This is a genomic window from Pseudomonas cremoris (assembly GCF_014230465.1).
Window position 1 is genome coordinate 172,109 of sequence record NZ_JAAXCY010000006.1, and the last position, 57,429, is coordinate 229,537.

At 60.5% G+C, this 57,429-nt stretch carries 49 protein-coding genes (2 of these 49 only partly in view); 20 read left to right on the forward strand and 29 right to left on the reverse strand.

The annotated features are described in order from the left end of the window. Positions 1-565: the final stretch of a C17 cyclopropane fatty acid synthase CfaB gene (gene cfaB, locus HF257_RS16785; protein ID WP_185709589.1), read on the forward strand. It extends 620 nt beyond the left edge of the window; 565 of the gene's 1,185 nt are visible here — the last part of the coding sequence; its start codon lies off the left edge, out of view; its stop codon occupies positions 563-565. Positions 566-696: 131 nt separating this feature from the next. Here the strand turns inward: cfaB and cls are convergent, their stop codons facing one another. After that, positions 697-2,136: a cardiolipin synthase gene (cls, locus tag HF257_RS16790; RefSeq protein ID WP_185709588.1), complete on the reverse strand. Its 1,440-nt coding sequence runs from the start codon at positions 2,134-2,136 to the stop codon at positions 697-699. 130 nt (positions 2,137-2,266) lie between these two features. On the opposite strand from cls, the gene HF257_RS16795 reads away from it, so the two are divergent. Beyond that, positions 2,267-2,788, forward strand: a complete 522-nt coding sequence (locus HF257_RS16795) for a DUF3617 domain-containing protein (RefSeq protein ID WP_185709587.1) — start codon at positions 2,267-2,269, stop codon at positions 2,786-2,788. Here the strand turns inward: HF257_RS16795 and HF257_RS16800 are convergent. From HF257_RS16800 to folE2, 7 genes are read right to left on the reverse strand one after another with little or no spacing between them, the layout of a single operon-like run. Then, positions 2,785-4,122 (reverse strand): dihydroorotase, encoded by a 1,338-nt coding sequence (locus HF257_RS16800; RefSeq protein ID WP_185709586.1) that lies wholly within the window; start codon positions 4,120-4,122, stop codon positions 2,785-2,787. The two genes, HF257_RS16795 and HF257_RS16800, sit on opposite strands and share 4 nt — an antisense overlap. A 3-nt stretch (positions 4,123-4,125) precedes the next feature. Further along, positions 4,126-4,686 (reverse strand): gamma carbonic anhydrase family protein, encoded by a 561-nt coding sequence (locus HF257_RS16805; protein ID WP_185709585.1) that lies wholly within the window; start codon positions 4,684-4,686, stop codon positions 4,126-4,128. Continuing rightward, positions 4,683-5,096, reverse strand: a complete 414-nt coding sequence (gene hisI / locus HF257_RS16810; RefSeq protein WP_185709584.1) for a phosphoribosyl-AMP cyclohydrolase — start codon at positions 5,094-5,096, stop codon at positions 4,683-4,685. The genes HF257_RS16805 and hisI overlap by 4 nt, the downstream gene beginning before the upstream one ends. Continuing rightward, positions 5,093-5,971, reverse strand: a complete 879-nt coding sequence (locus HF257_RS16815; protein ID WP_185709583.1) for a metal ABC transporter substrate-binding protein — start codon at positions 5,969-5,971, stop codon at positions 5,093-5,095. Before HF257_RS16815 ends, hisI begins: the two co-directional genes overlap by 4 nt. Positions 5,972-5,982: 11 nt before the next feature. Beyond that, positions 5,983-6,849 (reverse strand): metal ABC transporter permease, encoded by an 867-nt coding sequence (locus HF257_RS16820; RefSeq protein ID WP_185709582.1) that lies wholly within the window; start codon positions 6,847-6,849, stop codon positions 5,983-5,985. Beyond that, entirely contained in the window at positions 6,849-7,517 is a 669-nt protein-coding gene (locus HF257_RS16825) for a metal ABC transporter ATP-binding protein (protein WP_185709581.1), read from the reverse strand. Before HF257_RS16825 ends, HF257_RS16820 begins: the two co-directional genes overlap by 1 nt. Continuing rightward, positions 7,514-8,404 carry a GTP cyclohydrolase FolE2 gene (gene folE2 / locus HF257_RS16830; RefSeq protein WP_185712100.1) on the reverse strand — a complete coding sequence of 297 codons (891 nt, stop codon included), beginning with the start codon at positions 8,402-8,404 and terminating at the stop codon, positions 7,514-7,516. The genes HF257_RS16825 and folE2 overlap by 4 nt, the downstream gene beginning before the upstream one ends. 128 nt (positions 8,405-8,532) lie before the next feature. Here folE2 and HF257_RS16835 point away from each other — a divergent pair, with 128 nt between their 5' ends. Continuing rightward, complete coding sequence (locus HF257_RS16835) at positions 8,533-9,735, forward strand: N-acetylmuramoyl-L-alanine amidase (RefSeq protein ID WP_185709579.1); 1,203 nt, start codon at positions 8,533-8,535, stop codon at positions 9,733-9,735. Here the strand turns inward: HF257_RS16835 and HF257_RS16840 are convergent. After that, positions 9,732-10,100 carry a glutamine synthetase gene (locus HF257_RS16840; RefSeq protein WP_185709578.1) on the reverse strand — a complete coding sequence of 123 codons (369 nt, stop codon included), beginning with the start codon at positions 10,098-10,100 and terminating at the stop codon, positions 9,732-9,734. The two genes, HF257_RS16835 and HF257_RS16840, sit on opposite strands and share 4 nt — an antisense overlap. A 127-nt stretch (positions 10,101-10,227) precedes the next feature. Between HF257_RS16840 and dksA the strand changes: the two genes are divergently transcribed. The 4 genes from dksA to HF257_RS16860 are packed head-to-tail and all read left to right on the forward strand — an operon-like array spanning position 10,228 to position 13,518. Further along, complete coding sequence (gene dksA / locus HF257_RS16845; RefSeq protein ID WP_185709577.1) at positions 10,228-10,632, forward strand: RNA polymerase-binding protein DksA; 405 nt, start codon at positions 10,228-10,230, stop codon at positions 10,630-10,632. Positions 10,633-10,659: 27 nt separating this feature from the next. Continuing rightward, entirely contained in the window at positions 10,660-11,868 is a 1,209-nt protein-coding gene (gene zigA / locus HF257_RS16850) for a zinc metallochaperone GTPase ZigA (RefSeq protein ID WP_185709576.1), read from the forward strand. Next, positions 11,868-12,512 (forward strand): DUF1826 domain-containing protein, encoded by a 645-nt coding sequence (locus HF257_RS16855; RefSeq protein WP_185709575.1) that lies wholly within the window; start codon positions 11,868-11,870, stop codon positions 12,510-12,512. The genes zigA and HF257_RS16855 overlap by 1 nt, the downstream gene beginning before the upstream one ends. Before the next feature lie 43 nt (positions 12,513-12,555). Further along, complete coding sequence (locus HF257_RS16860; protein WP_185709574.1) at positions 12,556-13,518, forward strand: CobW family GTP-binding protein; 963 nt, start codon at positions 12,556-12,558, stop codon at positions 13,516-13,518. Here the strand turns inward: HF257_RS16860 and HF257_RS16865 are convergent. Continuing rightward, positions 13,512-13,907 (reverse strand): DUF3301 domain-containing protein, encoded by a 396-nt coding sequence (locus tag HF257_RS16865; protein WP_185709573.1) that lies wholly within the window; start codon positions 13,905-13,907, stop codon positions 13,512-13,514. The genes HF257_RS16860 and HF257_RS16865 overlap by 7 nt on opposite strands. Before the next feature lie 117 nt (positions 13,908-14,024). On the opposite strand from HF257_RS16865, the gene pdxY reads away from it, so the two are divergent. Continuing rightward, entirely contained in the window at positions 14,025-14,897 is an 873-nt protein-coding gene (gene pdxY / locus HF257_RS16870; protein ID WP_185709572.1) for a pyridoxal kinase PdxY, read from the forward strand. 141 nt (positions 14,898-15,038) lie between these two features. Here the strand turns inward: pdxY and HF257_RS16875 are convergent, their stop codons facing one another. Further along, on the reverse strand, positions 15,039-15,515 hold the full coding sequence (locus tag HF257_RS16875; protein WP_017739034.1) for an acyl-CoA thioesterase: 477 nt from the start codon (positions 15,513-15,515) through the stop codon (positions 15,039-15,041). Positions 15,516-15,806: 291 nt separating this feature from the next. On the opposite strand from HF257_RS16875, the gene HF257_RS16880 reads away from it, so the two are divergent. Then, positions 15,807-17,570: a cation:proton antiporter gene (locus HF257_RS16880; protein WP_185709571.1), complete on the forward strand. Its 1,764-nt coding sequence runs from the start codon at positions 15,807-15,809 to the stop codon at positions 17,568-17,570. A gap of 82 nt (positions 17,571-17,652) precedes the next feature. Here the strand turns inward: HF257_RS16880 and HF257_RS16885 are convergent, their stop codons facing one another. From HF257_RS16885 to uvrD, 3 genes are all read right to left on the reverse strand, one after another. After that, a complete protein-coding gene (locus HF257_RS16885) occupies positions 17,653-18,060 on the reverse strand; it encodes an SMI1/KNR4 family protein (RefSeq protein WP_010207624.1) in 408 nt (135 codons plus the stop codon). Positions 18,061-18,196: 136 nt separating this feature from the next. Continuing rightward, positions 18,197-19,069, reverse strand: coding sequence for a Tim44 domain-containing protein (locus HF257_RS16890; protein WP_185709570.1), 873 nt, complete (start codon positions 19,067-19,069; stop codon positions 18,197-18,199). 189 nt (positions 19,070-19,258) lie between these two features. Continuing rightward, positions 19,259-21,442 (reverse strand): DNA helicase II, encoded by a 2,184-nt coding sequence (gene uvrD, locus HF257_RS16895; RefSeq protein WP_185709569.1) that lies wholly within the window; start codon positions 21,440-21,442, stop codon positions 19,259-19,261. 247 nt (positions 21,443-21,689) lie between these two features. Between uvrD and HF257_RS16900 the strand changes: the two genes are divergently transcribed. The 3 genes from HF257_RS16900 (at position 21,690) to HF257_RS16910 (ending at position 26,009) form a co-directional block, all read left to right on the forward strand. Continuing rightward, a complete protein-coding gene (locus HF257_RS16900; protein WP_185709568.1) occupies positions 21,690-24,563 on the forward strand; it encodes an EAL domain-containing protein in 2,874 nt (957 codons plus the stop codon). A 161-nt stretch (positions 24,564-24,724) separates the two neighbouring features. Continuing rightward, positions 24,725-25,591, forward strand: a complete 867-nt coding sequence (hexR, locus tag HF257_RS16905; protein WP_010168370.1) for a transcriptional regulator HexR — start codon at positions 24,725-24,727, stop codon at positions 25,589-25,591. Between the two features lie 220 nt (positions 25,592-25,811). Continuing rightward, positions 25,812-26,009 carry a PA3496 family putative envelope integrity protein gene (locus HF257_RS16910; RefSeq protein WP_185710032.1) on the forward strand — a complete coding sequence of 66 codons (198 nt, stop codon included), beginning with the start codon at positions 25,812-25,814 and terminating at the stop codon, positions 26,007-26,009. On the opposite strand, the gene HF257_RS16915 is transcribed toward HF257_RS16910, so the two are convergent. Beyond that, positions 25,939-26,913 (reverse strand): LysR family transcriptional regulator, encoded by a 975-nt coding sequence (locus tag HF257_RS16915; RefSeq protein ID WP_185710031.1) that lies wholly within the window; start codon positions 26,911-26,913, stop codon positions 25,939-25,941. The genes HF257_RS16910 and HF257_RS16915 overlap by 71 nt on opposite strands. Positions 26,914-27,109: 196 nt before the next feature. Between HF257_RS16915 and HF257_RS16920 the strand changes: the two genes are divergently transcribed. Next, positions 27,110-28,525 carry an acetyl-CoA carboxylase biotin carboxylase subunit gene (locus HF257_RS16920; RefSeq protein ID WP_185710030.1) on the forward strand — a complete coding sequence of 472 codons (1,416 nt, stop codon included), beginning with the start codon at positions 27,110-27,112 and terminating at the stop codon, positions 28,523-28,525. An 11-nt stretch (positions 28,526-28,536) separates the two neighbouring features. Beyond that, on the forward strand, positions 28,537-30,345 hold the full coding sequence (gene oadA / locus HF257_RS16925) for a sodium-extruding oxaloacetate decarboxylase subunit alpha (protein WP_185710029.1): 1,809 nt from the start codon (positions 28,537-28,539) through the stop codon (positions 30,343-30,345). An 87-nt stretch (positions 30,346-30,432) separates the two neighbouring features. Here oadA and HF257_RS16930 read toward each other — a convergent pair whose 3' ends face one another. The 6 genes from HF257_RS16930 to HF257_RS16955 form a co-directional block, all read right to left on the reverse strand. Further along, entirely contained in the window at positions 30,433-31,227 is a 795-nt protein-coding gene (locus HF257_RS16930) for a hypothetical protein (protein WP_185710028.1), read from the reverse strand. A 110-nt stretch (positions 31,228-31,337) separates the two neighbouring features. Then, the gene (locus HF257_RS16935; RefSeq protein ID WP_185710027.1) at positions 31,338-32,621 is read right to left on the reverse strand and encodes an autotransporter outer membrane beta-barrel domain-containing protein; all 1,284 of its coding nucleotides are present in this window, start codon (positions 32,619-32,621) and stop codon (positions 31,338-31,340) included. Between the two features lie 133 nt (positions 32,622-32,754). After that, positions 32,755-37,245 carry a dermonecrotic toxin domain-containing protein gene (locus tag HF257_RS16940; protein ID WP_185710026.1) on the reverse strand — a complete coding sequence of 1,497 codons (4,491 nt, stop codon included), beginning with the start codon at positions 37,243-37,245 and terminating at the stop codon, positions 32,755-32,757. Positions 37,246-37,325: 80 nt separating this feature from the next. After that, positions 37,326-38,006 carry a GNAT family N-acetyltransferase gene (locus tag HF257_RS16945; protein WP_185710025.1) on the reverse strand — a complete coding sequence of 227 codons (681 nt, stop codon included), beginning with the start codon at positions 38,004-38,006 and terminating at the stop codon, positions 37,326-37,328. Between the two features lie 10 nt (positions 38,007-38,016). Next, positions 38,017-38,463 (reverse strand): GNAT family N-acetyltransferase, encoded by a 447-nt coding sequence (locus tag HF257_RS16950; RefSeq protein ID WP_185710024.1) that lies wholly within the window; start codon positions 38,461-38,463, stop codon positions 38,017-38,019. Further along, complete coding sequence (locus tag HF257_RS16955; RefSeq protein WP_185710023.1) at positions 38,460-39,098, reverse strand: FMN-binding negative transcriptional regulator; 639 nt, start codon at positions 39,096-39,098, stop codon at positions 38,460-38,462. The genes HF257_RS16950 and HF257_RS16955 overlap by 4 nt, the downstream gene beginning before the upstream one ends. 87 nt (positions 39,099-39,185) lie before the next feature. Here HF257_RS16955 and pdxR point away from each other — a divergent pair, with 87 nt between their 5' ends. Next, entirely contained in the window at positions 39,186-40,724 is a 1,539-nt protein-coding gene (gene pdxR, locus HF257_RS16960) for a MocR-like pyridoxine biosynthesis transcription factor PdxR (protein WP_185710022.1), read from the forward strand. Here the strand turns inward: pdxR and HF257_RS16965 are convergent, their stop codons facing one another. The 7 genes from HF257_RS16965 to aspA form a co-directional block, all read right to left on the reverse strand. Further along, complete coding sequence (locus HF257_RS16965; protein WP_185710021.1) at positions 40,725-41,816, reverse strand: polyamine ABC transporter substrate-binding protein; 1,092 nt, start codon at positions 41,814-41,816, stop codon at positions 40,725-40,727. Further along, positions 41,813-42,853, reverse strand: a complete 1,041-nt coding sequence (locus HF257_RS16970) for a histone deacetylase family protein (RefSeq protein ID WP_185710020.1) — start codon at positions 42,851-42,853, stop codon at positions 41,813-41,815. Before HF257_RS16970 ends, HF257_RS16965 begins: the two co-directional genes overlap by 4 nt. 145 nt (positions 42,854-42,998) lie before the next feature. Then, complete coding sequence (locus HF257_RS16975) at positions 42,999-43,985, reverse strand: AraC family transcriptional regulator (RefSeq protein WP_185710019.1); 987 nt, start codon at positions 43,983-43,985, stop codon at positions 42,999-43,001. Positions 43,986-44,042: 57 nt separating this feature from the next. Continuing rightward, a complete protein-coding gene (locus tag HF257_RS16980) occupies positions 44,043-48,641 on the reverse strand; it encodes a dermonecrotic toxin domain-containing protein (protein ID WP_233100291.1) in 4,599 nt (1,532 codons plus the stop codon). 166 nt (positions 48,642-48,807) lie between these two features. Beyond that, positions 48,808-49,785 (reverse strand): asparaginase, encoded by a 978-nt coding sequence (locus HF257_RS16985; RefSeq protein WP_185710017.1) that lies wholly within the window; start codon positions 49,783-49,785, stop codon positions 48,808-48,810. Between the two features lie 77 nt (positions 49,786-49,862). Beyond that, positions 49,863-51,308, reverse strand: a complete 1,446-nt coding sequence (locus tag HF257_RS16990; RefSeq protein WP_185710016.1) for an alanine/glycine:cation symporter family protein — start codon at positions 51,306-51,308, stop codon at positions 49,863-49,865. Positions 51,309-51,688: 380 nt separating this feature from the next. Beyond that, positions 51,689-53,113, reverse strand: coding sequence for an aspartate ammonia-lyase (aspA, locus tag HF257_RS16995; RefSeq protein ID WP_017739004.1), 1,425 nt, complete (start codon positions 53,111-53,113; stop codon positions 51,689-51,691). A gap of 182 nt (positions 53,114-53,295) precedes the next feature. On the opposite strand from aspA, the gene HF257_RS17000 reads away from it, so the two are divergent. From HF257_RS17000 to HF257_RS17020, 5 genes are all read left to right on the forward strand, one after another. Next, positions 53,296-54,204, forward strand: coding sequence for a LysR substrate-binding domain-containing protein (locus HF257_RS17000; protein WP_185710015.1), 909 nt, complete (start codon positions 53,296-53,298; stop codon positions 54,202-54,204). 334 nt (positions 54,205-54,538) lie between these two features. Next, positions 54,539-55,030, forward strand: coding sequence for a 5-(carboxyamino)imidazole ribonucleotide mutase (gene purE / locus HF257_RS17005; protein WP_003176980.1), 492 nt, complete (start codon positions 54,539-54,541; stop codon positions 55,028-55,030). Between the two features lie 11 nt (positions 55,031-55,041). Then, positions 55,042-56,127 (forward strand): 5-(carboxyamino)imidazole ribonucleotide synthase, encoded by a 1,086-nt coding sequence (locus HF257_RS17010; RefSeq protein ID WP_088422012.1) that lies wholly within the window; start codon positions 55,042-55,044, stop codon positions 56,125-56,127. A gap of 105 nt (positions 56,128-56,232) precedes the next feature. Further along, positions 56,233-56,478, forward strand: a complete 246-nt coding sequence (locus HF257_RS17015; RefSeq protein WP_017253508.1) for a GlsB/YeaQ/YmgE family stress response membrane protein — start codon at positions 56,233-56,235, stop codon at positions 56,476-56,478. A gap of 80 nt (positions 56,479-56,558) precedes the next feature. Further along, the gene (locus HF257_RS17020; RefSeq protein WP_185710014.1) at positions 56,559-57,095 is read left to right on the forward strand and encodes a DUF3299 domain-containing protein; all 537 of its coding nucleotides are present in this window, start codon (positions 56,559-56,561) and stop codon (positions 57,093-57,095) included. 120 nt (positions 57,096-57,215) lie between these two features. Here HF257_RS17020 and HF257_RS17025 read toward each other — a convergent pair whose 3' ends face one another. Continuing rightward, positions 57,216-57,429 carry the 3' end of a D-hexose-6-phosphate mutarotase gene (locus HF257_RS17025; protein ID WP_185710013.1) on the reverse strand. 686 nt of this gene lie beyond the right edge of the window, so the window shows 214 of its 900 coding nt (coding positions 687-900); its start codon lies beyond the right edge, outside the window; its stop codon occupies positions 57,216-57,218.

The following is a 57,429-nucleotide window of genomic DNA, read 5'->3' on the forward strand; positions in this document are numbered from 1 at the left end:
GGCCGATCAGGTGGACCTGCAACTGCTCGATTACCGCGACCTGCCGCAAGACGGCCGTTTCGACAAAGTGGTGAGCGTGGGCATGTTCGAGCACGTCGGTCACGCCAACCTGGCGGAATATTGCAAGACCCTGTTCGGCGCGGTGCGTGAAGGTGGCCTGGTGATGAACCACGGGATTACCGCCAAGCACACCGACGGTCGCCCCGTGGGCCGCGGTGCCGGGGATTTTATCGAGCGCTACGTGTTCCCCAACGGTGAACTGCCGCACCTGGCGATGATGACCGCAGAACTCAGTGAGGTCGGGCTGGAAGTGGTCGACGTCGAAAGCCTGCGCCTGCATTACGCGCGCACGTTGGACCACTGGAGTGAGCGGTTGGAGGACAACCTGGAAGCGGCGGCGAAGATGGTGCCGGAGCAGGCGTTGCGCATTTGGCGGCTGTATTTGGCCGGATGTGCTTATGCGTTTGCACGGGGCTGGATCAACCTGCACCAGATATTGGCAGTGAAGCCGCACACCGATGGCAGCCATGAACTGCCGTGGACACGGGAAGATATCTACCGCTGATCTTCTGATTATTAGAGATCCAAAGGTGGGAGCGGGCTTGCTCGCGAATGCGGTGGATCAGTTACATCACAAGTGACTGATCCACCGCATTCGCGAGCAAGCCCGCTCCCACAATGGTTTTACGTTGCCTGTTAGAGAATCGGCGAAATCAACCGCGCCACGCGCATGCCCAGTTGTTGCAAGCGGCGCGTCTCGCGGCTTTCTGCCTGGCTGACTTCATGGGCCAGGGCAAAGTCATCCAGCAGCATCTGCTCCACCTCGCTGGCAAACGCTTCATCCACCGTCAGCAACATCACTTCGAAATTCAGCCGGAACGAGCGGTTGTCCATGTTCGCACTGCCGATCGCACTGATCTCGTTGTCCACCAACACCACCTTCTGATGCAGGAACCCGGGTTTGTAGCGGAATACGCGTACCCCAGCGCGCACGGCTTCGATCGCATACAAACTGGAAGCGGCGTAGACGATACGGTGGTCGGGCCGCGACGGCAGCAACAGGCGCACGTCGACGCCGCGCAAGACCGCCAGGCGCAGGGCAGAGAACACCGCCTCGTCGGGGATGAAATACGGGCTGGTGATCCATACGCGTTCGGTTGCTGCATGGATGGCTTCGACAAAAAACAGCGAGCAGGTTTCGTACGGATCAGCCGGGCCGCTGGCGAGCAGTTGGCAGAGCACGCCGTCTTCGGGGTAGGCATCCGGCAGGATCAGCGGCGGTAGCTCACGTGCTGCCCAGAACCAATCTTCGGCAAACGACTCTTGCAAACACGCCACCACCGGGCCGGTGACTTGCACATGGGTATCACGCCAAGGCGCCAGCGGCGGTTTTTTGCCCAGGTATTCATCACCCACGTTATGCCCGCCGACAAACCCGGTCATACCGTCCACTACCACGATCTTGCGGTGGTTGCGGAAGTTGACCTGGAACCGATTGAGCCAGCCGCTGCGGGTAGCGAACGCCTTGACCTGTACCCCCGCGTCGCGCAGCGATTGCACATAGCGATGGGGCAGGGCGTGGCTGCCAATGCGGTCGTACAGCACGTAAATGGCGACGCCTTCGGCGGCCTTTTCCTTCAATAGGGTGTGCAGTTGTTGGCCGAGTTCGTCGTCATGAATGATGAAGAACTGAAACAGTATCGCGGTCTTGGCGCTGCGAATCGCCTCGAAGATCGCGCTGAATGTGGCATCGCCATTGATCAACAAGCGCACTTCGTTGTTGGCCAGGCACGGCATGCGCCCCAGCTTGGGCATGGCCCTCAGGGAGGCGTAGGCACTGGAGTTGCGCGCGGCCAGGGCTTCCTCGACCCAGGGGCGCCAGTTCAGCTCGGTGATTGCGGTGTGCATTTCCTGGTTGGCTTGGCGACGCGCCTGGATGTAGGCGTCGAAGGTGCTACGGCCGAAGATCAGGTAAGGAATCAGCGTCAGGTAGGGGATGAACATCAAGGACAAGGCCCAGGCGATGGAGCCTTGGGCGGTCCTGACGGTCAGCACCGCGTGGATCGCGGCGAGGGTCCCCAGAAAATGCAGCGTGGCAATGAAGTAGGCGAGCAGGTGCGGGCCAAAAAAATCCATGAACGACATGACTCCTGACAGTCCAGTGCCTAACAGACCATGAACGGCTGCGAATGTCGCTATTTTATTTGCCGTGCAACACTGGCGGCTTTGCGGCGTCTAACGCCCAACATTACCCAGGAGTTACCCGATGAATGCTCGTTTGCTCTGTTTAGCCTTGGTGACTGGTTTGGCGCTGCCGGTGGCAGCACAGGCGCAGATGCTGGCGCCGGGCTTGTGGGAATTGACCACCAGCAACATGAAAGTGGATAACCAGGACCTGCCGGACTTGTCGCTGATCCTCGGTCAGCTCAAGCAACAGATGACGCCTGAACAGCGCGCCATGCTGGAAAAACAAGGCATCACCATGGCCGGTAAGGGCGTGCAGGTATGCCTCACGCCTGCCCAGGTCGCGTCCGATTCGATCCCGCTGACCGACCCGCAATCGGGCTGCAAGCAGGAAGTAACCGACAAGACCGGCAACCAGTGGAAATTCCGTTTCAGCTGCCCGAAAGCCCAAGGCACGGGTGTGGCCACTTTCCAAAGCCAGAAGGAATTCACCACCACCGTCAATGGCACCTTCAATGCCACTGGCGTCCAGCAGAAGGGCAGCCTGGACACCCACGCCCAATGGCTGGGCAACGATTGCGGTACCGTCAAACCCCGCGCTTAACGCAAGAAATGCAGGGGCAGTCCCTGGCAGCTGTCGACCACCCGGCCGTTGTACCAGGCCAGGTGGCCGGACACTAACGTGGTGCTGACGCTGTGGCGAAAGCTACGCTCGGCGAAGGGTGTCCAGCCACAGCGGCCGAGGATCGGTTGGCTGCTGACGGGTTTGCCTTCAGGCTCGGGTTGGATCAATACCAGATCTGCCCAATAGCCTTCACGCAGGTAGCCGCGATCAGGAATCGCGAACAGGTCGGCCACGCGATGGCTGGTTTTCGCCACCAGCGTCGTCAGCGGCAAGTGCCCATCAGCCACCAACTCCATTAACGCCGGCAGCGCGTGCTGTACCAGGGGCAAACCCGACGGCGCCTCTCGATACCCCAGCTGTTTTTGCGCCCAGGTATGTGGCGCATGGTCACTGCCAATCACATCCAGACGATCACTCAACAAGGCTTGGCGCAGCGCGTCGCGGTCGGCGCGGGTCTTGATTGCCGGGTTGCATTTGATCTGGTGGCCGAGACGGTGATAGTCGCGGTCATCGAACAACAGGTGGTGCAGGCAAACCTCGGCAGTGATGCGTTTGTCCGCTAGCGGTTTGTCTTCGAACAACTCCAGTTCGCGCTTGCTGGTCAGGTGCAGCACATGCAGGCGCGTGCCGTGGCGTTTGGCCAATTCCACCGCAAAAGACGATGAGCGATAGCACGCCTCGGCATCCCTGATCAGCGGGTGGGCGACGGCGGGGATGTGATCGCCGAAGCGCTCGCGCAAGCGCTGCTCGTTGGCCACTATGCTTGGCGTGTGTTCGCAGTGAGCCAGCAGGATAGTCGGCACTTCGGCAAATAGCCGCTCCAGGATGCGCGGGTCGTCCACCAGCATATTGCCGGTGGACGCGCCCATGAACACTTTGACCCCGGCCACTTCGCAGGGGTCGAGGGCGGCGACGGTGTCGAGGTTGTCGTTGCTGACGCCAAAGTGAAAGCCGTAGTTGGCCACCGAGTGCAGGGCAGCGCGCCGCTTTTTATCGGCCAAGGCTTCCAGATCCAGCGTGGCTGGGTTGGTATTGGGCATGTCCATGAAGCTGGTGATGCCACCGGCCACGGCTGCGCGGGATTCGCTGTAGAAACTGCCTTTGTCCGGCGCGCCGGGTTCACGAAAATGCACTTGGTCATCGATCATACCGGGCAGCAGCCATTGGCCTTGGGCGTCGATGGCCACGGGTGCGTTGCAGTCTTGGATGCTGCTGGCGATCTTCTCGATGCGGCCGTTGGCGACCAGCACATCGGCGTCGAATTCCTGGCCTTCGTTCACTAGGCGGGCATTGCGGATCAGCAGGCGGCTCATGGTTCAGAACTCGTTTTGCAGGGCTTTATAGCCGCGTACCAGGTCGACGTTGGTGCGCGCCACGTCCTCGGAAAACTCCGAGGCGCTGACGCTCACCGGCGGGAATTGCGACAGGTCGGTAGTGGGCCCGATGCGGGTGGTGGAAGGGACGTAAAAGGCGTCGGGCAAGTCGCGGCCATCGACCACTGAGTTGTGGCGTACCACGCAGCCATCGCCTACTGCACAGTTGAACAGCACGCTGTTGAAACCGATGAACACGCGGTCGCCAACGGTGCAGGGGCCATGGACGATGGAGCGATGCGCGATGGAGCTGAACTCACCAATCGTTACTGCTGCGCCAGACTTGGAATGGATGACCACGCCATCCTGGATATTGGAATTGGCGCCGATGGTGATCGGGTCCATGGCGCCGCTGGCGTCGACTTCGTCGGCGCGGATGACGGCGTAGGGGCCGACGAACACATTCTCGCCAATGATGACCTTGCCGCAGATGATGGCGGTCTTGTCGACGTAGGCAGACTCGGCAATCACTGGCAGGTCGCCGGAAGGGTTCTTGCGGATCATGCAGCGGGCTCCGTAATAATGTGGACATGGTCGCCGTCGATGGCGTTGTAGAAACAGGTGGGCCGGCCGGTATGGCAAGCCGGGCCTTGCTGGTCGACGATCAGCAACACCGCGTCGCCGTCGCAGTCCAGGCGGGCCTCCACCAACTGCTGCCAATGGCCGGAGCTTTCGCCCTTGCGCCACAACCGTTGCCGCGAGCGCGACCAATAGCAGACGTGCCCGGTGGCCAGGGTTTCGTTGAGGGCCTGGCGGTTCATCCAGGCCAGCATCAAGACTTCACCGCTGCCGTGTTGCTGGGCGATGGCGGCAATCAGGCCATCGTTGTTCCACGGCAGGGCGTTCAATACGTGTTCGAGTGGAAAGCGGCTGCCAATGGCAGCCCCTTCCAGGTCGAGCATGCTCAGGGTCATGGCTTGCTCAGGGCGGCGCACAGGGTGTTGAGGTTGTATTCGAACAGCCCGGTGAAGGTGCTGGCCGGGCCTTCTGCCGCGAGGGCATCGGAGTACAGCGTGCCGCCGATCTGTGCGCCGCTTTCGTCCGCGATTTGCTTGAGGAGGCGCGAATCCTTGATGTTTTCCATGAACACCGCCTTGACTTTGTCTTTGCGGATCTGGGTGATCAGCGCAGCGACTTCGGCGGCAGACGGTTCGCGTTCAGTGGACAGGCCCTGCGGCGCGAGGAACTCGATGCCATACGCCTGGCCGAGGTAACCAAAGGCATCATGGGAGGTCACGATACGGCGGTTACCCGGTGGCAGCGCGCCGAACTTGGTTTTGGCTTCGGCCAACAGGCGGTAGATTTCTTTCAGGTAGGCCTGGCTGTTGCGCAGGTAATCGGCCTTGTTCGCCGGGTCGGCGGCGACCAGGGCCTTGGTGATGTTGTTGACGTAGATTTCGGCGTTGGCCAGGTTGTGCCATGCGTGGGGGTCGGGGATGGTTTCGCCGTCCTCATCCATGGTGTGGGAAACCACGCCTTTGCTGGCAGTGACGACAGTGGCCTTGGTCTCGGTGCTGGTCACCAAGCGGTCCAGCCACGGCTCGAAACCGAGGCCGTTCTTGATGATGACCTTGGCCTTGAGCAGTGCCTTGGCATCGTCCGGGGTGGGCTCGTAGGTGTGGGCGTCGGCGTCGGGGCCGACCATGTTGCTGATCTGGATGTGATCACCACCGATCTGGTGGGTGATGTCATCGAGAATACTGAAGCTGGTGACCACTTGGAGTTTGTCGGCGGCCTGGGCCATCGACAGCGGTAGCAGAAGGCTGAACAGCACGAGTAAAGCGCGCATCGGGAAACACCTCATTGGGATGACAGCAAGGGCGGGCGGCGCAGCAAGCCGTGCACCGGACCGAAGACCACGGACAGCAAGTACCCGGCGCCAGCCACCAGCACGATGGCCGGGCCGCTTGGCAACGAGTAGTAGAACGACAGCAACAAACCCAACCACACCGACAGGCATCCCAGCACCGCCGATACCGCGATCAACACCGGCAGGCGCCGGCTCCAGAAACGTGAAGCAATGGCCGGCAACATCATCAAACCCACCACCATCAGTGCGCCGATGGCCTGGAAACCGATCACCAGGTTCAGCACCACCAGGGTCAGGAACAACCCGTGAGCCAACGGGCCAAGACGGCTGACGGTTTGCAGGAACAGCGGGTCGAGGGTGTCTAGCAGCAGCGGTTTGTAGATCACCGCCATGGCAATCAGGCTGAACCCGCTGACCCAAAGCATGCCGGTGAGGGTGGTTTCATCCACCGCCAGCGCGGAGCCGAACAGCAGGTGCAGCAGGTCCAGGCGTTTGCCAGCGATGCCGAGGATCAGCACACCGGCTGCGAGGGAGATGGGGTAGATGGCGGCTAGGCTGGCGTCTTCGCGCAGGCCGGTGCGGCGGGTGATCCACGCGGACAAGCCGGCCATGCCCAGGCCGGCGCCGAGTCCGCCGATGGTCAACGCGGGCAGGCTGAGCCCGGCGAACCAGAAGCCCAGCGCGGCGCCGGGCAGGATGCCGTGGGCGACTGCGTCGCCAATCAGGCTCATGCGCCGCAGGATCAGGAATACGCCGAGCGGCGCGGTGCTGCAGGCCAGCACCAGGCCGCCGATGAGCGCGCGGCGCATGAAGACGAAGTCGAGAAACGGCATCCACAGGTGGGCGGCGAAGTGCATCAGGCCACCTGCATGTGCGGTTGCGGTCGGATCAGCGCTTTGCTGTCGCCGAACACGCAGCCCGTGCTTTTGATCTGTACCACTTGCTGGGTGTGATGGCGTACGGAGGCCAGGTCATGGCAGACCACAATCAAGGTTCGGCCCTGCTCGTGCCAGGCATGGATGTGTTTCCAGCACAGCGCCTGGCCTTCTTCATCGAGGGCGGCGTGGGGCTCGTCCAGCAGCAACACCGGCGCTTCGGCCAGGCTCATGCGGGCGAGTAGGGCACGTTGCAGTTCACCACCGGATAAGGCCATCAACGGGCGATGCTCCAGGCCGCTGAGGCACCAGTCCTCCATCACGGCTTCAAGGCGTTGACTGCGCTGTTGCGGGTTGAGTTGGCTGCCCCAGAACCCGGCGGCCACCAACTCTTGCAAACTGATGGGAAACTGGCGGTCGAGGTGCTGTTGTTGGGGCAGGAACGACAGGCCACCACGGCGTGGAACATCCACGGTGACTTTCCCCGCCAGCGGCTTTTGCAGGCCGGCGATAACCTTGAGTAGGCTGCTTTTGCCGGTGCCGTTGGCGCCGATGATGCCGGTGAGGCTGCCTTTTTCCAGGGTGAGGTCGATGGCAGGCGTTAGCGGTTGGCCGGGAGCGCCCCAGCGCAGAGCGGTGCAGGTGATCATGCAGAGTGTCTCGTCCAGCGGCTTTCAGCCACGGCATCGTGCGCGTGCAGGCTTTCGGCGTGGATCACTTTCAGGTGGAAGGCTTTGACGGCATCCGAGCGTTTCAAGGCGAGGTTCAGGCGGCGGGCGGCGTCTTCGCAGAACATCAGGTTCTGCCCGTTGGCCAGGGCGAAGGCTTGTTCGTCCGCGCGTTTCACAGCGGTTTGTACGGCAGTGCCGAGGGCGGCTTCCGCGTCGTTGATCAAGTCTGTCAGCGCCAGGTGCTCGCCTTGCAGATGCACGTGCAACTGCGCGCTGCTGCGCTGGCTGTGGGGCGTGGCGACGATGCCATTGGCACTGCCGAGCCAAGTCAGCACGTCTGCATGTTGCAGCGGCGTGTTGCCAAAATCTTCGAGAAATTGCTGCTGAATCAACTGCCTGGCGAGGGCAGCGGAGCATGGGCAGGTTGAGGAATAAGTAACGTCAATTTTTAGTTCCACGTGGAACATCTGATTTTCCAGGCGCGCCTCGATGCTCACCGGGTAGCTTTTCCAGCCGCTTAATGGGCTGACCAGTGCGGGGCGTTTGAGGAGCAGATGCGTGTGGATACTTAGGTAGGCGTTCTTAGATAAACCTTCATGTGTGTCGATGAAACGCTGCAGTACATTACGCAGAAGTGCAGGCGTAAGAGACTGCTGGTCGAGCATCTCCAGCGCGAGGTACAGGCGCGACATATGAATGCCACGGGCGGTGCCATCGTCCAGGCTCACACCGGCGTCGGCAGTGGCGGTCAGACGCTGACCGTCAATGTGAATCGGCAGGGCGATGCCGCACATGCCTACCCAGTCGAGTGGCAAGGCTTGGCGTGAAGCCTGCGCGGCGATATCCGGCAGAGTCAGCGCATTCATGAGCAGGTCCATCATTGGAAATAAAAAGACATGTTATAGTATAACTATTGTCTCTACGATGGTTTTTCTGCACCCGCCTTTTTTCAGTCATGTCGAGCAGGGACGCTCCTTTATTTGCGGTATTTGTCATGCACAGACGTCAGCTCCTTAACCTGCTTCTGGCCAGCCCGCTATTCACATTGCCTTTTGCGGTGAATGCCACGCAGATCAGCAATGCGCGCCTGTGGCGCTCGGACGACAAGCTGCGCCTGGTGTTCGACCTCAGCGGTCCGGTGCAATACAAGACCTTTTCCCTCACCGCACCGGAGCGCCTGATCATCGACCTGAGCGGCGCCGGCCTCAGCGGTGATTTCTCTCAGTTAGTGTTGAAGAACAGCGGCATCACCTCGATCCGCTCGGGGCATTTCGGCAAGGGCGACACGCGCATCGTGCTGGACCTGGCCGCGCCGATGCAGCTCAACAGCTTTCTATTGCCGCCCCAGGATGGCCAGGGCCATCGTCTGGTGCTTGATCTGACCAGTGCCACCCAGGCGCCTCGCCAGATTGCGGCTGAACCCAAGTCATTGGTAGATAAGGCGCATCCCAAGCGCGACATCATCGTGGTGGTCGACCCCGGCCACGGCGGCAAAGACCCAGGCGCCATTGGCTCAAAGGGCCAGCGCGAAAAAGACGTGGTGCTGTCTATTGCGCAGCTGTTGGCCAAGCGTTTGAAGCGCGAGAAGGGCTTTGACGTGAAGTTGGTGCGCAATGACGACTTCTTCGTGCCGCTGCGCAAGCGCGTGGACATCGCCCGTCAACACAAGGCCGATATGTTCATCTCGGTGCATGCGGATGCTGCGCCACGGCTCACCGCTTCGGGGGCGTCGGTGTATGCGCTGTCTGAAGGTGGCGCGACCTCCGCCACCGCACGCTTCATGGCACAGCGTGAAAACGGTGCCGACCTGCTGGGGGCCACCACGCTGCTTAATCTCAAGGACAAGGATCCGATGCTGGCCGGGGTGATTCTCGACATGTCGATGAACGCCACCATCGCCTCCAGCCTGCAACTGGGCAGCTCGATCCTGGGCAGTCTGGAGGGCATTACCACCCTGCATCAGAAGCGTGTGGAACAGGCCGGGTTCGCGGTGCTCAAGTCACCGGATGTGCCGTCGATCCTGGTGGAGACCGGGTTTATCTCCAACACCCGCGACGCCCAGCGGCTGGTGACGGCGCGCCATCAACAGGCCGTCGCAGATGGCTTGTTCGAAGGTCTGAAAAAATACTTCCAGAAGAACCCACCCATGAACAGCTACATGGCGTGGGTGCAGGAACAGAAGAATAGCCAGGTCTAACAGCCGGTAATACGGCTGCACGTGAATTTGGCGCTGGCCCCACCGGAACTGGAAAACCGGTTGATCGTGGTCCAGCCCACACGCCGCGTGTAGCCCACCCACGCCTCACCATCCGACGCCAACCCGGTAAAGAACGTCAGCTGCCCATAGCGGCTGTTGGTCTGTGCCCAATAGCGTTTGCCGATCACCTCGAAGCCGCGCAAATACGTAGTGCTGCCTTGCGTCGCCACGCTGTAGGCATTGCCCAGTGGGTCTACGCACGCCAGCAGGTTGGCGCTGCGCGTGCAGTTGGCCAGCAAGCTCGGTACTTGGGCGCAAGCCGGTACTGCCGCTGTTAATAACAGGGCGCACACCAGGTATTTCATAGGGGTTCTCTGGGCGGGAAGGCGCTCAAGCATTGCGCCCTTCGTCGTGAGGATCAAGGGGGGATTGGCTTATTTGCATTGTTATACTATAACATAAAAGCACAGCCTGACCCGTGAACCGCTCCCCATGACCGAACAAGACCTGCTGGCCCAACCGCCCGCCGACTACATGAATGAAGCCCAGCAAGGCTTCTTCCGCGAACTGCTGCTGACTCAGCGCCACGAGCTGCAAGCGCGTATCGAAGCCGAATTCCTGGTGCTGCGCGAGCAGGAAACCAACAGCGACCCGGCGGATGTCGGCAGCGCCGAAGAACAGCGCCAATGGCAACTGCGCCTGCTGGAGCGGGAAAAAAAGCTGCTGGACAAGATCGACGACGCCCTTGAACTGCTGGCCCGCGGTGAATATGGCTGGTGCCGCGAAACCGGCGAGCCCATTGGCCTGCAACGCCTGCTGCTACGCCCCACCGCCACCTTGTGTATCGAAGCCAAAGAACGCCAAGAGCTGCGCGAACGCCATAAACGGGCGATTTGACCGGCCAACCCTGATGAGGAATACCTGATGCCCAATCGTCTCCCCGTTACTGTGTTGTCCGGTTTTCTCGGCGCCGGTAAAAGCACGCTGCTCAACTATGTCCTGCGTAACCGCGAAAACCTGCGAGTTGCGGTGATCGTCAATGACATGAGCGAAATCAACATCGATGGCAGCGAGGTCCAGCGCGACGTCACCCTTAACCGCTCCGAAGAAAAACTGGTGGAGATGAGCAACGGCTGCATCTGCTGCACCTTGCGTGAAGATCTGCTGCTTGAAGTAGGAAAACTCGCCAAGGAAGGTCGTTTCGATTACCTGCTGATCGAATCCACCGGCATTTCCGAGCCTTTGCCCGTGGCCGAAACCTTCACCTTCCGCGACGAAAACGAACAAAGCCTGGCCGACATCGCCCGCTTGGACACCATGGTCACGGTGGTCGATGGCATGAACTTCCTGCTCGACTACCAGGCTGCCGAAAGCCTGGCCTCTCGGGGCGAAACCCTTGGAGAAGAAGACGAACGCTCGATCACCGACCTGCTCATCGAGCAGATCGAATTCGCCGACGTGATCCTGATCAGCAAGATCGACTTGATCAGCAGCCGCGAACGCGAAGAACTGATGGCGATTCTTGAGCGCCTCAATGCACAGGCTGAAATCATCCCGATGGTCATGGGCGAAGTGCCGTTGCACAAGATCCTCAACACCGGCCGTTTCGACTTCGAACGCGCCGCCCAAGCACCGGGCTGGCTGCAGGAATTGCGCGGTGAACATGTGCCGGAAACCGAGGAGTACGGCATCGCTTCCACCGCTTATCGCGCACGGCGTCCATTCCATCCCCAGCGCTTCTTCGACTTTATCGATCGGCCTTGGGTCAACGGCAAACTGCTGCGTTCCAAGGGCTTTTTCTGGTTGGCCAGCAAACATCAGGATGCAGGCAGTTGGTCCCAGGCCGGTGGCCTCATGCGTCATGGTTTTGCCGGACGCTGGTGGCGGTTTGTGCCCAAAAGCCAGTGGCCCCAGGACGAAGAAAACATCGCGGCCATCATGGGCAATTGGCAACTGAGCACCGGTGATTGCCGTCAGGAACTGGTGTTTATCGGACAAAACATCGACTTCACCCGCATGCGTGCCGAACTGGATGCCTGCTTGCTCAACGATGAAGAAATGGCCCTGGGCGTCGAAGGTTGGCGCCTGCTGGCCGACCCCTTTGGCCCTTGGTATGAGGAGGCAGCCGCCTGATGCTGGCCCCGGTTATTCCCCTGCGCCCCGTGATTCGCCAAACGTTTGGTGAAACCCCGCTGGCCCTGTCCGACATCCTTGAGGATGGCGTAAACCTAGCGGTGTGGCAGCGCCAGTTGCCGCTGCACATCGCCGAGTTTGGCGCCCTGCTGGTGGCGCTCAACGAGCCGCTGGCGGACTCGATGGTCATTGAACTCAAGACTGAAGACGCTGAGCCGAACTTGCAGGGTTTGGCGTCCAGTTGCCGTGATCTCGAAGGCTATGAAGGGTTTATCGCCGATGTATCGTGGCTGGTCAGCGCATTTGCCTGCCTGCTTGGCGCCAAACGCATCGGCGTGCGTCTGCGGTTGTTGGATAAGGCCATGTGCCCGCGTTTTCATGTGGATCATGTGCCGGTGCGACTGATCACCACCTACGCCGGGATCGGCAGCCAGTGGTTGCGCGAAGGGGTGATGGACCGCCGCAAACTGAGCCAGTCGGACGCTGAACCCCGCGAACGTATCGAACAGATCCACTGCGGCGAAGTCGCCTTGCTCAAGGGCACCAAGTGGCACGGCAATGAAGGCCATGGCCTGATCCACCGCTCGCCGGCGCTCAAGGCCGATGAACGCCGCTTGATCCTGACACTGGATTGGCTCGCATAACCGCGTAGGATCAAGCGTTCTAATCGGTCTGAATAATGCCTCCATGTTGCAGAATATTCCCACCCACGTGATTGCCGGGCCCTTGGGCGCCGGCAAAACCAGCCTGATCAAGCACCTGCTCGCCCAACGTCCGGCCAACGAGCGCTGGGCGGTGTTGATCAACGAGTTCGGGCAAATCGGCTTGGACGCGGCGCTGCTGACCCAGGATGACGATGGCATTGCCTTGGGTGAAGTGGCCGGTGGCTGTCTGTGTTGTGTGAATGGGGCGCCATTCCAGGTAGGCCTGGGTCGCCTGCTGCGTAAGGCCAAGCCGGATCGGCTGTTTATCGAGCCTTCGGGTCTCGGCCATCCGGCGCAGTTGCTCAAACAGTTGCGAGAATCTCCGTGGCAGCAGGTGCTGGCCGTACAGCCATGCGTGATGGTGCTGGATGCCCAGGCGTTAGCGGCGGGTAAACGGTTGCCCCCAGCCCAGCAGGATGCGCTGGCCAGTGCCGGGCTGTTGGTCTTGAACAAGGATGAAACGTTGGAGGGCGCACAACGCCAGGCTGTCGTGCAGCAATTACCCGACTGCCCGCTTTACTGGACCCGCCAGGCGCAATTGCCTCTGCAACAGTTGCCCGGGTTGAGTGCACGCGCGGGGGCGGCTATGGATAAATTCGACGTGCCCAAGGGACTCGCGCAAATGCCGGCGATCTGGAGCGATCCCACGCTGCCCATTTGTTTGAGTCAGGCGCAAGAAGGCGGCTGGAGTGTTGGCTGGCGTTGGCACCCAAGCCAGCAATTTGACCTCCCACGCGTGCATAACTGGCTCAAAAGCCTTGAGTGGCGCCGCGCCAAGCTGGTTATCCACAGCGTCGAAGGCTGGGTTTCGGCCAACGCTGTGGATAACAGCCCGCTCGCCTGGCAACCCAGCGAATGGCGCCGTGACTCTCGTATCGAATTGATTTTCAGCGCACCACAGGACGTGGCCGCGTTGCAGGTTGCATTGGCAGCCTGTCGTCAGTGACGAGTCTTGCTGGCGTGGTCCTGGCGCCACTGGCTTAGCTCGATCACTTCGGCGCTGGGCAGCGGGGCCTTGATCTCGAACGGGTAAGGCGCCAGTTCGATCTGCGCGCTGTGAGCACCGAATTGGGTGATAGTCCCCGGGTGGCGGGCTTCGCCGGTCACGGTGAATTCAAAGTTGTAGATGCGTGCCAGGCGCCGCCGACCATTGGCATCCTTTACAAAACCGATGCGCTTGAGCGCCACCGCGCCGTCCAGCAGCTCGATGTCGAGCTTGGCGCAATGTTGCTTGACCCGCTCCAGTGCTCGCTCGCGCAGGCCGTGGTTGTGCCACACCCAGGCAGCACCGGTGGCCAGCAGCATCAACACGAAGATGTTTCCCAGGGTCAGCATGCGAAAAACTCCAACAAAGTGAGAGCAGCTTAACTGTGTCGCCGGCCTGTCGTACAGGCTGCGTTTGGTCGCATACTGCGCGGCCAGAATTTCATTGGTTTTACGGAAATCCCCTGCATGAAACGCACACCTCATCTGCTTGCGATCCAGTCTCATGTGGTCTTTGGCCACGCCGGGAACAGCGCCGCCGTATTTCCCATGCAACGCGTCGGGGTGAACGTATGGCCGCTGAACACGGTGCAGTTTTCCAACCACACTCAGTATGGCCAGTGGGCCGGAGAAGTGTTGGCGCCGCAGCAAATTCCGGCGCTGGTGGAAGGTATTGCTGCGATTGGCGAACTGGGCAACTGCGACGCGGTGCTGTCCGGTTACCTGGGCAGTGCCGACCAAGGGCGAGCGATTCTCACCGGTGTGGCGCGAATCAAAGCCATGAACCCCAAGGCGTTGTACCTGTGTGATCCGGTGATGGGGCACCCGGAAAAGGGCTGCATCGTGCCTCAGGAAGTCAGTGACTTCCTGCTGGATGAAGCCGCCGCGATGGCTGACTTCCTGTGCCCCAACCAACTGGAGTTGGACAGTTTCGCCGGGCGCAAGCCGCAATCATTGTTCGACTGCCTGGCCATGGCCAAGGCGTTGCTGGCTCGCGGGCCGAAGGCCGTGTTGGTCAAACATTTGGATTACCCGGGCAAATTGCCGGATGGTTTCGAGATGCTGCTGGTGACCGCTGACGGCAGCTGGCATTTGCGCCGACCGTTGCTGGCGTTCCCACGTCAGCCGGTAGGGGTGGGCGACCTGACATCCGGGCTATTCCTGGCGCGGGTGTTGTTGGGCGACAGCCTGGTGGCGGCCTTCGAGTTCACCGCTGCGGCGGTGCATGAAGTGCTGCTGGAGACTCAGGCGTGTGCCAGTTACGAGCTTGAGTTGGTGCGGGCTCAGGATCGTATTGCGCATCCGCGTGTGCGCTTTGAAGCCACTCCGATCGGACTCTAACTCCACAAATCAAAAATGTGGGAGCGGGCTTGCTCGCGAATACGGTGTGTCAGGCCCGAATGAGTTGACTGACACACCGTATTCGCGAGCAAGCCCGCTCCCACATTTTGATTGGGTTTACAGATTTAGATTTACGGCGCTTCAGCCTTTGATTTCCTGGTACCGCTTCTCCAGCTCCTGGCGAATTTGCCGACGCTGCTGGGCCTGTACAAAGCGGCGCTTGTCTTCACTGTTATGCGGCTGCAACGGCGGTACGGCGGCGGGTTTACGCTGGTCGTCCACGGCCACCATGGTGAAGAAGCAACTATTGGTATGACGTACCGAACGCTCGCGGATGTTCTCGGTCACCACCTTGATGCCCACCTCCATCGAGGTATTGCCGGTGTAGTTGACCGATGCGAGGAAGGTCACCAGCTCACCCACGTGAATTGGCTCGCGAAAAATCACCTGGTCCACAGACAATGTCACTACGTAGCGACCGGCATAACGGCTCGCACAGGCGTAGGCCACTTCGTCGAGGTACTTGAGCAGGGTGCCGCCGTGGACATTGCCAGAGAAGTTGGCCATATCTGGGGTCATCAGCACCGTCATCGACAGCTGGGCGTTTCCGGGTTCCATAGCACACTCACGGGTTGTAGGCATTGGTTGGGGGGCACCTCTGCGGGTGCTGGAATCTTTGTTGCGCCTTCCTTAACGGGACGCCGGTAGGCGGCTTGCCGTCACGCCTGCGCCGATCTGTTTCCATATATTGCACCGGCTTTCTGCTGGAAGTCGCGGTGTTAACCTGCAAAAGCCCATCTCAGGGCATTTCTTACGATTTAGGCAGACTTTTCCTTCCGCATTTTGCGACCGTTTAAAGGTGCGCGTGGAAGTGGGAAAAGCGCCAGTACCCTCAAGGAGCCCCTCGCCATGCACGCCATCAGCTTTATCCAGGACTTGGCCGTGATCATGTTGGTGGCAGGGGTTGTCACCATCCTGTTTCACCGCCTCAAACAGCCGGTGGTGCTGGGCTACATTGTCGCCGGCTTTATCATCGGCCCGCACACCCCGCCGTTCGGTCTGATCCACGACGAAGACACCATCAAGACCCTCGCCGAGCTGGGGGTGATCTTCCTGATGTTCTGCCTGGGCCTGGAGTTCAGCCTGCGCAAACTGTTCAAGGTCGGCGCCACGGCGTTTATCGCGGCGTTCCTGGAGATCATCCTGATGATCTGGATCGGCTACGAGATCGGCCGCTGGTTCGACTGGAACACCATGGACTCGCTGTTCCTCGGCGCGATCCTGGCCATTTCCTCCACCACCATCATCGTCAAGGCCCTCAACGACTTGAAGATGAAGAACCAACGCTTCGCGCAGCTGATTTTCGGCGTGTTGATCGTGGAAGACATCCTGGGTATCGGCATTATCGCCTTGCTGTCGAGCATCGCCGTCAGTGGCACGGTCAGCTCCGGCGAGGTGTTTTCCACGGTCGGCAAGCTTTCGCTGTTTATGATCGTTGCGCTGGTGATCGGCATTTTGCTGGTACCGCGCCTGCTGGCCTACGTGGCCAAGTTCGAAAGCAATGAGATGCTGCTGATTACCGTACTCGGCCTGTGTTTCGGCTTCTGCCTGCTGGTGGTCAAGTTGGAATACAGCATGGTGCTGGGCGCGTTCCTGATTGGCGCGATCATGGCCGAATCCCGCCAATTGATTAAGATCGAGCGCCTGATCGAGCCGGTTCGCGACATGTTCAGCGCGATCTTCTTTGTGGCCATTGGCCTGATGATCGACCCACAGATCCTGCTGCAATACGCCTGGCCGATTGCGGTGATCACCGTGGCGGTGGTGTTGGGCAAGATGTTGTCCTGCGGCCTGGGCGCGTTTATCGCCGGCAATGATGGCCGTACCTCACTGCGCGTAGGCATGGGGCTGTCACAGATTGGTGAGTTTTCCTTCATCATCGCGGCGCTGGGGATGACCCTGCAGGTGACCAGCGACTTCCTTTACCCGGTGGCGGTGGCGGTATCGGCGATCACCACATTGTTGACCCCTTACCTGATTCGCGGCGCCGACCCGTTGTCGTTGAAGATTGCGGCGGTGATGCCCAAGCGTATGAGCCGCGTATTCGGCATGTATGGCGAATGGCTGCGCAGCATTCAGCCGCAGGGTGAGGGTGCGATGCTGGCGTCGATGATCCGCAAGATCATCCTGCAAGTGGGGGTGAACCTGGCGTTGGTGGTGGCGATCTTCTTCACCGGCAGTTTTTTTGCGGCGCGCATTGGTGGCTACCTGGAGGGCTGGGTCAGCGATCCAAGCTGGCAGAAGGCGTTGATCTGGGGTGGGGCGTTGCTGCTGTCGCTGCCGTTCCTGATTGCGGCGTATCGCAAGCTCAAGGCGTTGTCGATGCTGCTGGCTGAGATGAGCGTGAAGCCGGAGATGGCCGGGCGGCATACCCAGCGGGTACGACGGGTGATCGCGGAGTTGATCCCGATCCTGTCGCTGCTGGTGATCTTCCTGCTATTGGCAGCCTTGTCGGCCAGTATTCTGCCGACCAACAAGTTGCTGGTACTGATTGCGGTGGTCACGGCAGCGGTGGCGGCCGTGCTCTGGCGCTGGTTCATCCGCGTGCATACGCGGATGCAGGTCGCCTTGCTGGAGACGCTTGATAACCATAAGGATACGGCGGAGCACTAAGGTGTGTTGCTGCCTGGATTGGGGCTGCTTCGCAACCCAGCGCGGGCGAGCCCGCTCACTACACAAGCGTGCTCACCGGCTATTAGCTTTCCAGCCAGACGTCCCGCGCCCAGTGCCACACTGATTCCCAGGTTTCCTCGGTGACGATTTCTTCTTCGCCAGACCACAGCACCACGGTGCCGTCTTCTTCAACGCAGTAGTAATCGTCGCCGTCCTGGCAGATCGGGATCAGGCTGCGGTCGACACCGGCGTCCCAGGCGTTGGCGGCAACGTCCGGCAGGTAGGTGTGGGATTGCGGGTCAGTGACGGTCACTGGCTCCAGGCTGCCGTAGACCACGTCGCTGACGGTCAGCAGGAATTCACGGAAGACAAACGGGATGTCGATGAACAGCTGTTCCTCGATTTCCACCAGCAGGTCTTCGTCAGGCAGTTCCAGAGGAACCGGGACCGGTTCGTTGGCTTCACGCAATTGTTCGATGATTTCTTCCACGGCCGGGATCCTCTTGCTAGATGGCGCGGTTTATAGGGGCGTTTTATACAGTAGCTCGCTATAAGTGCAACCGTGAAATAGAAAACCCCGGAACATGTCCGGGGTTTTTATTACCAGTGGCTCAAACGTGCGGGTATCAGCTGTTCTGGCGGATACCGGCGACCAGCCAAGGCTGGTTCTCGCCTTGCGGACGCTCCATGTTCCAGCTTTCGCTGAACACTTCGCCCTGGTCGAAGCGCGAAGTCTTCGACACACCGCTGAAGGTCAGGGTGGCGATGGTCTTGTCGGCGCGATCATCCACACCTTCCAACTGTACGCGCAGGTCGTCGATGTAGGTCGACTGGAATGCGTCACCCAGTTCAGCGCGTTCGCGCTTGAGGAACTCCAGCAGTTGCGGGGTCACGAACTCGGCGATCTTGTCCATTTCGTTCGCGTCCCAGTGCTGCTGCAGGGACTGGAAGTGGCTGCGGGCCGCTTCGACGAAACGCTCTTCGTTGAACCACGCCGGTGCGTTGATCACCGGGCGGGCTGCAGCGGCAGGCGAACCACCACCGAAGATCGAACCCATGGCTGGCTTTTGCTCGAACACTTCACGCTGCATCGGCGCGCCGGCTGGAGCCAGGTGCTCCTGCTGCTTGCGGCGACGGGCGGCGATAAAGCGGAAGATCACAAAGGCGATGACCGCCATGATCAGGATGTCGAAGATCTGCATGCCCTGGAAGCCGCCGCCCATGAACATGGAAGCGAGCAGGCCGCCGGCCGCGATACCGGCCAGAGGGCCCAACCAGCGCGAAGCACCGCCGGCCTTGGCTGCGGCGCCAGCAGCACCGGCTGCGCCTGCGGTTGCGGCTGCACCGCCCATACCGCCGGCGGAGGGAGCCATTTGGCTGGTCTGGTGAGTCGGTGCTGCACCCGAACTTTTGCCGCCACCAAAGCGTTTGGCGTTGGCGTCGATGCTCATCGTCAGGCCGATGCACAACGCCATGGCGATGCTAAGAAAACGTTTCATAAAGGGAATTCCCATTTGTGGATTGCACGCGCGCCATGTTGCACAGGTGTAGTGGCAGTGGCTAGCGGCATAATGTTTCGGGCTTTTGCGTAAGACCGATTCAGAATGGTCTGTAGGACTTATTACAGATATTGGCCCGCGCTCGTTAAAAACAAGGGCGGGCCGAAAAGCTTCATGTTGGGAAATGTTTCAGACGGCTTCGAGCTTGGCGTAGCCCATCATCAGCCACTTGCTGCCTTCGGCGAAGTTCACCTGCACCCGTGCCTGGGCACCGGCGCCTTCGAAGTTGAGGATCACCCCTTCGCCAAAGATCGCATGTTTGACCTGCTGACCAAGGCTGAACTGGGTTTCCGGAATCTCCGAGCCGGCAAACAGGCTGCTGGCGCTCTGCTGCTGGCCACCGCCGAACGGGCGGCTGACGCTGTTGGACAAGCGCACTTCCTGGATCAGCCCCTTCGGCACTTCACGTACGAAGCGCGACACCTTGTTGTAGGTCTCGCTGCCGTACAGGCGTCGGGTCTCGGCGTAGGTCATCACCAGGTTCTGCATCGCCCGTGTAATGCCCACGTAGGCCAGGCGGCGCTCCTCCTCAAGGCGGCCGGGTTCTTCCAGGCTCATCTTGTGGGGGAACAGGCCTTCTTCCATGCCTACCAGGAAGACATACGGAAACTCCAGGCCCTTGGCGCTGTGCAAGGTCATCAGCTGGATACTGTCTTCATGCTCGTCGGCCTGGGTATCACCGGCTTCCAGCGATGCATGGCCAAGGAACGCGGCGAGCGGGGTCAGCTCTTCGTCTTCCTCGGTGTTTTCGAATGCACGGGCGGCGCTGACCAATTCCTCAAGGTTTTCTACCCGGGCCTGGCCTTTCTCGCCTTTTTCCGCTTCGTGATAAGCGATCAACCCAGACTGCTCGATCACCGTCTGGGTCATCAAGTGCAGGGGCATTTCCGCGCATTTGGCAGCCAGATTCTCGATCAGCTCGACAAACACGCCCAGGGCGCCGGCCGCACGACCGGTCAGGCCTTTATTGGCGATGAGCAAGCGCATGGCTTCCCACATCGACACATCGGCATGACGCGCATGGTCGCGGATGGCTTCGACAGTTTTTTCGCCGATGCCGCGGGCCGGGATGTTGATCACCCGCTCCAGCGCCGCATCATTGCCACGGCCTTCCAGCAAGCGCAGGTAGGCCATGGCGTTCTTGATTTCCGCACGCTCGAAAAAGCGCTGGCCGCCGTAGATGCGGTACGGGATGCGCTCGCGCAGCAGGGCTTCTTCCAGCACTCGTGATTGGGCGTTGGAGCGGTACAGAATCGCGATGTCGCTGCGTGCCAGGCCGGTTTTCAGGGCGCTTTCGATGGTTTCCACCACGTAGCGCGCTTCATCGTGCTCGTTGAACGCGGCGTACAGGTTGATCGCTTCGCCTTCACCGCCGTCGGTCCACAGCTCTTTGCCCAGGCGCCCGGTGTTGTTGGCGATCAAGGCGTTGGCGGCCTTGAGGATGCCAGCAGTGGAGCGATAGTTCTGCTCCAGGCGGATGGTGACCGCGTCCGGGAAGTCTTCGGAATACTGGTAGATGTTCTCGATTTTCGCGCCACGCCAGCCGTAGATCGACTGGTCGTCGTCGCCCACGACCATCAAGCTGTCGCCGCCTTTGGCCAGCAGGCGCAACCAGGCGTACTGCACGGCGTTGGTGTCTTGGAACTCGTCCACCAGGATGTGCCGGAAGCGTTTCTGGTAATGGGCCAGCAAACCTGGGTTGTCACGCCAAAGGTCGAGGGCGCGCAGCAGCAGCTCCGAGAAGTCGATCACACCGGCGCGAACGCAGGCGGCCTCGTAGGCTTCATAAATGCTGCGCATGGTGGCCAGGAACAGATCACCGCTGGCCTGGATATGCTGTGGGCGCAGGCCTTCGTCTTTCTGGCCGTTGATGAACCATTGGGCCTGGCGTGCCGGCCAACGTTGTTCGTCGAGGCCCAGCTCGCGGATCACCCGCTTGACCAAGCGTTGCTGGTCGTCGCTGTCGAGAATCTGGAAGGTCTGGGCGAGGCCCGCTTCCTGCCAGTGCGCTCGCAACAGGCGGTGCGCCAGGCCGTGGAAGGTGCCCACCCACATGCCGGCCGGGCTGATGCCCATCAACTGCTCGATGCGATGGCGCATCTCGGCAGCGGCCTTGTTGGTGAACGTCACCGACAGGATGGAGTGCGGGGACGCGTTTTCGACCTGGATCAACCAGGCGATACGGTGCACCAGCACTCGGGTTTTACCGGAGCCAGCACCGGCCAGGACCAACTGACGGCCAACGGGGGCGGCTACGGCCTGGCGTTGGGCATCGTTGAGGGAGTTCAGCAGAAGGGAGAGATCATCGCGCATCGGCGCATTCTATGGCCCTCGGGGGAGTGGGGCAAACACCAATACCGCTTGGTCGACGGAAAACATTCGGGGTGATGACCGGTCGGTCAATGGCCACAGCCCCCGCAGCGTCTTGCTCAAGCCGTCTAGTCCTTAAGTTTGCGACTAATGACCCAGAGGTTTTTATGACTTAGAGCAGTTTGGCCCAAGCGTTTGCTTGTGTATGCTCCGTCGACGTTTCGGGCTCACCATTATAAGAACACTGCCTATGACCCTTAGCACCGACCTGTTCGGCCCCTCGGTGGCGCCCGCGCAGGTTATCCGCAAACATTACGCCACTGAGATGGCCGTCGAACGCACGCGCCTGCTGTATCAAGGCTCGTTGCTGCCTACCTTATTAATGCTGGTCAATGGCTTGGTCTGCGCCTGGCTGTTGTGGAACCCCAAGCAATACCTGCTCGACAGCATCTGGCTGGTCTGGCTGCTCGCGTTGGTGGCCATGCGTGTGATCCAGGTGGCGGCCTTCGATTCGGCCATGCCCAGCCGCCAGGCGCAGCCGGTCTGGCGACGCATGTTCATGCTGGGCTCGGCGGTCAGCGGGCTGACCTTGGCCATTGCCGCCATTGCACTGGTGCCGGTGGACAGCTTTATGCAACAGGCCTGGGTGTTCGGCCTGATCGGCGCTGCGACGCTGTCGGCCAGCGTGGCCTACGCCGTGAGCCTGCCGGCATTCCTGTCGTTTGCCTTGCCGTGCCTGGTGCCGGCTATCGCCTACCTGTTCTGGAACGGCGCCCCGCAGCAGCAGGGCTGGGGCGTGCTGGGCCTGATTTTGCTGGCCTCCTTGAGCCTGGTGGCGTGGCAGGTCAATCGCCTGATCCAGCGCGGGCTGTTGCGACGTTTTCAGAACCAGGCGTTGATTGAGCATCTACAGAAGGCACAGCAGCGCAGCGAGCAGTTGAATCTGGAGTTGGTGCGTGAAGTCGAGCAACGTCGCCAGGTCGAGCAGGAACTGCGCGATGCACAAATCGGCCTGCAGGACCGCGTAGCGCAACGCAACCAGGAACTGGACGCCGCCAGCCTTGCCTTGAACAAAAGCGAAGCGCGTCTGGCCATGGCCCTGCAAGCCAGCGAACTGGGCCTGTGGGACTGGAACCTGCAGACCGACGAAGTCCACCACACCCAGCTCAAAGAGCTGTTCGGCCTGGAGCCCGAGTACGTCACGGCCATGCTCAGCCATCTCAAGCCGCGCCTGCACCCCGAAGACTTGCCGCTGCTCAAGCGCGCCCTGGTAGAGCACCTCAAGGGTCGCAGCGAGGATTATCAGGTGGAATACCGTGTGCGCCACGGCGATGGCCACTGGGTATGGATCGAAGACCGTGGTCGCGCTGTGGAGCGTGCGCCCAGCGGGCGAGTGACGCGAATGCTCGGCACGCGCCGGGATATCAGTGCCGACAAGGCCCTGGAAGAACAGCAGCGCCTTGCGTCGACGGTGTTCGAGGCCGCCAGTGAAGGCATCGTGATTCTTGACCCGAACTATGTGTTGGTCGCCGTGAACCAGGCGTTCAGTCGCGTGACGGGTTTTGATATCGACGACATGATCGGTCGCAATGTGGTGGAACTGCCTAGTAGCCGCGACGCCCGCCGGCACTTCCCGGTGATCCGCCAGGCGTTGCTCAGCCATGGCACCTGGCAGGGTGAACTGGTGGAAACGCGTAAGAACGGCGAGCTGTACCCGCAGTGGCTGCAGCTGAATGTGGTGCGCGATATTCGCGGGAAAGTCAGCCATATCGTGGGCTTCTTCGCCGATCTGTCGGCGCGTCGCGAGTCTGAAGAGCGCATGCGCTACCTCACGCACTACGATGAATTGACCGGCCTGGCCAACCGCTCGCTGTTCCGCGAGCGGCTGCGCGAGGCTCATGCTCGGGTGCGCCAGGGTGGGCGTAGCTTGGCGTTGCTGCATATCAACCTGGACCGCTTCAAGCTGCTCAACGACAGCCTGGGCCATGAAGTCGCCGACCAGTTGCTGCAGAAAATGGCGCGACGGTTGATCAATGCCTTGCCTGAAGCCGACACCATTGCGCGCTTGTCTGGGGATGAGTTTGCCGTGCTGTTCGACGCCTACGGCAACCTGTCGAGCCTGGCACGGGTGGCCACACGACTGCTGGCCAAGTTGCGGGTGCCGGTGACGGTGGAAGGGCATGAGTTGGTGGTGAGTGCCTCGATGGGGGTCAGTCTTTTGCCGGATAACGCGCGGGAAATTTCCGCGTTGGTCAGCCAATCGAACATGGCCATGCAGCATGCCAAACACCTGGGCGGCAATAACTTCCAGTTCTACACCGACAGCCTGCAAGCCAGCACCCTAGAGCGCTTGCAGCTGGAAAACCACCTGCGCAAGGCCATCGAAGAGCGCCAACTCACGGTGTTCTACCAACCCAAACTATGCCTGGCCACCGGCAAGCTCAACGCGGCCGAGGCGCTGATCCGTTGGGAGCATCCGCAGTGGGGCATGGTGCCGCCAGGCGACTTTATTGGTCTGGCTGAAGAGACCGGGCTGATCGTGCCGCTGGGCGAATTCGTGCTGCGCCAGGCCTGCTGGCAAGCGTGTGAGTGGCAGCGCCAGGGGTTGGCGCCGATCCGGGTGTCGGTGAACCTGTCGGTGCATCAACTGCGCCAGGGCAAGCTGGTCAGCCTGGTTCGCCAGGTGCTGGAAGAAACCGGCCTGGACCCGCAGTACCTCGAGCTGGAACTGACCGAGAGCCAATTGCTCGACAGCGTTGAACACATCATCGCGACCTTCCAGCAACTGCGGGACCTGGGCGTGAAGCTGGCCATCGATGACTTCGGCACCGGCTATTCCTCCCTCAGCTACCTCAAGCGTATCCCCGTGGACTACGTGAAGATCGACCAGACCTTCATTCGTGGGCTGGGTCAGGGTCGCGAGGACGCGGCGATCACTCGGGCAATCATCGCCATGGCTCACGGCTTGGCGCTGAAAGTGGTGGCCGAGGGCGTGGAGGATCAGCAGCAACTGGACTTCTTGCGTGGGGAACGTTGTGACGAAGTGCAGGGCTATCTGATCAGCCGGCCGATGCAGGCGGATGGCTTGGCGGATTTGTTACGGAAAAATGCAGATTTTCCTTAGCGTAGCCCAGGGCGCCCCTGTGGCTACAAAGCCTGCGCCCTTTGATTCAGAGGGCAGCAGGGCGATTTAGTAATGCGTCGGACGGGCAAAACGACAATTCTTGTAGTATAACTACAAGCTTGCTACATCCCTGGCCCTGCCCATAACAAGAGTCCTGCCCTTTGAACCTGTTGCAACATATCGCCCAGTCGCGCCACCTGTTACGCAAATCGGAACTCAAGGTTGCCGATCACGTGCTGCTTGACCCTGCGGCTGTGATGCACAGTTCCATGGCCGACCTGGCCCACAGCGTGGGCATCAGCGAGCCGACCATCGTGCGCTTCTGCCGCGCCATCGGGTGCTCCGGGTTCCAGGACTTGAAACTCAAACTGGCCCAAAGCCTGGCAGCCGGTGCGAGCTTCGGGCAGTTCGCGATCCACGAAGACGATTCCGTCGCCGACTACAGCCTGAAAATCTTCGACACCACGTTGCACACCTTGATGGAAGTGCGCGAGAAGCTTGACCCGGTCGAGCTGCAAAAGGCCGTGACGGCCATGTCCCAGGCCCAGCGCGTCGAATTCTATGGTTTCGGTGCTTCGGGTGCTGTTGCGGCGGATGCCCAGCACAAATTTTTCCGCCTGCTGCTCACCGCAGCGGCCTACAGCGACCCGCACATGCAGGCGATGTCGGCAGTGACGTTGAAGCCTACCGACGTGGCGATCTGCATTTCCCAATCGGGACGTTCCAAGGACCTGCTGATCACTGCCAACCTGGTGCGTGAAAGCGGCGCGACCCTGATTACGTTGTGCCCGAGCCAGACGCCGTTAGCGGAGCTGTCCACGGTCAACCTGGCGATCGATGTGCATGAAGACACCGAGATCTACACCCCGCTGACCTCGCGCATCGCCCACTTGGTGGTGATCGACGTACTGGCGATGGGCGTGGCCATGGCGCGCGGGCCGAGCCTGGTCAACCATCTCAAGAGCGTGAAACGCAGCTTGCGCAGCCTGCGGTTGTCGCCCAAGTCCGTCAAAGCCCTCGACGACTGATTGCAATGTACACGGACCAATGTGGGAGCGGGCTTGCTCGCGAAAGCGGTGTGTCAGTCAAAGATGTTTTAACTGATCCACCGCATTCGCGAGCAAGCCCGCTCCCACATTTGGATCGCTTGCAGATCCGGAAGATTCATCGTCCTGTCATCCCCGCGCCGCCAAACCGTAACTCCCCAAGACCATCCTGAGCTCCCGTACTCGCATTGGGAGACTCGAAATGGCCCGTCCCTACGAAGACAGCAACAGCGCCGTAAAAACCCGTCGTCAGCAGGAAGACCAGCGCCGCATGGCGTTCCGTCGTGCAATCGAAGACCGTTGTGAAGAACGCCAATTGCTCCAAAGCATCAGTGACTACCCGGAACTGCATTGGCAGGCGCCCGTGGCTGCCCAGCGAAACGTTCAGCCAGCGCGCTGATCTGCACCCGCTCGCTGCGGATAAAGCCCAGGAACGCGTGGGCCACCGGTGACAGGCGTTTGGCCTTGGCCTGCACCAGGCACCAGCTGCGGTACAGCGGCAGCTCTTCCACCGGCAGCTCCTTGAGCCCACCGGTGGCCAGCTCCAGGTTGACGGCGTGGCGCGTCATCAAGGCCACGCCCAAGCCTGCGGTCACGCATTCACGTTGGGCCTCGGCCGATGACACTTCCACTGTCTGGGTGAAGTGCACGCGCTTCTCCTTGAAGTACTCCTCGCAAGCCAAACGTGTACCAGAGCCCGTCTCGCGCACAAGCAGTGTGTAAGGCTCCAGGTCCTGCAGGCGCAGCGGACCTTGCAGGCTCAAGGGGTGATCGAACGGCGCCACCGCAACGATTGGGTTGTTGAGAAACGGCAGGAATTCCAGGCCCATGTCCTGGGGCACCATGGACATGATCACCAGGTCATCCCGGTTGTCCGAAAGCCTGCGGATCACCTGGCCGCGATTGACCACCGTCAGGTGCAATTGCACCTCCGGATGCTGGCGCTTGAAGGCGGCAAACAGGTGCGGCACGAAGTACTTGGCGCTGGATTCAATCGCCAGTTTCAACTGGCCCTGCAGTGAGCCCTGCATGTCCGACAGCTGCATATCGAGGTTTTCCAGGCGCCCGAAAATATCGCGACTGGCTCGCTGCAACGCTTCGGCGGCCTCGGTCATGTAGAGTTTTTTGCCGACATAGTCGAACAGCGGCTGGCCGATCAGCTCTTCCAGCTGACGAATTTGTAGGCTTACGGCCGGTTGTGTGAGGGACATTTCCTCGGCAGCGCGGCTGTACGAACGCAAATCGCACACTTCATTGAAGATCTGCAATTGACGCAATGTCATACGCATCAATGACTTACGCATATTTCAATTCCTTTCGCCCGAGGCCGTCCGGCCAACTATAAGTCTTTGCTTATGCACGACCCAATAATTATTGATTTTTGTTAATCCCTCTGCGGGCTTAGTGTGTGTCTCGCGACTGTCATGAAACATTTAGTCACGCGCCGACCCGGGTCTAGCGGGTCGAAGAACGCAGCAATCGGCTCAAGGGAATTTCCAAGTGATAAAAAAGATCCTGATCGCCAACCGTGGTGAGATTGCCGTACGAATCGTGCGTGCCTGCGCCGAGATGGGCATTCGCTCGGTCGCGGTCTACTCCGACGCCGACCGTCACGCGTTGCACGTCAAACGTGCCGACGAAGCCCACAGCATTGGTGCCGAGCCCCTGGCCGGTTACCTGAACCCGCGCAAGCTGGTGAACCTGGCGGTGGAAACGGGCTGTGATGCGTTGCACCCCGGCTACGGCTTCCTGTCGGAAAACGCCGAACTGGCGGACATCTGTGCCGAACGTGGGGTGAAATTCATCGGCCCGTCCGCTGAAGTGATTCGCCGCATGGGCGACAAGACCGAAGCACGCCGCAGCATGATCAAGGCCGGCGTACCGGTGACGCCTGGCACCGAAGGCAACGTCGCCGACATCGCCGAGGCCCTTACCGAAGGCGACCGTATCGGCTACCCGGTCATGCTCAAGGCCACCTCCGGTGGTGGCGGTCGCGGTATCCGTCGTTGCAACAGCCGCGAAGAACTTGAACAAGCCTTCCCCCGCGTCATCTCCGAAGCCACCAAGGCCTTTGGTTCGGCGGAAGTGTTCCTGGAAAAATGCATCGTCAACCCCAAGCACATCGAGGCGCAGATCCTCGGTGACAGCTTCGGCAATGTCGTGCACCTGTTCGAGCGCGATTGCTCGATCCAGCGTCGCAACCAGAAGCTCATCGAAATTGCCCCCAGCCCGCAGCTGACCCCGGAACAGCGCGCCTACATCGGTGACCTGTCGGTGCGCGCGGCCAAGGCCGTGGGCTACGAGAATGCCGGCACCGTGGAGTTCCTGCTCGCCGAGGGCGAGGTGTACTTCATGGAGATGAACACCCGGGTGCAGGTGGAACACACCATCACCGAAGAAATCACCGGGATCGATATCGTCCGTGAGCAAATTCGCATCGCCTCGGGCCTGCCGCTGTCGGTGAAACAGGAAGACATCCAGCACCGTGGCTTCGCGTTGCAGTTCCGTATCAACGCCGAAGACCCGAAGAACAACTTCCTGCCGAGCTTCGGCAAGATCACCCGTTACTACGCCCCTGGCGGTCCCGGCGTGCGTACCGACACGGCGATCTACACCGGCTACACCATCCCGCCGTTCTACGACTCCATGTGCCTGAAACTGGTGGTGTGGGCGTTGACCTGGGAAGAAGCCATGGACCGCGGCCTGCGTGCCCTGGACGACATGCGCCTGCAAGGCGTGAAGACCACCGCCGCCTACTACCAGGAAATCCTGCGCAACCCGGAATTCCGTAGTGGCCAGTTCAACACCAGTTTTGTGGAAAGCCACCCTGAGCTGACCAACTACTCGATCAAGCGCAAACCCGAAGAGCTGGCCCTGGCCATCGCCGCCGCCATCGCCGCCCACGCAGGCCTGTGAGGAATATAAGAATGAGCAAGAAGATCTTCGTAACCGACACCATCCTGCGCGACGCTCACCAATCGTTGCTGGCCACCCGCATGCGCACTGACGACATGCTGCCGATCTGCGACAAGCTCGACAAAGTCGGCTACTGGTCCCTCGAAGTCTGGGGCGGCGCGACCTTTGACGCTTGCGTACGCTTCCTGAAAGAAGACCCATGGGAGCGCCTGCGCAAACTGCGCGCCGCATTGCCTAACACGCGCCTGCAAATGCTGCTGCGTGGCCAGAACCTGCTGGGCTACCGCCACTACAGCGACGACGTGGTCAAAGCCTTCGTCGCCAAGGCCGCCGTGAATGGTATCGACGTGTTCCGTATCTTCGATGCGATGAACGACGTGCGTAACCTGCGCGTGGCCATCGAAGCGGTGAAAGCCGCCGGCAAGCACGCCCAAGGCACCATCGCCTACACCACCAGCCCGGTGCACACCGTCGAGGCCTTCGTGGCCCAGGCCAAGCAGTTGGAATCCATGGGCTGCGACTCTATCGCGATCAAGGATATGGCCGGCCTGCTGACCCCTTACGCCACCGGCGAGCTGGTCAAGGCGCTGAAAGCCGAGCAGAACCTGCCGATTTTCATCCACTCGCATGACACCGCGGGTTTGGCTGCGATGTGCCAACTCAAGGCCATCGAAAACGGTGCCGACCACATCGATACCGCCATCTCCAGCTTCGCCTGGGGCACCAGCCACCCAGGCACCGAGTCGATGGTCGCCGCCCTTAAAGGCAGCGAATTCGACACCGGCCTGAGCCTGGAACTGCTGCAAGAGATCGGCCTGTACTTCTACGCGGTGCGTAAGAAATATCACCAGTTCGAAAGCGAGTTCACCGCCGTCGACACCCGTGTGCAAGTCAACCAGGTACCGGGCGGGATGATTTCCAACCTGGCTAACCAGTTGAAAGAGCAGGGCGCCCTCAACCGCATGAGCGAAGTGCTGGCCGAAATCCCACGTGTGCGTGAAGACCTCGGCTTCCCGCCGCTGGTGACCCCGACTTCGCAAATTGTAGGTACCCAGGCGTTCTTCAACGTGCTGGCCGGCGAGCGCTACAAGACCATCACCAACGAAGTGAAGCTGTACCTGCAAGGCGGCTACGGCAAGGCGCCGGGCACCGTGAACGAGCAACTGCGCCGCCAGGCTATCGGCAGCGAAGAAGTGATCGACGTGCGCCCGGCCGACTTGCTCAAGCCGGAAATGACCAAGCTGCGCGGCGAGATCGGTGCGTTGGCCAAGTCCGAAGAAGACGTGCTGACCTACGCCATGTTCCCGGACATCGGCCGCAAGTTCCTCGAAGAGCGCGATGCTGGCACCCTGGCGCCGGAAGTGCTGTTGCCTATCCCTGAAGCGGGCGGCGTTGCGCGTGCCGGTGGCGAAGGCGTGCCGACCGAGTTCGTGATCGACGTGCACGGCGAAAGCTACCGCGTGGACATCACCGGTGTCGGCGTGAAGGCTGAAGGCAAGCGTCACTTCTATCTGTCCATCGACGGTATGCCTGAAGAAGTGGTGTTCGAACCGCTTAATGAATTCGTCAGCAGCGGCGGCAGCAAGCGCAAGCACGCCACCGAGCCAGGCCATGTCAGCACGGCGATGCCCGGCAATATCGTCGACGTGCTGGTCAAGGAAGGCGATGTGGTCAAGGCCGGCCAGGCGGTGTTGATCACCGAAGCCATGAAGATGGAAACCGAAGTGCAGGCAGCGATTGCCGGCAAGGTGACAGCTGTTCATGTGGCCAAGGGGGATCGGGTAAACCCTGGCGAAATCCTGATTGAAATCGAAGGCTGATCCCTAGCCTTCGACACTACCGCTTAATCCTCGGGGGAGCAGGTGCTCCCCTTTTTTTTGCCTGGGATTTGGCGGCATTAAGGTGGGTCATTGCACCGTCGAGTAGGTCGCGCCTGGCTCGACCTCCATTGAACCGCCGATCTTGCTCTTATTGATCAACGTTGCGCCGCTATAGACCTTGCCCTGCTGGTTGGCCTCCATCGCGCCGGTGAGGGTCCAAGTGCCACTTACGACCCACAGGTGCTGCATCCGCGAGGCGCCGTCGAAGGTGCCGCCACGGGGATCGTCCAAGATGACTTGGTTGGTGCCGCTGCCGCCGTCCACTGCACCTTCGAAACGGCCGCCGTGCCTGACGATCAGTACATCGTCGCCGCCCCCCATCTCCAGGGCCATCCCGTTGCCCCCGGCAATCAGCCCGGCATTGACCACTTCGTCACGCTGGTTTCCACCCAGCTTTAACCCGGTGTCTTTTTTCCCGACGATGCTGCCGTAGTTTTCCAGCCACACCGGTGCAAGCCCGGAGCTGACAAGACCATGGTGTTCACCTGTTGTTGTGGCGGTCGCGCTGTTAATGATTTCAACCCCTCGCAGGGAGGTCGCGGGGCCGGTGGCAGGTGGCGGAGACAGCAGCCGGGTGGCGTTGTCGATGTCCAGGCCTTTGCCGTTGTTGAGGGTGATGCTGACCGAGCTGAAACGCGCGTTGGACTTGGCTGCAGGTTGATCGTCGAGCGCGCTTTCAAGGGCTTTGGCGATGTCAGCTTGAGTCGCAGGGGCATCGCTGGGGCTTGGGGTGTGCGCCGTGCTGGCGGACTGCGCCAAGGTGCGCATGCCATAGCCCATCAGGGCACCGATGGAAGGGATGTACGGGAATACAGATGACATAGTTTCCGGCCTCACGTGTGTAGGAGACCGGAATGTAGCCAGTGATTGTAGGTGGTGGATGTCAGGCCTACAGCTGCTTATATGAGTGAAATGTCCTCACTTTGCCGGGGTTAAAACCGCATCTGCCACTGACCCATCAGGCCCTGGCTGCGGCTGTTGGTGCCGTTTTCAGCGCTGTAGGTCAGGCCGACCGTATGTTGGGGCGACCAGGCGAGGTCCAGACCGGCACTGATGTTGACGCTATTTCGGTCCAGGGCCGTGCCATTGATGTTGAAGCCGTCAATCAACCCAGGGACATAGCGATAGGACTGGCGGACCTGACTTTCGACATCACCGTAAAGACGCTTCCAGCGGGTATCGACGTGTGGGGTGAGGCTGATCTGGTTATCGAAGCGGTACACCGTGGCCAGGCGCAGGCCAAGGGTGCTGCTCAGGTTTTGCCGGGTTTGCGCTTCAACCTTCAGTGCGCTTATCCCACCGCTTTCCTTAAAACCGTCGCGGTGATAACGCTGGTAACCCAGCCCGGCAAAGGGTTCGACACTGTAGTCGGCGTTGCCCAGTTGGTAGCCCATTTCCGAAAACAAAGTTTGGCTGGTGGCGCCGTAGCTGGCCTTGAGTGAGTCCTTGCGATCAAGCACCTCGACGCTGCGCTTGTTTTGTCCGGCGTGGTCGCTATGGATCGCCCCCAGGCGCAGGGCCAGCGGGCCGTCCTGATGCACCGCATAGCCGCCCAAGTGCCAACTGTCCAGGTCGCCGGCAAAGCGTTTGGCATCCAGGTGGCTGTTGGATTTGGCGCCCACCACGCCGATGCGCCAAGCGTCGTCCAGCGCCCAGTCGGCGCCGAGCAACACGCCTTGAATACCGTATTTCAAGCCAGCGCTGCCGCCTTGTTTGTCGAGGCTGCCGTCGTTGCCCAGGCCTTGCACCCAGAAGTGGCCGTCGTCGTCGGTGGGCAAGGTGCGCAGGGTCGAAAGCAACCGGTCGCTGATGTGACCGGTGGTGGCGTGGGCAGCGCTGGCCAGGTTGGCATTCTGACTACCGGCCAACTGTTCGAGGACCGCCCCCATCCCGCCGGGTGCCCGGGCGACGTTGTCACCGAGCTTTTCCAGGTTTTTGATCTGTTCGGAGGTCAACTGACCGGACGTCAGCAAGCGGTCCAGTGCGGGTTCCAGCACCTTGGCGACCTGCCGACCGTTACGGGTAGTGGCTTGGTTGTAGAAATAGCCGTCGATAGGGCCACTCTTAACAACAGGCTCATAAGTCCCATAGTTGTAAGAGGGCAATTGCATCGAAAACTGAAAGGGTGAACCCGCCTGCGCCTGAGTGAGTTGAGCGCTGATCACGCCCACCGCGAACGCAGTGACACGAGCCAATTGCTTGAGTGAAAAGGGCATGAAATCCCGACCTCTTGTGAATGAGGCCGGGAATTTAGCGAGAGGGCGCGGGGTTAACTGTCAGGTGATACGGGCGCGATTTGCGGGAGTTGTCTCTGTTAAGGGGGGAATTTGCAGCCAATGGAGCTGAGCCTCAACTGCGGCGCTCCTCAAGCCGTAAAAACGCGGCCAGCGCGACCGGGTCGTTGAGTTTGCGCAAAAGATTATCCAGCGCTGTCCGGGTCGTGAGCGCTGGTTGAGTGTCGGCGGCCAGTTGCTTCAGGTAGGCGTCGTCGATTTTAAGATGGGCCGCTGTGAACTGATTGGCCGGTGTCTTGAGGGCGGGGTAATGAAAGTGCGCCAGCCATAACGGCTGGTCGCCATTGGCTGAATCAAGAATGAAATACTCCTGGAAGTAGTCGTTGAACTGCGTGGTCTTGATTCTGCCCGCTTGATTGCGCGTGACCCGGACCTGGTCATTCTCCAGCAGCCACAGAAAGTAGCCTTGCTGGGGTTTGCGCAGCTTGAGCAGCGTTGCTCTGATAGTGATGCCCTCTCGACGCAATCGGGCTGCGCCGTCACGCAGTTCTGTACTCAGGCTGGCGACCGGAAGGGCGTTGCCTGTCTGCTTGGCCAACGTGTGCAGCGGTTCGAATGTGTGGAGCGTCTGTTCCAGCTTCAATGCTTGCTGATCGAAGATATCCTGCATGTCTGCCGGTATCCGAAACGGCTTCAGAGCGCTCTTTTTCGTCTCGCTGATAAAACCGTCCAGCTCCCCGGTCAGTTGGAGCCCTTGACTGGTGATGTCGATATAGTCGTTCGTGGGTTTTGGTGCCTGTTTTTTCAACGGAGGGATCAGTGTCAAAGGCGCCTGTTCTGGCACATCCTGCGGTTCTTTGGGCTGATCTCGCGGACGCTTTTTGATGACCCTGGCTTTTATGTGCGGCCTGGACGTCGAGGGCTTGGCAGATGCGCGCGCTGGGGGGGCGACCTGTTGAAGCCGGGTGCCGATATTGCTCTGGGCCAATAGAAGAAATTCGTTGACGACGCTTTTCAGGTTCGCAAGGGCATTGAGGTTGACGCGTTCTGGAAACTCGCCGGGTAGTTCCTCTATTCGATTGCGCACACTCTTGAATGCCTCGACCATTTCACTCAGGGTTTCCAACTGAGCCTCTTGGGGGTCGTCCTTTAACAGTTGCGTCATGCTTCTACTGGCCGCCGTAGCGCGCTCCACCACCGCATAGACGGCATTGCGCGCCTGGGTCATGTCTTGAGCGGCTTGCTCACGTATACACAGTTCGGCGGCGCTGGCGATTTCGTTGGTTTTCAGTTCCCAGCGGGTGTGAAACCGCTCCGATATTTGGATTTGACGGGCGTCCATGGCACCGGCCGAGCCCATGCTGGACAGTGCGAGTTTGGCACCCGCCAGGTCGTTGAGTTTGGCGTCTATTTCCCGGCCCATTTCCACCGCCAGGTGGATGTCTGCCGGGAGTTGCTGGCGAGTGGTCACGTCTTCGGATTCGCGGTTTTTGAGGATGCGCTCGACGGCAGCGTTGTAAGCGACATGTTTGAACGCGGTCCAAGTCATCAGGTAGGTGTTAAAGCTCTTGTACAGCCTGAGCAGCTTGTCCTCATACCCGAGGGTACCGCCTTCATTCCTCCACTGGTCGAGCAGCTTCAATGACGCTTCGCGATTGGCGATCAGCTCCTGGGCTTTGGATAAACTCTGGTCCAACAGGGTCTGCGTGGTGGGGGACTTGAGCAGCGTGTGCATCTCGCCCTTCAGGACTTTTTCACGTTGCTCCAGCGCTTCGCGTTGTTGCTCCAGTGGCAGGAGTCTTTGCATCCTGGCCATCCGTGAGGCCTTCAACTTGCTCTTCAAGCTCTCGTTGCTGCGCAGCAGGCGCAGGTCGGTGTTGATACGCCAGGTTCCCATCGACGTCTTGGCCAGGCAGGGACCGGTAAACGCAGGGTTGTGCGGGTCGAGAATGTGAATGTTGGCATCGTCATCACCCACCACCTGGAACCAGCGCTGATCCACTTGGGCATAGGTGTTTTGCCCCACATCGTAGAGCGGCGGGCGTTGTTGGGGCTGGGCATAGTCGCGCAGGTCGGGGGCCTCGACCTTGAACGCGTCTAGGTAGCTACCCCACTGCGTCGGCGTGCGGCGTGGCACAGCGCCTTCGACAGCCAATATCGAGAACTGGCGATGGGGCAGCGCGCGGCTGTCTGAGGCAAGGGCACGTAGCTGTGGCGGCGCAGGCAAGGGTGGTCTGGAACCTCGAACGTCTGCAGATCTGGCTTTGCCCCTGCGCAGTGGCCCGGCCTTATGGGTGATCACGATGGCCAACGCCATCAGCACGTCGCCCAGGCGCTGCCATTTGATCAAGCCATTGCTTTGCGCCGGCGTATCGAGCACTTGCTGGAGTTGATTGAAGATTTGCCAGACCCACACCGCCGTGGCGACGTAGCCGTTCAGGAAACTTGAAGCGGCATTGAAGATGGCCCACGCGCTGTCTTCCAGCAATGCCCAGCGCCGCTCTGCGTTGGACAGCGACTTACGATCCGCCAGCTGCGCCATGGCCTTCGCGTTGGCCGCAAACAACGCGGCAAAAATATCCCCGGTCAGCTCGGTTTTGGAAAACACAGGGGTGCCGCCCCATTCGAATAGTTTCAACGGTGTATTCGCCAGTTGTGAAATCAGGAAGGCTGAGGTCAGACCGGTTGGGAACATGTACTGGGCGTAGTTGTAGCTCACACTCCGGTTCGGCAGCCACGCCAGGATGGAGTCTCTGATCTCGCCGGGCTGGTGCAGCTCATACTTGAGGTTTTGCAGTGAGGGGAACTGTATCAGCGGGTTTTCGAGCAACGGGCGATACAACAGGCAGGGGCCGTGTTGTAGCGAGCGGGGGCCGATGATGAAGATGTTGAGGACCTCATCGAAGGTCTGGCTGATGCGAAGGCTGGGGCGTATCGACAAGGGGCATATAACGATAGGGTCTGGCGTGTTGGGCGTCGGGGTGACCAGCTCATTGATGAAGCGATAGCCCTGCTCGTCGACATTGCCGGTGTGGGTGAGTTTGCATTCCAGCGCCAGCAGTGGCAGCAGCGATCGCAATTGCTGGATGTAAAACCGTTGTTGCCGGGGGGCTTCAAGCGGGTCGTCAATCAGCTTGTCTTGGATCAGTTTTGGGTACACCTGGCCGATGTCGACCTGCTCTGAAAGGTGCGTCAGGTAAGTGACCGTCAGCCAGTCAGGCACTGTTTGGCCGCCCTTGAAGTTCACGGTTGCGAGGTACGGCGGCGTATTGCTGAGTGCATATTCGCCCAGGGTCTGCGGGTAGCTTTCCAGTGGATTGGCCAGGTTGAAAGGCCCCACCGCAAGGCTTTCCGTGCGGATGATCTGTATCTCATCGAGTGGCAGTGTGTCGGCGCCGGCGTGGTTATCAGCGAGGATGGCGTTGCGCATTTTCTCCTGGGCGAAGGCTTTGATGGGTTGAAGCTGGAACAGGTCGGCCGGTACATCGTTGTACAGCGTGCTCAGGTCCAGCATGTGCTGGCTGTAGTCGTTCAAATCGTGCGGCGAGGCATTGAGCAGCCAGTGGGGGATCGCACCGTCGAGCATGTTCAGGCGTGTTGTCTCCGGGTCGCGGTCCAACGGCTCTGTGGCGGTGGAGGGTGGCTCCGGTTGAGGCACAGTGGTCGCGACGTTGTTCAAACCCTCGGTTTCGATCGCGGTGAGCTGGGTGGCGATGAGGGCCCAGGCCATGTGATCGAAAAAATGACCCTCAGGTTCGACCAGCCGCATGGCCAAGGGGAGCGCGCTCATTGAGGCGCTGAGCCTGGACTGCGCGGCGGTCGCCAAGTCTTGCAAAGAGGGGAAGGTCTCATAACCGTATTCGAGGGTGTACATCATCAGGATGTCGGTTTGTTTGAATGTGCCTTGCACGATGGCTGTGCCCGCCAGCATGAGATGTTTCAGGTGTTTATCATTGGGGCTGTCAATGTCGAGCAAGCACACCTGGATGTTCGCCAGGTCGGGGCGGTGTCTAAATCGTTGCTGCTTGTCGGGGTACATCGAGATCCCCCGCGCGATGTCGCAGTGATCGGCATTCCAGCCCTCGACCTCCTGGATATTCAGTGCGGCGGCGAGCCCGTCAGCCAGTTCTTGCCAGCGTGGCAGGCCAGCCCCTGTGGCGTTCCAGAACGCCAATTGCTGCTCTTTGAAGGCGACGAAAAACACCGACGCCAACTCATTGAGCAGTGTGGCTATCTGCTCGATGTCCACCGGCAATTGAATGGGCTCAGGCGTTGAGGGCTGTTGAGTGAGGAAGTGCTCGCCTTGCAAATAGTTGGCCTTGGTGTTTTCCAGGGCCAATCGCACCAGGACATGGGTCATGAGCGTGTAATGGATATCGACACAGGTCAGTTCGTCGTCGACGAACGCCCAAATGGGGGTGCCCACCACTGTTCGGTCGAGGTCCGGGTTGAGGTCGGGGTAGAGGATGCTCAGTTCGCTGCGCAGCAGGAGGAAGGCCACTTCATTGCCGGTGGGCCCGTCTTCGGTCAGGCGGGTGAGCAGGGCTTTTTCCAACAGCGGTTTTGGGCTTGGCAGCGAGGGCGCTACGGAGGTTTTAGCATTCATGAGTTTCTCCATGGTCAGGACGGTGCGAGGCGCCGTTGCATGGAGAACCTAAGGGAAAGCCGGTATAGGGCCGGTGGTAGTTAGATAGGCGCGGTGCGACACTCCAGCAGCGTCTTCAACTGGCGATCACCGTTCAGGTTGCCTGGCGACAACCAGGCTTCAAACCCCGCCCCAACCGCCGGCCATTCGGCATCAATAATTGAATACCACGCCGTATCGCGGTTCTGCCCCTTGACCACCATGTGCTGGCGGAACACCCCTTCAAAGCTGAAGCCCAACCGCTCGGCCGCATACTTGGAGCGGGCGTTGGCGTTGTTGCACTTCCACTCCAAACGACGATAACCCTGCTCGAACGCATGCTTGGCCAGCAAGTACACCGCCTCTGTGCTTTTGGGCGAGCGCTGCATCGGCGCGCCAAAGGTGACGTGGCCGATCTCGATGCGCCCTTGGGCCGGCACAATGGACATCAGGCTGAGGATGCCCTGTACCTGGCCGGTCGCGCGGTCGATCACGCTGAAAAAGTACGGGTCGCTGTGGGCCGCGTGGTTGTTGAGCCAGTCATTGAATGCACTGCGCTCGGGGAAAGGACCGTAAGGCAGGTAGTCCCATAGCTTGGGGTCGGCGCCAGGGCCTTGAAGCGCCTGGAACAGTTCGTCGCCATGACGCGCGGGGTCGAGTTTTTCCAAACGGATAAAACGCCCTTCAAGCAGTTGCACGGTCGGCGCCGGGACACCTTTCCAGTCGGCGGGGGAAATGGGCATGCTGTGCTCCTCAAAGGCCTTTACGAAATTGGATGAAACCTGGGCGTTCGGCGATGCGCTCGTAGAGTTGGATCGCAGTGGCGTTGCTTTCGTGGGTCAGCCAATGCACCTTGCAGCAACCATCGGCCTTGGCAGTGGCGTAGACGAATTCGATCAATTTGCGGCCTACACCGGTGCCGCGTTGGGCGGGGTCCACCAGCAGGTCCTGCAGGTAGCAGGAGTTTTCAATGCTCCAGTTGGAGCGATGGTAGATGAAGTTGACCATGCCCACCGCTTTGCCATCCTGCCAGGCCAGCGCCGAGTGCGTCGGCTCACGGTCGTCGATCAGGCGTTGCCAGGTGCTTTGGCTAACGGCATCCGGCAATTCGGTGTTGTAGAACTTCAAGTACGCCTGCCACAGCGGCAACCACGCAGCGTGGTCGGCGGCGGTGACTTGGCGGATATCGATCTGGCTCATTCTGCGACTCCTTGGGGAATAAATCGGGCGAGGTTTTGGTCGCGCACGTCGGCGCTGGCGGCCAGGCCTTCGCGCACACCGGCGATGTCGGCTGGGCTGCGGTTCTGACTGAGTTTGCGCTTGCCGATCAGGCGCTCGATCGGCAGGGCGAAGCCGACAATGGCCTTGAGCATGCCGTCAATGTAGTCGGCCGGAGCGTCGCTGACTTTCCACGGCTGGTCGCGACTGCCTTCGTGGCGGTCGGTGAGGGCGCTGACCAGGTTGAGCAAGCGCTCTGCATCGGTGAACACCTCAGGCGTGCCGTAGGCGTGCACCGCAATGTAGTTCCAGGTGGGCACCACTTTGCCGTGCTCGGCCTTGGCGGGGTAAAACGCCGGGCTGATGTAAGCCTCGGCGCCGGCAAAGATCACCAGGGCGTCGCTGCCGTTCTGCAAGTCTTTCCACTGCGGATTGGCCTTGGCCAGGTGCCCGTAGAGTGTGCCATTCGGGCCTTCGTCGGGGTTGAGCAGCAGCGGTAGGTGGCTGGCCAGCAGGCCTTGTTCGCCAACGGTCACCAATTGCGCCAGGCGAGTGTGCTGGATCAATTGATGCAGTTCGGGCAAGTCGTCGAGAGCAAAGGCGCGGGGTGTATACATGGAAATTTTCCTTGGCGAATGCCTGCATCCTAGGCAGGCTAATGGCTCGTTGAAAGAGCCATCTGGCGTCCATTTCATAGGTCCAATATGCCGCCCATCACACCGCCGTTGTCCTTCAACCCTGCCGGTATCGAATTGGATCGCCGCCAAGGACTGACCCGCCAACTGTATGAAGCCCTGCGCCAGCGCGTGCTGGATGGGCGACTGGTCAGCGGCACGCGCTTGCCCGCCACGCGTGACTTGGCAGCGGCGTTGTCGATCTCGCGCAACAGTGTGGTGCGTGCCTACGATCAGCTGTATGCCGAAGGTTTTATCGAAAGTCGGGTGGGTGATGGCACTTACGTTGCGCAACTGCCCACGGCCAAAAAGTTACCCACAAAACTGTCCACAGGGTTTTCAACAGGCTTATCCCCAACCTTATCCACAAAATGGGAAAAATTGCCGGAAGATTTGGACTGTGAAGTTATCCACAGCGGGGGCTTGGGTCGGGTACAAAACAACCATTTGCCGCAGCCACCGTCCGGGCCGCCGCGGGCCTTTCGCGTGGGTGTGCCTGCGTTTGATCTGTTTCCGTTCGAGGTGTGGGCCAAGCTGAATGCGGCCTTCTGGCGCAAACCGGACCTGGAGCAACTGTGCTACGGCGACCCGGCGGGTGACGGTCGATTGCGCGAGTTGATCGCCGCTTATCTGCGCAGCTCCCGAGGCATGCAGTGCTCCGCTGAGCAAATTGTGATCACCAGTGGTGCACAGCAAGCGATTAGCCTTTGTGCACAGTTGCTGGTGGAGCCCGGCGACGGGGTTGCTGTGGAAAACCCGGGGTATCGCGCGGCAGGTCATGCGTTCGCCCTAGCGGGAGGGAAATTGCACGGTGTGCCGGTGGATGGCGAGGGCATCGACTGCCAAGTGCTCAACACGCTGGATGACTGCCGTGTGGCCTATGTCACGCCGTCCCATCAGTACCCGTTGGGGGTGGTGATGAGCCTGGCACGTCGCCTGGAGTTGTTGGCCTGGGCGGAACGCACGGGCGGCTGGATCATCGAGGACGACTACGATGGCGAGTACCGCTACAGCGGCGCGCCCCTGTCGCCCTTGGCCGCGTTGGATCGCAACGGCCGCGTGCTCTACGTCGGTACCTTCGGCAAGGTGGCGTTTCCGGCCTTGCGCCTGGGTTACCTGGTGCTGCCGCCGGGTTTGGTGGACGCCTTCGCCCGGCGCCGCGCGGTGGACATGCGCCACTCGGAAATCAGCACCCAAGCGGTGATGGCCGAGTTCATGGCAGCGGGGCACTTCCAGCGCCATATACGCCGTATGCGGCGGGCTGCACTGAGCCGGCGCAATGCCTTGCTGGCCGGTTGGCCTGGCGGTCTCGAAGGCATGGGTGAGTTACCCAGCGTAGCGGCAGGGCTGCACATGACGGTGCGCGTGGACAGCCTGGCCCGCGAGCAGCAGTTATTGGCACAGGCGCATGCGGCGGGTATCGAGGTTAACGGTTTGAGCAGCTACTGGCTGGCGCACTCGACCACCCCTGTGGACCAGCGTGCTGGTTTGGTGCTGGGTTTTGCTGCTGTGCCCGAAGACGATATCGCCGTGGCACTGGCGCGGTTGCGCCAGGCCTGGCAAGGCTGATCAGGTGCCCGACTTGATCTTGGTCCACGCTCGCGTCCGCGCGCGTTCCGCATCACGCCCCAACGGCTTCAACGTGTACAGCGTGGCCATTGCCGCCTCGGTTGGGTACAGGTTGGGGTTGTTGCGAATCGCTGGGTCCACTTGCTCGGTCGCGTCCTTGTTCGGGTTGGGGTAGCCGACAAAATCACTGATCGGCGCGATCACCTGGGGTTGCAGCAGGTAGTTGATGAAGGTGTAGGCGTCCTGCGGGTTCTGCGCGCCTTTGGGTATGGCGAGCATATCGAACCATATCGGCGCGCCTTCCTTGGGCAGGCGCATGTCCACGATCACGCCGTTCTTGGCTTCCTTGGCGCGGTTGGCGGCCTGGGAGAAGCTGCCCGAGTAACCCACGGCCACGCAGATGTCGCCGTTGGCGATATCGGCCATGTACTTGGACGAGTGGAAATAGGTGATGTAGGGCCGGATCTTCATCAACAGCGCTTCAGCCTTTACGTAGTCCTTGGGGTTGCTGCTGTTGGGGTCAAGGCCCAGGTGCTGCAGGGCCAGCGGGAGGATTTCCGAGGGTGAATCGAGCAAGGCCACGCCACATTGCTTGAGCTTGCTGATGTTTTCTTCCTTGAAGATCAGGTCCCAACTGTCCACCGGCGCGTTCGGTCCGAGCACCGCTTTGACCTTGTCCGGGTTGAAGCCGATCAGGATGGTGCCGTACATGTAGGGCACGGCAAATTTGTTGCCAGGGTCGTTGGCCTCGATCAACTTCATCAGCTTGGGGTCGAGGTGGTTCCAGTTGGGTAACTGGCTGCGGTCCAGGGGCTGGAACACGCCGGCCTCGATCTGCTTGGCCAGGAACACGTTGGACGGCACCACCACGTCATAGCCAGAGTTGCCGGTGAGCAGCTTGGCTTCCAAGGCTTCGTTGGTGTCGAAGATGTCGTAGACCAGCTTGATCTTCGGGTTCTGCGCCTTGAAATCGTCAAGTGCCTTGGGGGTGATGTAGTCGAACCAATTGTAGACCTTGAGGGGTTTTTCTTCGGCCTGCACAGCGCCGCTCAAAACGGCGGCGCACAGGGCCAGTGAGGTGAGCATCTTCATCGGGTCGCTCCTTGTTGTTCGAAACCTTCGAGCACGTTGACGGCGTTGATGCCGATTTCTTCGACAGCGTAGCCGCCTTCCATCACAAACAGCGTGGGCTTGCCGAGCCGTGCGAGGCGCCGCCCCATGGCCAGGTAGTCCGGACTGTCGAGCTTGAATTGAGAGATCGGGTCGTCCTTGAACGTGTCCACGCCCAGCGACACCACGATGACGTCGGCGCCGTAGCGTTCGGTTTCCTTACACGCCGCTTCCAACGCTACGCTCCACTGATCCCAGCCGGATCCGGCGGGCAGTGGGTAGTTGAAGTTGAAACCTTGACCGACGCCTTCGCCCAACTCGTCGGCATAACCGAGGAAGAATGGGAACTCCGCTTCCGGGTGGCCGTGGATCGAGGTGAACAGCACGTCGCTGCGCTCATAGAAAATCGACTGGGTGCCGTTGCCGTGGTGGTAGTCCACGTCGATGATCGCCACCTTCTTGTGGCCTTGGTCGAGGAACGCTTGTGCGGCAATCGCCGCGTTGTTGAGGTAGCAATAACCGCCCATCAAGTCGCTGGCGGCGTGGTGCCCTGGCGGGCGACACAAGGCAAAGGCACTGTGGGCACCTTGCTGGATGGCCTGTTGTGCAGTGAGCGCCACTTGCGCTGCGCTGTACGCTGCTTGCCAGGTGCCGGCGGTGATCGGCGCACCACCGTCGAAACTGTAGTAGCCCAACTGGCCATGCAGGCTGGTGGGCAATACCCGGCGCAAGGTACGGGCAGGCCAGGTGTAGGGCAGCAAGTCGCCGTCTTGGCCGTATTCAGTCCAGCGGTCCCAGGCACCTTTGAAAAAGTCGAGGTAGTCGCGGCTGTGGATGCGTTGCAGCGGCGTCAGGCCGAAGTCTTGCGGCGCGTGCACGGGCCCCAGATCCCGGTCCTTGACCCGTTGCAGCACATGGTCGGCGCGGGAGGGCATCTCGAAGCAGGGCATCAGTTGCCCGTCCATCAACTCGCAGCGGCCATGGTGTAGGTGGTGATCGTCGGAGTAGATCGTCAGCATTGTTGTTCTCCGCAGGCTGGGTGGGATGCACAGCAGTGTTGCGGGGGGTGGCTTTTCAGAGAATGGCGGCAGCGGCCAAAAGGGGATCGATATGGCCAATGGCTGTGTCCGTTATTCGCCCCTTCCTGGTGCTGGTGTGCCCCGCTCAGGGGCGGAATTGGCTGGGTGCCACGCCGCTCCATCGGACAAAGGCGTGGCGAAAACTCGCGGTTTCGCTGAAGCCCAGTTGCTCGGCGATCCTCCAGATTGGCAACTCATCTTCCGACAGCCACTGCTTGGCCCGTTCGAAGCGCAGTTCATCGAGCATCTCCTGGTAGCTGCAACCCAGCGCGTGCAAATGCCGGCGCAAGGTGCGCGGCGAGCAGTTCAGTTGTTTGGCCAGGCCCTCCAGGCCCGGCGCGGCATGAAGTTGTGTGCCGAGCATCTGCCGCACGCGGCCCAGCCAGACCTGGCGTCCGGTGAACTCGGTGTTTTGTTTACGGCAGCGCTCGGCCACGGCGCGGTGAGTGACGGTATCGGCCAGGGGCAGAGGGTGATCCAGCCAGGCGCGATCGAAGGCAAACGCATGGCTGGCGGCCTGGAACCGAACGGGGCAGTCGAAGCGCTCGGCGTAGCGAGCTTGATAATCCGGCGCCGGGTGTTCGAAGCGCGCTTCCAGCAATGGCAGTGGTTGGCCCAGCAGGTCGTCGCAGATGACTTTCAGCGACACCAGGCAGAACTCCACGTTGAATTGGGCCAGGGCGGGGTTCTCCCGATAATCCCCGGCGGTGAACCAGATGCGCTTGCCATCTTCTTCCAGGCTCAGCTCGAAAAGTGTTCCCAACAGCGCCGGGTAGCGCAGCGCCAGGCGCAAAGCGTCACCGAAGGTGGCACTGGTGAGCAGGGCATACCCGAGCAAACCGTAGGACGACACATGCATGCGCTGGCCCAGGTCCAGGCCAATGTCGCGGCGCAGGGCCACGGCATTGGCGCACACCTGCATCTCCTGGCAGGTGGTGATGCGGGTGTCGGCGTGGCTCAGGTCGGCCACACCGATACCGCTGCCGGCGAGCAGCAGCTCACTGGCCTGGTCTTTGAACGTGGCCAGCACCAGGGAGACTGCATTGAGGGTAGTGAGGTGTGAATGCAACATGGCGTGTCGGCTACCAGAGTGTCCACCCACGCAGCAAGTTGCATGCCGCCAAGCGCGTTACTGACGCTTCTGCCAGAAATGCCGCTGTTGCTTGGGCGCTTCGAAAAACAGTTCCGTGGCCGGTTTTACGCTGATGTCGCTGCGCAAGTAGGCGATTCTTTGCAGTTCGTTCGTGACAGTGCTGGAATCGGTGTCGCTACCTGCAAGGTATTCCTCCATGGTCTTGAGCCGGCCGGACAAATAGCGGTCGGCGGTTGTCCATGATTGGCTGTAGTGGAATTGCGCGTACCAGAGGATGTCCTTGGTCTGTCGGTCGAGAATGATGTATTCGTCAACGAACAGTGGCGTCGGACCTTTTGTGAGCGGTTCCCTGAACTTGATTTTCTTGATGGTAATTGCGTCATGGCGTTTCAGCCACTCGACGGCCGAGACAGTGGGAGAGGACTCCTTTAACAGCTTTAACATATGGGCTTCGCTGCGCTCGTACAGGTCTTTGATGGCAGTTTTCAGTGCGCTGTCGACCGTATTCGCCGAGCCGATATCGATTGGGGTGGGTTTTCCTCGCACACGCGCGCGGCTGATGGCGCTACGGGCTTTTTCCAGTACCAGCGCTTGTTGATGAAACAGATACTCAATGCCGCTGGGCGTTCGTTGCGCTGTATTGGCATGGCGTTCTGCGCGTTCAAGGAAGGCAGGTAACTCGTTCAGCAGTTCCTGGCCCTCACTGGCAGCACTGAATAACTCCAGTACAGGCAGTACGGGTGCGGTTTCCCAATGCCTCAGCCAGACGCCTTCCTTCTCGTGATAGGTCGCTACCACTTTTTCGGTCAGTGGGGAGATGATGTCCACGAAGCCGGTTTCTTGTCGTCCTTCGTCCAGGCGCGGTATGCCAATGAGCAGGCCGCCATGAAGGGTTCGGATTATTTTTCGTTGTACCGGTGGTACCGAGGGCGGCGGTGTCCCGCGGCTGCGCACGCCCTCTCTTTCGGAACTCAGTTGGGACAGGTTGCGCGTGGCGTCCCGTTGGAACACGCGGAGTTCTCCACGTAATTTCTGGATGTTTTCCTCCAAGGCATACGTGGAAAATTGCGTCGAAAAGTCCTCCAGGCGTTCGTCCAACACTTGGAACTGTTCGCTTAGGGTGCTGAGGAGATCGATGCGCTCATCCAGGCGTACTTCGCTGCGTTCGTGCAGGGTGTCGCGCAGGCCGAGGATGGCGAGGTCGGCGGCGTCGACAATCTCGTCAATGGTGCTCCAGGCTTTGGGTTCGGTGACCGTTGTGTTCGCCGGCAGGCACAGGTTGCGCGCCATGGTGACCTGTATGGTCCTGATATCTGTGCTTTTAAAGCGCGGTAGCAATTGCTGGGTGTCGCGCCGTAAATTGGCACCATCTTCGCCCAGTTGCTGTAGCTCAACGAGGCGAGTTTCCATGTAGTCCAAGTGCTTGAGCATCTCTGTGTTCAGCTCGGTCATTTGCCGGGCTTCGTTGATATAGCGCTCTTGCGGGTTGTTGGCCTGACGCGTGATTTTATCCAGGACCTCGCTTAATTTCGGCTTGAACTTTGTGTTGGATTCATCAATGCCTGCCAGGGTCATTTCCGTCTGTGCCTTAAGCACACCGAGGGCGCGTCGTGAGTAGTCCGGCGTATAGGCGTGTACGGTCAGTTGCTTGAGCAATTGCAACTCTGATTCGTACTGGCGGCACTGGTTTTTCAATGTACGCAGGTATGTCTTTCGGCTGGTTTCGGCGGCGGTGTGGGATGAGGTGGAGGGGCCAGTTTCCATGGCATCGCGGGCCGCTTTTAATTGGGTCTGGAGCGTTTTCTTCGATTTCTCGAAGTCGCTCAACTGCTGATGCAGTTGTTCTGCGCGTTGTGCCGACAGTGAAATAGAGCGTTTGATCATGGCTTTTGGCCCCCCTCCACGCAGACGTAGACGTGGATCAACGAACCAATTGCCCTGCTTGTTGTGCATCAGTGGCGGGCCGGTACGCTGCGGGCGAGCCGGGTCGACAATGATGGCTCTGTCATTCTCATCCACCTGCACTTCGAACCAGCGTGAGCCCACCGGGGCGTAGTATTTTTGCCCGCTCTGATACAGGTATTGGTGAGGTCCATCGGTGCTGACGGGGGCGCCAAGTGCGTCCGGCTTATCGATCTTGAAGCTGTCCAGAACGGCACCCAACCGGGCCGGTGTGCGGTGGAGGGCGCCACTGGTGTGCAATGGTCGGGGATGCCCGAGGGGCAGTTCGGTGGGGTTGACGGTAGGCAGTTGCTTGACAGCGGCTGGCTCCGCACGGGGCGAGGGAAGGGGAGACTTGGGGAGCTCGCTGACGGGCTCGGCCTCACTGGTCGAGCGAGGCGCATTGCGGGCCGCGGCATGCAAGGCAATGGCCATGCCGAGGTTAAGCAGCAAGTCGGACAGGGCGGCCCACGGTGAATGCTGCACCGGGTGTTCGGCGGCGTCGGTCAGTGCTTGCAACTGGTCCATGATTTGCCAGATCCAGGCGGCGGTACCCACGGCGCGTCCCAGAAATGGCAGGACGCCATTGAAAATTGCCCAGCCGGCGTGTTTAAGAGTGGCCCATCGGGCCTCGGAATTCGATACCGATTGTCGGTCAGCCAGCGCGATCAAGGCGTTGGCGTTGGCGTCATACAGCGTGGTGAACAGATCGCCACTGATGGCATTCCCGCCCAGTTTCAGCGCCCCGCTCAGGCTTAAGAGCTTGAGCGGGTTAGTGACGACTTCAGCGACTGCCCAGGGTGAAGGTATTGTCGATGGGAACACGTAGTGGCTGTAATCGTTGCGCGCTTCATCGGGCAACCAGGCCAGTACCGACTCGCGCAGGCTTGGGGATTGTTGGATGGCATACACCAGATTGGCGGGCGAGGGGTATTGGCTCAAGGGGGGGGCGAGCAACGGTCGATACAACAAGCACGGCCCGGCGGTGGGGTCTTGCGGGCCGATCACAAACATATTGGCGACGATGTCCGGGGTCTGTTCCAGGCGCAGGCTGGGTACAAACGCCAGCGGGCGCACGACAATGGCCACACCGTCGACCTGGCGGTCGACCGCTTCGTGTTGCATCGCCGCGCTGACAAAACGATATCCCAGCTCATCCAATCCGTTTTGCCCGCGGATCTTGTCTTGCAGCGCCAGCAGCGGCAATTGAATGGCCAAATGATTGGAATAGAGCATGCGACGGCGGTCAGTTTCCTTCGGCTCATCCAGTAGCGTGCTTTTGATCAATTGCGGGTAGGTGCTACCGATATCGATGCGGGTGACCAGCTTTTCGAGGTAATCGACGGTGAGCCATTCGGGTAACGCATACGGGGCTTTCTGGCGCAGGCTCTTGATGCCCAGTGGCACGCTGATCAAATTTTGCAGGGCCAACTGCGTGGCGCTGTATACCGAGATGTCGAACTGCCCTGGGACGGGGAACAAGCCCCAAACTACGGGGCTTTGAACCCTCATCTGAAGGGTTTCCAACGACAGGTTGGTGGCATCGGGATGGTCTTTGAGTATTTCGTCCATCAACCGGTTCGCCGCGTATTGCTCGATAGGGGCAAGGCCATCGTTGTACGTTTTACCCTGGTAGAAATTTTGCAGGGCCGACAGGTTTTTCATATGGCGAGAGTAGATGTTCATGTCTGAAATCGACGCGTTGACCAGCCAGTCAGGCAGCGCCTGTTGCAACCATGCCATGTCTTGAGCCGGGTGTTTGCCCAAGGGAGCTGCGCCAGGCGGACCCGCAAGGGATAGCTGGCTGGCGCCTTCGCCCCGCAAGTCGGAGAAGTTGATGGCGCCGATGGCTTCGATCTGCATCGTCACCAGGGCACAGGCCAGGTAATCGAAAAAGTCTCCGTCGGGCTCCAGCAGTCGCCATTCGATATTTTTATGGGTGATGGCGGTGTCCAGCAGCAACGGTAAATCTTCGCCCAGTGCATCGAGCGTTGCGTACTTGCGAAAGCCCAGCAGCATCGAATGTGCCAGGATGACGTCCCGGCCTTCCTGCTTGCCGATCACCACGCTGACCAGGTGCTCATCGAGGTGGGTAGCCTTACCTGCGTCATCGACTTGATCGACATCGAGCACGTAAGCGTGAGTCTCAAACCGGTCATTGAGTGCTCGTTCCGCCAGGTCGGGCGTCTGGGTGACCTGGCGCGCCATCAGGCAATCCTCGTCGGTCCAGTCGCGTGCCTTGCCGACACTCCAGAGGTTGCGCAGGACCACGGCCAGTTCATGCCAGTGGGGCCCGCTATCACCCAACGTCTGGTCCCAGAATGCCAATTGCTGCTGCTGGTAACCGCGGATCATCACCGGCGCCAGCACATTGATGATCAGTGACATGTCGGCTATGCGCACTGGCAGGTGTACGGCGGGTTCGGCAATCGGTAGCCGGGTGAGGAAGTGAATACCTTCGATAAACAGGGCCGGCACCGCGAGTACGGCCTGCCGCGCCAGGATATCGGTGAGCGCCTGGTAACGGGGGGGCTGGGCGACAACGTCACCGTCGATGATTTCCCAGCTCGGCGTGCCGACCATCACGATATCCGGGTCGATATCGAGGGTGGGGTAGCGTTCCTTCAATTGTAGGCGTAACAGGTGCGCGGCCACTTCGCGAAATGCCGGACCGATGGACAATTGATTGATCATTGAAGATGTGAGGCGCGCGCGTGTTGTGCTGCGCGGCGCTGCGGTCGTCGCAATTGGAGGCATGAGAATTCCTGATGTGCGTTAAGAATGGCAACCACCCGAGGTGGGTGGTTGCCATGCTAGAAAACGCTCAATCAGGAAGGCGGTGCATATCTACAGAATGGGGTTAGCCCAGTTCACCGCACAGGTTGGTTTCCACCAGGCAGCGTATCTCGGCCTTGGCCAGGCCAGCACCGATCAGCGCATTGAGCTTGCCGAACGCTGCTTCGCGGGTCATGCCGCCACCTGACAACACACCCACGCCACGTAAGCGACTGCCGGCTTCGTAGACGTCCAGTTCCACGCCGCCTTCATGGCACTGGGTGATTGCGACCACCACCACACCTTGATCCCGCGCGCGCTGGAGGCTGGCGAGGAAGTCGGGGTTGTCACTGGGGCCGGTGCCGCTGCCGAAGCATTCCAGGATCAGCGCCTGGATACCGCTGCCTATCACTGCGTCCAACTGCGCCGCACCGATGCCGGGTACCAGTGGCAGCACGCCCACGTTGGCCAGGCTTTTTGGCTGGCGATAGTCCAGCGACCGGGGAATGGATTCGGCGCGGGTTACGCCACCTTGGCGGTTCAATGCCGCGAACGGATTACGCCCGAAGCTGCGGATTTTCGCGCAACGGGTCGGAGCCATCAGCGCGCCATGAAAGTGCAGGTGCACGCCCGCTGGCAGGCCGTTGCCAAGGGATTGCAGGGCACCGCTGACGTTTTCCCATGCATCGCTGTCCGGCACGCCGGCCGGCAGCATTGACCCGGTAAACACCACGGGTGCCGGCAGGCCCAACAGTTGGAAGCTCATGGCTGCCGCGCTGTAGGCCAGGGTGTCGGTGCCGTGCAGGATCAGCACGCCGTCGCAGCCTTGGTCCACGGCGTCGATCACCGCGGTGCGCAGGCGCTGCCAGTAGGCGGGGGTCATGTTGGCGCTGTCGATCAGCGGGGTCATTTCCTGGAATTGCCACGCGGGCACAGGCTGGCCGACAAGCTGTTCACGCATGCGCGCTTCGAAGCCGGAAGCCGGGGCCAGGCCGTTGGCGCTGGCTTGCATGCCGATGGTGCCACCGGTGTAGAGCACCATGACGTTGCTAGATGGGGACATCGAATTTTCTCCTGAACGAAAAACGCCGCACGGCCCCGAGCATGCCCAAGGTCGTGCGGCGTGTCATCTCTCTACGCTTAGCGCTGGGCTTGGGCGCTCAGTTCAGCCGATGGCGCTGCGTCCGGCTTTACCGGATTGGCCGGCCAGGCCTTGCGGTCCAGGTCCAGGTCAGGGAACTGGCTGGAGTCGAACACCGGCGTCTTGATGCCTGCGGCGCGCTGGTTGTCGTAGTCATTCAGGATGCGCATGGCGATCTTGAACAGGAACGCCAGGGCAAACAGGTTAACGAACGCCAGCAGGGTCATGGTGATGTCGGCAAAGGCGAACACGGTGCTCAGGTTCTCGATGGAACCCCAGAAAATCAACGCCAGCACCAGCGCGCGGTAGCCCATCAGCACCTTGCGGTTGTTGCCGACCAGGAAGCGCAGGTTGCTCTCGCCGAGGTAGTAGTTGTACATGATCGACGTGAACACGAACAACGCCAGGGCCACGGAGATGAACATGCGGCCCCAGTCGCCGACGACGGCGGCCAGGGAGTTCTGGGTCAGGGCAATGCCGTCGCCTTCAAAGCCTGGAGTGTAGAAGCCGGAAAGCAGGATCAGCAAGGCGGTGCAGGTGCAGATCACAAAGGTGTCGAGGAACACGCTGAACGCCTGCACTACGCCCTGGGCAATCGGGTGTTCTACGGAGGCCACTGCTGCCACGTTAGGCGCACTGCCCAAACCGGCTTCGTTGGCGAACACGCCGCGCTTCACGCCCATGATGATCGCGCTGCCCACCAGGCCACCGAAGGCTTGGTCGAGGCCAAAGGCGCTCTTGACGATGGTCGCGAGCATGGCGGGTACGTGGTCGAATTGCAGCACGATCACGTACAGGGTGACGGCGATGTAGACCAGGGTCTTGACCGGTACCAGCAGGTCGGCAATCGAGGCGATACGCTTGATCCCGCCGATGAACACCAGACCCAGCAATACCGCCAGCGCCAGGCCGGTGTAGGTGGTGTCCAGACCAAAGGCGTTGTTCAGCGAGTGCGTCACGGCGTGGGCTTGCAGGCCGTTGAAGGCGAAACCGAAGGTCACCAGCAGCAGGAAGGCCATGACCATCCCCAGCCAGCGCTTGTGCAGGCCGTGCTGGATGTAATACGCCGGGCCGCCGCGGAAAGTGCCTTCCGCGTCAGTGCGCTTGTACAGCTGGCCGAGGGAGCATTCGATAAAGCTCGACGACATGCCCACCAATGCGGTGACCCACATCCAGAATACGGCACCCGGGCCACCCAAGGTGACGGCGATACCGACACCGGCGATGTTGCCGGCACCCACGCGGCCGGCCAGGCTGAGCATCAGCGCCTGGAACGAACTGAGCTGGTCGGAACTGTTTTTCAGGCTGTCGCGGAATACCGAGAACATGTGGAAAAAGTGACGCAGCTGTACGAAACGCGAGCGAATCGTGAAATAACCGCCGAGCCCGACAATGAGCACGATCAGTACTTTCCCTGAGAGGAAGTCGTTGATGACTTCGAGCATGGAGTGTTCCTCGCTGATTTTTCTAATGGCAAACGCAGGACGGTTCGACGCCATCGCTTAGCACCAGGCAGTGCGCGACAGTTCGACCCCAATCCTTTTGCGGGTTGTTATTCATGCGGTTTCGCGTGTGTATCCGGGCCTCGTTACCGACGGCCGCAGCGCGAAGAGGGGCGGCACTATACCTAGGCGAACGTGATCCGTCTGCCTGGGGCGATTAAAGGTTTCAGCAGGGTGGCGGGCTTGCAGGGCGGTATTGGATTTTTTATGGGCGTCATTTCACAACCTTGAGGCAAAAAAAAGGGCCTGAAGAACGAGCCTTCAGGCCCTCAAAAGGTGAGAGGTGTCTAGTCCCTCAACCTGGTGAGCGGTGCAACAAACGCTTAGGCCTTGAGCGGGACCAAACGTGGGGCAATCATGTTTTCGGGGCGCAGGATGTCGTCGAGCATGGCGTCGTCGAGCAAGCCTTCTTCGCGCACCAGTTCCAGCACGCCACGGCCGCTTTCAAGTGCGATACGTGCGATGCGGGTGGCGTTTTCATAGCCAATGTACGGGTTCAGCGCGGTGACCAGGCCGATGGAGTGCTCCACCAGTTCGCGGCAGCGCGCTTCGTTGGCGGTAATGCCGACGATGCAGTGCTCGCGCAGCATGTCCATGGCGCGTTGCAGCAGGCGGATCGAGTCGAAGATCTTGAAGGCGATCAACGGCTCCATCACGTTCAACTGCAGTTGGCCGCCTTCGGCTGCCATGGTCAGCGCCAGGTCGTTGCCGATCACTTGGAACGCAACCTGGTTCACGGCTTCCGGGATCACCGGGTTGACCTTGCCGGGCATGATTGAGCTGCCTGGCTGACGCGCTGGCAGGTTGATCTCGTTGATGCCGGTGCGTGGGCCGCTGGACAGCAGGCGCAGGTCGTTGCAGATCTTCGACAGTTTTACGGCGGTACGCTTGAGCATGCCGGAGAACAGGACGAAGGCGCCCATGTCGGAGGTGGCTTCGATCAGGTCGGCGGCCGGTACCAGCGGCTGGCCGCTGATGGTGGCCAGGCGTTGTACGGCCAGGGCCTGGTAACGCGGGTCGGCGTTGATGCCGGTACCGATGGCGGTGCCGCCCAGGTTCACTTCGGTCAGCAGTTCTGGCGCCAGGGTTTTCAGGCGGGCCAGGTCTTCACCGAGGGTGGTGGCGAAGGCGCGGAATTCCTGGCCGAGGGTCATCGGCACGGCGTCTTGCAACTGGGTGCGGCCCATTTTCAGCACGTGGCCGAATTCGACGCCCTTGGCGGCGAAGGCTTGGATCAGGCTGTCGAGGCTGGCCAGCAGCGCGTCATGACCCAGCAGCAGACCCAGGCGGATCGCGGTTGGGTAGGCGTCGTTGGTCGACTGCGCCATGTTCACGTCGTTGTTCGGGTGCAGGTACTGGTATTCGCCTTTCTGGTGACCCATGGCCTCCAGCGCAATGTTGGCGATGACTTCGTTGGCATTCATGTTGGTTGAAGTGCCAGCGCCGCCTTGAATCATGTCCACCACGAACTCTTCGTGGAAATCGCCGCGGATCAGACGGGCACAGGCTTCGCTGATGGCAGCGTGCTTGGCTTCACTGAGCTGACCCAGCTCGCGGTTGGCGTCTGCCGCCGCTTGCTTGACCATTGCCAGACCGACCACCAATTTCGGGTAATGCGAAATCGGAACGCCCGAGAGGCGGAAGTTGTTCACCGCTCGCAGGGTCTGGATGCCGTAATACGCTTGTGCAGGTACTTCGAGTACGCCAAGCAGGTCTTTTTCGGTACGGAAAGATGCAGCGGAGGACATGACGGAAATCATCTCGATATGGACCCGGAACTGGCCGGAACGCTGCGAATGCTAGGCTTGTGAGAGTTTTTGGGCCAATGCTGTTAAGCACTGGCCTATGCATAAACGGCATAATGTGCGTGTGACCCGGCTATCATGGCGGGCGTGTGTGCCAAAATGGTGCGTACCCGTGGGAGGAAGTAATGAACCTTGAGAGCAAATGGCTGGAAGACTTCAGCGCCTTGGCGGCTACCCGCAGCTTTTCCCAGGCGGCGGAACGGCGTTTTGTCACTCAGCCTGCATTCAGCCGACGCATCCGCAGTTTGGAAGCCGCGTTGGGCCTGACCTTGGTCAATCGCTCGCGTACGCCGGTTGAACTGACGGCGGCGGGGCAATTGTTCCTGGTGACTGCGCGCACCGTGGTCGAACAGCTCGGTGAAGTGCTGCGCCATTTGCATCATCTTGAAGGCGGGCAGGGCGAAGTCATGCAAGTGGCCGCCGCCCACTCCCTGGCGCTGGGCTTCTTCCCACGCTGGATCGCGCAACTGCGTAACGAAGGCCTGAATATCGCGACCCGATTGGTCGCCACGAACGTCGGTGATGCGGTGCACGCGCTGCGCGAAGGCGGCTGCGACTTGATGCTGGCGTTCTACGACCCGGATGCGGCGATGCAGATGGATTCCGAGATCTTTCCATCATTGCACCTGGGCAATACCGAAATGCTCCCGGTGTGTGCTGCCGATGCCGACGGCAAGCCGCTATTCGACCTGGAAGGCGAGGGCAGTGTGCCGTTGCTGGCCTACAGCGCCGGTGCGTTCCTGGGGCGTTCGGTTCATTTGCTATTGCGCCAACGTGCGCTGCGTTTCACCACGGTGTACGAAACTGCGATGGCCGACAGCCTCAAGAGCATGGCGCTGGAAGGCCTGGGGATTGCCTGGGTGCCACAACTGAGCGTGCGTGCCGAGTTGGCGCGTGGCGAGTTGGTGGTGTGTGGCGGGCCGCAGTGGCATGTGCCGTTGGAGATTCGTTTGTATCGCTGTGCGTTGGTGCGTAAGGCGAATGTGCGGCTGTTGTGGCGCAAGTTGGAAGGTGGGGCCGCACAGAGCACCTGAGGACGACGAAGATCAAAATGTGGGAGCGGGCTTGCTCGCGAATGCGCAGTATCAGTCACTGCATCGGGTACTGATCCACCGCATTCGCGAGCAAGTCCGCTCCCACATGATTTTCCAGTGTCTTGGGCTGACCTCGGAGTCAATAAAACCGCCACTTTGACCCGCTAGACAGATGGTCATCCAAGGGGCTGTTTATCTGGATTATTACGGTATACTGCGCGGCCTTCGGCCGGTTCAACCGGCCTTAATTCGTACAACAAGCCACGCCGGATTTCCCGCGTGGCTTGTTGTTTTTTGACGCGCCTGCGGGCGCCCAGAGAGAAGAGGCACGACGATGAGTGCATTGGTTGGCGTGATCATGGGCTCCAAGTCCGATTGGTCCACCCTTAGCCACACCGCCGATATGCTGGAAAAACTCGGCATTCCGTATGAAGTGAAAGTGGTCTCTGCCCACCGCACCCCGGATTTGCTGTTCCAGTATGCCGATGAAGCAGAATCCCGTGGCATCGAGGTGATCATCGCCGGTGCCGGCGGTGCAGCGCACCTGCCTGGCATGTGTGCGGCCAAGACCCACCTGCCAGTACTCGGCGTGCCGGTGCAGTCGGCGATGCTCTCGGGCGTGGACTCGCTGTTGTCCATCGTGCAGATGCCGGCGGGCATTCCGGTGGCGACCCTGGCGATCGGCAAGGCCGGCGCGATCAACGCCGCGCTGCTGTCCGCCAGCATCCTGGGCGCCAAGCACCCGCAGTTCCACGCGGTGCTGAAAAAATTCCGTGCTGAGCAGACAGACAGCGTGCTGGACAATCCAGACCCACGCATCGCCTGAGGTTGTTGACGATGAAAATCGGTGTAATCGGTGGCGGCCAACTGGGCCGCATGCTGGCCTTGGCGGGAACCCCGCTGGGGATGAACTTCGCTTTCCTGGACCCGGCGCCAGACGCCTGCGCAGCCGCTTTGGGTGAGCACTTGCGTGCTGACTACAGCGACCCGGACCACCTGCGCCAACTGGCTGATGAAGTCGACCTGGTGACCTTCGAGTTCGAAAGCGTCCCAGCCGAAACCGTGGCGTTCCTGTCGCAATTCGTGCCGGTGTACCCGAGCGCCGAGGCCTTGCGCATCGCCCGTGATCGCTGGTTCGAGAAAAGCATGTTCAAGGACCTGGGCATTCCCACACCGGCCTTCGCCGACATCCAGTCCCAGGCGGACCTGGACGCCGCGGTTGCCAGCATTGGCCTGCCGGCCGTGCTGAAAACCCGCACCTTGGGTTACGACGGCAAGGGCCAGAAAGTCCTGCGTACTGCGGCTGACGTGGTGGGCACCTTCGCCGAGCTGGGCAGCGTTGCCTGCCTGCTGGAAGGCTTCGTGCCGTTCACCGGGGAGGTCTCGCTGATCGCCGTGCGTGCCCGTGATGGCGAAACCCGCTTTTACCCGTTGGTGCACAACACCCACGACAGCGGCATTCTCAAGCTGTCCGTGGCCAGCACCGACCATCCTTTGCAGGCCCTGGCGGAAGATTATTCCAGCCGTGTGCTCAAGCAGCTGGATTACGTCGGCGTGATGGCGTTCGAGTTCTTTGAAGTCGACGGCGGACTCAAAGCTAACGAAATCGCCCCGCGCGTGCATAACTCCGGGCACTGGACCACAGAAGGCGCCGAGTGCAGCCAGTTCGAAAACCACCTGCGGGCGGTAGCGGGCTTGCCATTGGGTTCCACGGCCAAGGTCGGTGAGAGCGCGATGCTCAACTTCATCGGTGTGGTGCCGCCGGTGGAAAAAGTCATCGCGATTGACGACTGCCATCTGCATCACTACGGCAAGGCGTTCAAGGCTGGGCGTAAGGTCGGCCACGCCAACTTGCGCTGCAAGGACCGCGCGACGCTGGAAGCGCAGATCCTCAAGGTTGAAGCGCTGATCGCCGAGCAATAAGCCTGGCAGCGGCGGGAACCATTCGGTAACTGCCATCCTCTGATTGCAGGATGCCAAAGCCTGACTAGGCTTTGGCATAGCTCACTTCATTCAGAGGGAAATGCCATGGGTATCATCGGAACCATCTTTATCGGCCTGATCGTCGGCCTGCTGGCGCGTTTCCTCAAGCCCGGCGACGACAGCATGGGTTGGATCATGACCATCCTGCTGGGTATCGCAGGTTCCTTGGTCGCCACCTATGGTGGCCAGGCCCTGGGCATCTACCAGGCGGGCCAGGGCGCAGGCTTTATCGGTGCACTGATCGGCGCCATCGTGCTGCTGGTAATCTACGGCCTGATCAAAAAGAAATGATCTAAGCGACAAAGCCCTCTGCGCTGCGCAGGCGCAGAGGGCTAGAATGCCGGCACTGTTTCCTTGCTGAGCTGCTCCCCATGCGTCGTCTTCTGTTGACTCTTCTTTTGCTGGGCTCCGGCCTTGCGCACGCCGGCGAATTGCCGGAAACCGACTGGCTCGACCTGATGCCGCTTTCTGACCAGAAAGCCCTAGAAGCCATGCCCGAGATCGACCACAACTCCCCCGAAGCCCAGGGCACCTTTACCGACAAGGGCGGGCTCAAGCAGAGCAAAGGCCTGCCGGCGGTGATGTATTCCACCAAGACCGTGGCCGCCATGAACGGCAAGAGCATCCGCATCGGCGGTTACCCGGTGCCGCTGGAAACCGACGCCAAGGGTCGTAGTACGTTGTTCTTCCTGGTGCCGTATCCAGGGGCTTGCATCCATGTGCCGCCACCGCCGCCTAACCAACTGGTGCTGGTGCGTTATCCCAAGGGTTTGAAGCTGGATGATATCTACACGCCGCTGTGGGTTACGGGCACGTTGAAGGTGGAGAAGGTGAATAACGATTTGGCGGATGCCGCTTATGCGTTGGATGCGGGAAAGGTGAGGGTAGTGAAAGAGTCGGATCTCTAAAGTCTAGTGAAGATCAAATGTGGGAGCGGGCTTGCTCGCGAATGCGGTGGGTCAGCCAGCTCATCTGGTTCTGATACACCGCATTCGTGAGCAAGCCCGCTCCCACATTTTTAATTGGGTTTACAGGGCAGAACTTGTGATGCTCACACCCAGGGTATGGCTCTCACCCGGTGCCAACGCCACCACATCATCCAGCACATTCGCCGTCTCGATGCACAGCATGCCTGTCCAACCATCGTCTGCCATGTCATCGAAGGCCTTGGCGCGTTCGGTCCAAGGGTTCCAGATTACCGTGGACTTCGAACCCTGGCTGGTGAGCTGGATACGGCGTTGC

Bases quoted from the DNA above. Each gene is read 5' to 3' on its own strand.
- HF257_RS16805 (WP_185709585.1), bottom strand. From the start codon at position 4,686: ATGATCCGCAAGAACCCTTCCGGCGACCTGCCAGTGATTGCCGAGTCT.
- HF257_RS16940 (WP_185710026.1), bottom strand. From the start codon at position 37,245: ATGAATGCTAAAACCTCCGTAGCGCCCTCGCTGCCAAGCCCAAAACCG.
- oadA (WP_185710029.1), top strand. From the start codon at position 28,537: ATGAGCAAGAAGATCTTCGTAACCGACACCATCCTGCGCGACGCTCAC.
- HF257_RS16910 (WP_185710032.1), top strand. From the start codon at position 25,812: ATGGCCCGTCCCTACGAAGACAGCAACAGCGCCGTAAAAACCCGTCGT.
- hisI (WP_185709584.1), bottom strand. From the start codon at position 5,096: ATGACCCTGAGCATGCTCGACCTGGAAGGGGCTGCCATTGGCAGCCGC.
- folE2 (WP_185712100.1), bottom strand. From the start codon at position 8,404: ATGAATGCGCTGACTCTGCCGGATATCGCCGCGCAGGCTTCACGCCAA.
- HF257_RS16800 (WP_185709586.1), bottom strand. From the start codon at position 4,122: ATGAGCCGCCTGCTGATCCGCAATGCCCGCCTAGTGAACGAAGGCCAG.
- HF257_RS16990 (WP_185710016.1), bottom strand. From the start codon at position 51,308: ATGCTCGAAGTCATCAACGACTTCCTCTCAGGGAAAGTACTGATCGTG.
- HF257_RS17010 (WP_088422012.1), top strand. From the start codon at position 55,042: ATGAAAATCGGTGTAATCGGTGGCGGCCAACTGGGCCGCATGCTGGCC.
- HF257_RS16880 (WP_185709571.1), top strand. From the start codon at position 15,807: ATGCACGCCATCAGCTTTATCCAGGACTTGGCCGTGATCATGTTGGTG.
- aspA (WP_017739004.1), bottom strand. From the start codon at position 53,113: ATGTCCTCCGCTGCATCTTTCCGTACCGAAAAAGACCTGCTTGGCGTA.
- HF257_RS16955 (WP_185710023.1), bottom strand. From the start codon at position 39,098: ATGTATACACCCCGCGCCTTTGCTCTCGACGACTTGCCCGAACTGCAT.
- HF257_RS16970 (WP_185710020.1), bottom strand. From the start codon at position 42,853: ATGCTGACGATCTACTCCGACGATCACCACCTACACCATGGCCGCTGC.
- HF257_RS16815 (WP_185709583.1), bottom strand. From the start codon at position 5,971: ATGCGCGCTTTACTCGTGCTGTTCAGCCTTCTGCTACCGCTGTCGATG.
- HF257_RS16835 (WP_185709579.1), top strand. From the start codon at position 8,533: ATGCACAGACGTCAGCTCCTTAACCTGCTTCTGGCCAGCCCGCTATTC.
- pdxY (WP_185709572.1), top strand. From the start codon at position 14,025: ATGAAACGCACACCTCATCTGCTTGCGATCCAGTCTCATGTGGTCTTT.
- HF257_RS17000 (WP_185710015.1), top strand. From the start codon at position 53,296: ATGAACCTTGAGAGCAAATGGCTGGAAGACTTCAGCGCCTTGGCGGCT.
- HF257_RS16930 (WP_185710028.1), bottom strand. From the start codon at position 31,227: ATGTCATCTGTATTCCCGTACATCCCTTCCATCGGTGCCCTGATGGGC.
- HF257_RS17020 (WP_185710014.1), top strand. From the start codon at position 56,559: ATGCGTCGTCTTCTGTTGACTCTTCTTTTGCTGGGCTCCGGCCTTGCG.
- HF257_RS16795 (WP_185709587.1), top strand. From the start codon at position 2,267: ATGAATGCTCGTTTGCTCTGTTTAGCCTTGGTGACTGGTTTGGCGCTG.
- HF257_RS16855 (WP_185709575.1), top strand. From the start codon at position 11,868: ATGCTGGCCCCGGTTATTCCCCTGCGCCCCGTGATTCGCCAAACGTTT.
- cls (WP_185709588.1), bottom strand. From the start codon at position 2,136: ATGGATTTTTTTGGCCCGCACCTGCTCGCCTACTTCATTGCCACGCTG.
- zigA (WP_185709576.1), top strand. From the start codon at position 10,660: ATGCCCAATCGTCTCCCCGTTACTGTGTTGTCCGGTTTTCTCGGCGCC.
- HF257_RS16945 (WP_185710025.1), bottom strand. From the start codon at position 38,006: ATGCCCATTTCCCCCGCCGACTGGAAAGGTGTCCCGGCGCCGACCGTG.
- HF257_RS16965 (WP_185710021.1), bottom strand. From the start codon at position 41,816: ATGAAGATGCTCACCTCACTGGCCCTGTGCGCCGCCGTTTTGAGCGGC.
- HF257_RS17015 (WP_017253508.1), top strand. From the start codon at position 56,233: ATGGGTATCATCGGAACCATCTTTATCGGCCTGATCGTCGGCCTGCTG.
- HF257_RS16985 (WP_185710017.1), bottom strand. From the start codon at position 49,785: ATGTCCCCATCTAGCAACGTCATGGTGCTCTACACCGGTGGCACCATC.
- HF257_RS16915 (WP_185710031.1), bottom strand. From the start codon at position 26,913: ATGCGTAAGTCATTGATGCGTATGACATTGCGTCAATTGCAGATCTTC.
- pdxR (WP_185710022.1), top strand. From the start codon at position 39,186: ATGCCGCCCATCACACCGCCGTTGTCCTTCAACCCTGCCGGTATCGAA.
- HF257_RS16875 (WP_017739034.1), bottom strand. From the start codon at position 15,515: ATGGAACCCGGAAACGCCCAGCTGTCGATGACGGTGCTGATGACCCCA.
- HF257_RS16900 (WP_185709568.1), top strand. From the start codon at position 21,690: ATGACCCTTAGCACCGACCTGTTCGGCCCCTCGGTGGCGCCCGCGCAG.
- HF257_RS16890 (WP_185709570.1), bottom strand. From the start codon at position 19,069: ATGAAACGTTTTCTTAGCATCGCCATGGCGTTGTGCATCGGCCTGACG.
- HF257_RS16980 (WP_233100291.1), bottom strand. From the start codon at position 48,641: ATGATCAATCAATTGTCCATCGGTCCGGCATTTCGCGAAGTGGCCGCG.
- HF257_RS16840 (WP_185709578.1), bottom strand. From the start codon at position 10,100: ATGAAATACCTGGTGTGCGCCCTGTTATTAACAGCGGCAGTACCGGCT.
- HF257_RS16975 (WP_185710019.1), bottom strand. From the start codon at position 43,985: ATGTTGCATTCACACCTCACTACCCTCAATGCAGTCTCCCTGGTGCTG.
- HF257_RS16825 (WP_185709581.1), bottom strand. From the start codon at position 7,517: ATGATCACCTGCACCGCTCTGCGCTGGGGCGCTCCCGGCCAACCGCTA.
- dksA (WP_185709577.1), top strand. From the start codon at position 10,228: ATGACCGAACAAGACCTGCTGGCCCAACCGCCCGCCGACTACATGAAT.
- purE (WP_003176980.1), top strand. From the start codon at position 54,539: ATGAGTGCATTGGTTGGCGTGATCATGGGCTCCAAGTCCGATTGGTCC.
- uvrD (WP_185709569.1), bottom strand. From the start codon at position 21,442: ATGCGCGATGATCTCTCCCTTCTGCTGAACTCCCTCAACGATGCCCAA.
- HF257_RS16950 (WP_185710024.1), bottom strand. From the start codon at position 38,463: ATGAGCCAGATCGATATCCGCCAAGTCACCGCCGCCGACCACGCTGCG.
- HF257_RS16820 (WP_185709582.1), bottom strand. From the start codon at position 6,849: ATGCACTTCGCCGCCCACCTGTGGATGCCGTTTCTCGACTTCGTCTTC.
- HF257_RS16860 (WP_185709574.1), top strand. From the start codon at position 12,556: ATGTTGCAGAATATTCCCACCCACGTGATTGCCGGGCCCTTGGGCGCC.
- HF257_RS16865 (WP_185709573.1), bottom strand. From the start codon at position 13,907: ATGCTGACCCTGGGAAACATCTTCGTGTTGATGCTGCTGGCCACCGGT.
- HF257_RS16935 (WP_185710027.1), bottom strand. From the start codon at position 32,621: ATGCCCTTTTCACTCAAGCAATTGGCTCGTGTCACTGCGTTCGCGGTG.